Source organism: Acinetobacter sp. C26M, from assembly GCF_023702675.1.
In the GTDB taxonomy this organism is placed as follows: domain Bacteria; phylum Pseudomonadota; class Gammaproteobacteria; order Pseudomonadales; family Moraxellaceae; genus Acinetobacter.
Genome location: NZ_CP098478.1, coordinates 2,766,077 through 2,823,747 on the forward strand (window position 1 = coordinate 2,766,077; position 57,671 = coordinate 2,823,747).

39 protein-coding genes, 1 tRNA gene and 1 other RNA gene (2 of these 41 running past the window's edge) are annotated in these 57,671 nt (G+C 41.3%); 13 read left to right on the forward strand and 28 right to left on the reverse strand.

The window, feature by feature from the left end; all coding sequences use genetic code 11:
• The 4 genes from NDN11_RS12735 to hemE all read right to left on the reverse strand — a co-directional run.
• On the reverse strand, positions 1-506 hold the 5' end (the start) of the coding sequence (locus NDN11_RS12735) for an Lnb N-terminal periplasmic domain-containing protein (RefSeq protein ID WP_251109848.1). It extends 1,375 nt beyond the left edge of the window; 506 of the gene's 1,881 nt are visible here — the first part of the coding sequence; it begins with the start codon at positions 504-506; its stop codon lies beyond the left edge, outside the window.
• Between the two features lie 80 nt (positions 507-586).
• Complete coding sequence (locus NDN11_RS12740; RefSeq protein ID WP_016163047.1) at positions 587-1,057, reverse strand: DUF3015 family protein; 471 nt, start codon at positions 1,055-1,057, stop codon at positions 587-589.
• A 185-nt stretch (positions 1,058-1,242) separates the two neighbouring features.
• The gene (locus tag NDN11_RS12745) at positions 1,243-2,037 is read right to left on the reverse strand and encodes a DUF817 family protein (protein WP_251109849.1); all 795 of its coding nucleotides are present in this window, start codon (positions 2,035-2,037) and stop codon (positions 1,243-1,245) included.
• A gap of 43 nt (positions 2,038-2,080) precedes the next feature.
• The gene (gene hemE / locus NDN11_RS12750; protein ID WP_251109850.1) at positions 2,081-3,154 is read right to left on the reverse strand and encodes a uroporphyrinogen decarboxylase; all 1,074 of its coding nucleotides are present in this window, start codon (positions 3,152-3,154) and stop codon (positions 2,081-2,083) included.
• A 197-nt stretch (positions 3,155-3,351) separates the two neighbouring features.
• On the opposite strand from hemE, the gene NDN11_RS12755 reads away from it, so the two are divergent.
• On the forward strand, positions 3,352-4,557 hold the full coding sequence (locus tag NDN11_RS12755) for a L,D-transpeptidase family protein (RefSeq protein WP_167248929.1): 1,206 nt from the start codon (positions 3,352-3,354) through the stop codon (positions 4,555-4,557).
• 52 nt (positions 4,558-4,609) lie between these two features.
• On the opposite strand, the gene NDN11_RS12760 is transcribed toward NDN11_RS12755, so the two are convergent.
• A complete protein-coding gene (locus NDN11_RS12760) occupies positions 4,610-5,887 on the reverse strand; it encodes a GGDEF domain-containing protein (RefSeq protein WP_251109851.1) in 1,278 nt (425 codons plus the stop codon).
• A gap of 163 nt (positions 5,888-6,050) precedes the next feature.
• Between NDN11_RS12760 and pyrC the strand changes: the two genes are divergently transcribed.
• The 3 genes from pyrC to NDN11_RS12775 all read left to right on the forward strand — a co-directional run bounded on the left by pyrC (position 6,051) and on the right by NDN11_RS12775 (position 7,830).
• Complete coding sequence (gene pyrC / locus NDN11_RS12765; RefSeq protein ID WP_167248925.1) at positions 6,051-7,085, forward strand: dihydroorotase; 1,035 nt, start codon at positions 6,051-6,053, stop codon at positions 7,083-7,085.
• Complete coding sequence (gene rnt, locus NDN11_RS12770; protein ID WP_251109852.1) at positions 7,070-7,735, forward strand: ribonuclease T; 666 nt, start codon at positions 7,070-7,072, stop codon at positions 7,733-7,735. The genes pyrC and rnt overlap by 16 nt, the downstream gene beginning before the upstream one ends.
• 19 nt (positions 7,736-7,754) lie before the next feature.
• Positions 7,755-7,830 (forward strand) — tRNA-Glu (locus tag NDN11_RS12775).
• Positions 7,831-7,917: 87 nt separating this feature from the next.
• Here the strand turns inward: NDN11_RS12775 and NDN11_RS12780 are convergent.
• The 6 genes from NDN11_RS12780 to NDN11_RS12805 form a co-directional block, all read right to left on the reverse strand.
• Positions 7,918-9,162, reverse strand: coding sequence for an NADH:flavin oxidoreductase/NADH oxidase family protein (locus NDN11_RS12780; RefSeq protein WP_241304443.1), 1,245 nt, complete (start codon positions 9,160-9,162; stop codon positions 7,918-7,920).
• 110 nt (positions 9,163-9,272) lie between these two features.
• The gene (locus tag NDN11_RS12785; protein ID WP_251111545.1) at positions 9,273-10,868 is read right to left on the reverse strand and encodes an ABC transporter ATP-binding protein; all 1,596 of its coding nucleotides are present in this window, start codon (positions 10,866-10,868) and stop codon (positions 9,273-9,275) included.
• Positions 10,846-11,856: an ABC transporter permease gene (locus NDN11_RS12790; RefSeq protein WP_251109853.1), complete on the reverse strand. Its 1,011-nt coding sequence runs from the start codon at positions 11,854-11,856 to the stop codon at positions 10,846-10,848. The genes NDN11_RS12785 and NDN11_RS12790 overlap by 23 nt, the downstream gene beginning before the upstream one ends.
• The gene (gene yejB / locus NDN11_RS12795) at positions 11,856-12,926 is read right to left on the reverse strand and encodes a microcin C ABC transporter permease YejB (protein WP_167248919.1); all 1,071 of its coding nucleotides are present in this window, start codon (positions 12,924-12,926) and stop codon (positions 11,856-11,858) included. The genes NDN11_RS12790 and yejB overlap by 1 nt, the downstream gene beginning before the upstream one ends.
• Positions 12,927-13,221: 295 nt before the next feature.
• Complete coding sequence (locus NDN11_RS12800; RefSeq protein ID WP_251109854.1) at positions 13,222-15,063, reverse strand: extracellular solute-binding protein; 1,842 nt, start codon at positions 15,061-15,063, stop codon at positions 13,222-13,224.
• 6 nt (positions 15,064-15,069) lie between these two features.
• Positions 15,070-18,318 carry a LysM peptidoglycan-binding domain-containing protein gene (locus NDN11_RS12805; protein ID WP_251109855.1) on the reverse strand — a complete coding sequence of 1,083 codons (3,249 nt, stop codon included), beginning with the start codon at positions 18,316-18,318 and terminating at the stop codon, positions 15,070-15,072.
• A gap of 507 nt (positions 18,319-18,825) precedes the next feature.
• Between NDN11_RS12805 and dnaQ the strand changes: the two genes are divergently transcribed.
• The 3 genes from dnaQ (at position 18,826) to nudC (ending at position 22,710) form a co-directional block, all read left to right on the forward strand.
• Positions 18,826-20,184 carry a DNA polymerase III subunit epsilon gene (gene dnaQ / locus NDN11_RS12810; protein WP_251109856.1) on the forward strand — a complete coding sequence of 453 codons (1,359 nt, stop codon included), beginning with the start codon at positions 18,826-18,828 and terminating at the stop codon, positions 20,182-20,184.
• A 127-nt stretch (positions 20,185-20,311) separates the two neighbouring features.
• The gene (locus tag NDN11_RS12815) at positions 20,312-21,958 is read left to right on the forward strand and encodes a chemotaxis protein (RefSeq protein ID WP_167248911.1); all 1,647 of its coding nucleotides are present in this window, start codon (positions 20,312-20,314) and stop codon (positions 21,956-21,958) included.
• Complete coding sequence (gene nudC, locus NDN11_RS12820) at positions 21,958-22,710, forward strand: NAD(+) diphosphatase (protein WP_251109857.1); 753 nt, start codon at positions 21,958-21,960, stop codon at positions 22,708-22,710. Before NDN11_RS12815 ends, nudC begins: the two co-directional genes overlap by 1 nt.
• A gap of 34 nt (positions 22,711-22,744) precedes the next feature.
• Here nudC and NDN11_RS12825 read toward each other — a convergent pair whose 3' ends face one another.
• The gene (locus NDN11_RS12825; protein ID WP_251109858.1) at positions 22,745-23,248 is read right to left on the reverse strand and encodes a hypothetical protein; all 504 of its coding nucleotides are present in this window, start codon (positions 23,246-23,248) and stop codon (positions 22,745-22,747) included.
• Between the two features lie 204 nt (positions 23,249-23,452).
• Between NDN11_RS12825 and NDN11_RS12830 the strand changes: the two genes are divergently transcribed.
• Positions 23,453-23,713, forward strand: coding sequence for a helix-turn-helix domain-containing protein (locus NDN11_RS12830; protein ID WP_167248903.1), 261 nt, complete (start codon positions 23,453-23,455; stop codon positions 23,711-23,713).
• A 67-nt stretch (positions 23,714-23,780) separates the two neighbouring features.
• On the opposite strand, the gene NDN11_RS12835 is transcribed toward NDN11_RS12830, so the two are convergent.
• The 4 genes from NDN11_RS12835 to NDN11_RS12850 form a co-directional block, all read right to left on the reverse strand.
• A complete protein-coding gene (locus NDN11_RS12835; protein ID WP_167248901.1) occupies positions 23,781-24,653 on the reverse strand; it encodes an alpha/beta hydrolase in 873 nt (290 codons plus the stop codon).
• Positions 24,654-24,656: 3 nt separating this feature from the next.
• Positions 24,657-25,367 (reverse strand): BON domain-containing protein, encoded by a 711-nt coding sequence (locus NDN11_RS12840; protein WP_167248899.1) that lies wholly within the window; start codon positions 25,365-25,367, stop codon positions 24,657-24,659.
• A 71-nt stretch (positions 25,368-25,438) separates the two neighbouring features.
• Complete coding sequence (locus NDN11_RS12845; protein ID WP_167248897.1) at positions 25,439-25,843, reverse strand: YraN family protein; 405 nt, start codon at positions 25,841-25,843, stop codon at positions 25,439-25,441.
• A gap of 12 nt (positions 25,844-25,855) precedes the next feature.
• Positions 25,856-26,788: a penicillin-binding protein activator gene (locus tag NDN11_RS12850; RefSeq protein WP_251109859.1), complete on the reverse strand. Its 933-nt coding sequence runs from the start codon at positions 26,786-26,788 to the stop codon at positions 25,856-25,858.
• Positions 26,789-26,804: 16 nt separating this feature from the next.
• Between NDN11_RS12850 and rsmI the strand changes: the two genes are divergently transcribed.
• On the forward strand, positions 26,805-27,647 hold the full coding sequence (rsmI, locus tag NDN11_RS12855) for a 16S rRNA (cytidine(1402)-2'-O)-methyltransferase (protein ID WP_167248893.1): 843 nt from the start codon (positions 26,805-26,807) through the stop codon (positions 27,645-27,647).
• A gap of 62 nt (positions 27,648-27,709) precedes the next feature.
• Here rsmI and NDN11_RS12860 read toward each other — a convergent pair whose 3' ends face one another.
• Positions 27,710-28,351, reverse strand: coding sequence for a cation efflux transmembrane domain-containing protein (locus NDN11_RS12860; RefSeq protein WP_251109860.1), 642 nt, complete (start codon positions 28,349-28,351; stop codon positions 27,710-27,712).
• A gap of 61 nt (positions 28,352-28,412) precedes the next feature.
• Here NDN11_RS12860 and NDN11_RS12865 point away from each other — a divergent pair, with 61 nt between their 5' ends.
• On the forward strand, positions 28,413-28,862 hold the full coding sequence (locus NDN11_RS12865) for a MerR family transcriptional regulator (RefSeq protein WP_167248889.1): 450 nt from the start codon (positions 28,413-28,415) through the stop codon (positions 28,860-28,862).
• Positions 28,863-28,883: 21 nt separating this feature from the next.
• Here NDN11_RS12865 and NDN11_RS12870 read toward each other — a convergent pair whose 3' ends face one another.
• The 6 genes from NDN11_RS12870 to NDN11_RS12895 all read right to left on the reverse strand — a co-directional run bounded on the left by NDN11_RS12870 (position 28,884) and on the right by NDN11_RS12895 (position 34,599).
• A complete protein-coding gene (locus NDN11_RS12870) occupies positions 28,884-29,132 on the reverse strand; it encodes a hypothetical protein (protein ID WP_167248887.1) in 249 nt (82 codons plus the stop codon).
• Positions 29,133-29,305: 173 nt separating this feature from the next.
• Positions 29,306-30,538: an FAD-dependent monooxygenase gene (locus NDN11_RS12875; RefSeq protein ID WP_251109861.1), complete on the reverse strand. Its 1,233-nt coding sequence runs from the start codon at positions 30,536-30,538 to the stop codon at positions 29,306-29,308.
• Positions 30,535-31,746 (reverse strand): 2-octaprenyl-6-methoxyphenyl hydroxylase, encoded by a 1,212-nt coding sequence (ubiH, locus tag NDN11_RS12880; protein ID WP_251109862.1) that lies wholly within the window; start codon positions 31,744-31,746, stop codon positions 30,535-30,537. Before ubiH ends, NDN11_RS12875 begins: the two co-directional genes overlap by 4 nt.
• A 200-nt stretch (positions 31,747-31,946) precedes the next feature.
• Positions 31,947-32,501 (reverse strand): hypothetical protein, encoded by a 555-nt coding sequence (locus NDN11_RS12885; RefSeq protein WP_251109863.1) that lies wholly within the window; start codon positions 32,499-32,501, stop codon positions 31,947-31,949.
• A 76-nt stretch (positions 32,502-32,577) separates the two neighbouring features.
• On the reverse strand, positions 32,578-33,897 hold the full coding sequence (gene pepP, locus NDN11_RS12890) for a Xaa-Pro aminopeptidase (RefSeq protein ID WP_251109864.1): 1,320 nt from the start codon (positions 33,895-33,897) through the stop codon (positions 32,578-32,580).
• 69 nt (positions 33,898-33,966) lie between these two features.
• Complete coding sequence (locus NDN11_RS12895) at positions 33,967-34,599, reverse strand: UPF0149 family protein (RefSeq protein WP_251109865.1); 633 nt, start codon at positions 34,597-34,599, stop codon at positions 33,967-33,969.
• A 66-nt stretch (positions 34,600-34,665) separates the two neighbouring features.
• Here NDN11_RS12895 and NDN11_RS12900 point away from each other — a divergent pair, with 66 nt between their 5' ends.
• From NDN11_RS12900 to ssrS, 3 genes are all read left to right on the forward strand, one after another.
• Complete coding sequence (locus NDN11_RS12900) at positions 34,666-35,220, forward strand: hypothetical protein (RefSeq protein WP_004808598.1); 555 nt, start codon at positions 34,666-34,668, stop codon at positions 35,218-35,220.
• Between the two features lie 2 nt (positions 35,221-35,222).
• The gene (locus tag NDN11_RS12905; RefSeq protein WP_167248877.1) at positions 35,223-35,510 is read left to right on the forward strand and encodes a cell division protein ZapA; all 288 of its coding nucleotides are present in this window, start codon (positions 35,223-35,225) and stop codon (positions 35,508-35,510) included.
• A 79-nt stretch (positions 35,511-35,589) separates the two neighbouring features.
• Positions 35,590-35,771, forward strand: a non-coding RNA gene (ssrS, locus tag NDN11_RS12910) — 6S RNA.
• 107 nt (positions 35,772-35,878) lie between these two features.
• On the opposite strand, the gene NDN11_RS12915 is transcribed toward ssrS, so the two are convergent.
• From NDN11_RS12915 to NDN11_RS12935, 5 genes are all read right to left on the reverse strand, one after another.
• Positions 35,879-36,319 (reverse strand): SMI1/KNR4 family protein, encoded by a 441-nt coding sequence (locus NDN11_RS12915; protein ID WP_251109866.1) that lies wholly within the window; start codon positions 36,317-36,319, stop codon positions 35,879-35,881.
• A gap of 80 nt (positions 36,320-36,399) precedes the next feature.
• Complete coding sequence (locus NDN11_RS12920; protein ID WP_167248873.1) at positions 36,400-37,638, reverse strand: putative solute-binding protein; 1,239 nt, start codon at positions 37,636-37,638, stop codon at positions 36,400-36,402.
• A 232-nt stretch (positions 37,639-37,870) separates the two neighbouring features.
• A complete protein-coding gene (locus tag NDN11_RS12925) occupies positions 37,871-38,071 on the reverse strand; it encodes a hypothetical protein (protein ID WP_167248871.1) in 201 nt (66 codons plus the stop codon).
• Positions 38,072-38,517: 446 nt separating this feature from the next.
• The gene (gene tpgA / locus NDN11_RS12930; RefSeq protein WP_251109867.1) at positions 38,518-39,309 is read right to left on the reverse strand and encodes a trimeric autotransporter adhesin/peptidogylcan-associated protein TpgA; all 792 of its coding nucleotides are present in this window, start codon (positions 39,307-39,309) and stop codon (positions 38,518-38,520) included.
• Between the two features lie 65 nt (positions 39,310-39,374).
• A protein-coding gene (locus NDN11_RS12935) for an ESPR-type extended signal peptide-containing protein (RefSeq protein ID WP_251119280.1) crosses the window boundary here: on the reverse strand, positions 39,375-57,671 show its 3' portion. 774 nt of this gene lie beyond the right edge of the window; only the last 18,297 of its 19,071 coding nucleotides appear in the window; the start codon falls outside the window, past its right edge; its stop codon occupies positions 39,375-39,377.

Genomic DNA, 57,671 nt, shown 5'->3' on the forward strand with positions numbered 1-57,671 from the left:
GAAACTAGGTTAAGTTGCTTCTGATCTTTAGGGTCTAGTCGCAATAGCGTATGTCCAAACATCGAACTTGGATTACCCATAAAATCCGTTGCATAAATCAAAGTCGCTTTATACGGCTTGATTTGATTTATCCAATCCTCAAATTCCGTACAATTGACTTTTGGCAGCTGTTGATCACTGAGGTCGAGCTGTTGCATCAACCAGCGGCTACGCGCGGGAAATTTACAACGGATGGGTTGGTTATCTGGAGCTTCTACAAATAAGGCTTTAATATCGGCTTGTAATTCATTATTTAAATTGGTTTTACCATCATTCGCGTAAAAATAACCCACATAAGTGACTTCGCTATTTTGTTTTTGGTCGGCATACATCAAGCGCTGCCATGTGATGTGTTGATCTAATTGTTTTTGTTTGGCAATGTCCAAATAAGTTTGAAAATCGGATTTAACCGTAGCATAAGCAAAGTGGCACATCAAACACGCAAGTATAAAAGTAGCTAATTTCATTCAATCGCAATTTTTTAAGAATAATGATCGTAGGTATAAGAAAACCCTGTCATCAAGACAGGGTTTTAACATGTAGCAAATTAAACGTATGCTTTAAGCACTGCGTCTTTTGCCATTACACTTTGTAAAGCATCTAAAACTTGAAGCGAGTTTGCATTTTTACTTGAATAAATTTCAGCAAAATTTGCTTTAGACACAGCAAAGAAACGTGCTTTGTCATTGGCTTTAATTTGCATTAATTCAGCAAGCACATTTAAGCTTTCGCCTTGGCCAACTGCCATATCACGCGCTAAAGATTCAGCATTTTCATTGGTGAAGGTCACTACTTGAGCTGTTACAGTACCACCTTGACGGCATCCTAAAGTACCAAAAGTAATACCTAATAATTGGTTGGTAAAAATACCATTGGTTGTCGCGGCAAGAATTTTAGGTGCAACACCTTTTTTACCTGCCCAAATTTGTGTACCAGCACCACAACCGACATCATTATCGGCCATTGCAACTGTTGAACCAGCGGCTAATAGAGCAGCTAATGCAATTTTTTTTAACATAGGAACGATCTCCAGTATCAATTATTCTTCAGTATTTGTTATCACTATTGTGTTGTGTAATTCTTCCTACACAAAAGTTAAAATAGCGAGCTTAGCGCGCTTTAGCAAATAAATTTTGAAATATATCTGAAATATTCATAACAAAAAGAAATCAGATAATGCCTGTTAAACGATTTTCGAATCGCCTAATTTAACTGCCAAGTCCCATTTTTATCTCGCGTCCCCAAGATTTTTAATACCAACACTAAGCTCAGCAATAATAATAAATACCATGAACCTAATTTACCCCACCCCACCATATGCCAAGCATCGACTTGGCTTGGGTACAACCAAATTTTATAGAAGGTACTGATGTTCTCTGCAATCCAGATCAAGAAGGCAAGCAACAATAAAATCGGTAGCATAGGCACTTTAAAACGATGTTGCTGCAACTGAAAATAAAGCCGAGTTTTCCAAAAAATTACGATGCTCCAAATAAATAGCGCAAGACGAATATCAGGAATAAAAAACTTGCTCATAAAGTTAAGGTAAGACAACACCGCCAAACACAGCATATTGCCAAAGTTGGGTAAGTTTTCGAATGAAACTTTATAAAGCCTTAAAGATCGAGCAAAAAAACTACCCACTGCTGAATACATAAACCCCGCAAACAATGGCACAGTAAGTAACTTTAATATCGCTGGCTGTGGATACTGCCATGAGGCAATCGCTGGATGGGTCAAAAATATTTCCATTCCCATCGCCATGATATGGAATAAAGCAATTACTTTTGCTTCTGCCCATGACTCGAGCTTTAAATAGATCAGACAAGCTTGAATGATCAAGGCATAAAACAACAAATAGTCATAGCGGAAGAAACCATAATATTCATGACTTCCCATCGGTGCGGTGACTGCAAATGCAATCAAAAGCAACAACCCAAATAAGGCAGCCGAAGCTGCCTTAGAGATAAAGTTGAGCGGTAATACAATCAACTGCACAAAACTGATCCTAGCGTGTTTATTTTGAAAAGCTTAAAAAATATCAACCTAAATATTTAGCACTGTATTCGTGAACAGTATCTACAAAAATCTTAGGTTGTGTTGGATCGACCCATTGAGTAATACCATGACCTAAGTTTGCGATATAGCCTGTTTTTTCACCATTGGCATAAGCATCATCAATCATTGCTTTCACTGACTTTTCAATTGCAGCGGCTGAACCATAAAGCACGGCTGGATCTAAATTACCTTGTAATGCAGCTCGTCCTGCAACCACATCACGTGCAGTATAAAGCGGTGTGGTCCAATCTAGACCAAACGCATCAGCCCCTGTGGTGAGCATCGTTTCCAACCACTGACCACCACCTTTGGTGAATACAATAATCGGAATACGTTGACCATCTTTTTCACGTTGCAGGCCTGCAATAATTTTGGTCATATAGTTCAATGAAAATTCAACGTATTCTCTATGCGCTAGTGCACCACCCCAACTATCAAAAATCTGGATCGCTTGTGCACCTGCATCAATTTGCGCATTGAGATAATCAATCACAGAATCAGCCAAATGATCTAACAACGCATGTAACACTTCTGGCTGCGCGTACATCATATTTTTAATGAAGCGAAACTCTTTACTTGATCCACCTTCAACCATATAAGTAGCTAAAGTCCAAGGACTTCCAGAGAAACCAATCAAAGGAACTTGACCATTTAAAGCAGAACGAATGGTCGAAACTGCATTCATGACATAAGCCAGATCAGACTTGGCATTCAATTTAGGTAAATTTGCCACATCTTGTTCAGTACGTACTGTTTTATGAAACTTAGGTCCTTCACCTGTTTCAAAATACAAACCTAAACCTAAAGCATCAGGAACCGTTAAAATATCTGAAAATAAAATCGCAGCATCAAGCTCATAACGACGTAATGGCTGTAAAGTCACTTCACAGGCAAATTCAGTATTTTTACATAGAGACAAGAAATCCCCTGCTTGTGCGCGGGTTTCACGATATTCTGGTAAATAACGCCCTGCTTGACGCATCATCCATACAGGCGTGGTGTCTACAGGCTCACGTAATAAAGCTCGTAAGAAACGATCATTTTTCAACGTTGTCATTACCAATCTCTAAATTGTTTCATGTAGCGCGCATCATAACAAAGTTAGCTTGGAATTTATAATTTCAATCGTATTCAAATTTGCGGGCTCAAATAAATTTCTCTTTTACACAAAACTGCTACTGCAAGCTGCATTATTTTCTGTAATACTTGCAAGATCTTATATCTCAATATGAATAATTCTTAAGGTTGAATTACATGTTTGTTCGCTCATTACTCGCTATGAGTTTAAGTTGTATTCTTGCTAATGTTGCTTTTGCTGCTCCAACAACTGAGCAACCATTAAATCCAAAAAAAATTGCGGGTTCTGTACAAGATCCGATTGATCCATTAGCAATTGAACGCCCTGCTTCAAGTGTTGCTGTCAATCCAGCTTCAAGTGTTGCTGCACCAGCAGTATCAGAGCCACAAGTCAATACAGGGGCTGCATCAGTTGTATCGCAAAAATTAGAAAATACACCTGATACCACTGCTACAACGACAGCTGCTCCAGTTGCTAAAATTTCATGGACTTTAGATAGCATGAATAATGCTGAATATCCTGAAGCTTTACCAAAAGGACAACTTCCTGCCTACGCACGCGCACATGTGATGTTGAACAATGCACATGCATCACCAGGTGCGATTGACGGCTCAAATGGTAAAAATACTTTAAAAGCAATTGCATCATTCCAGCAAATGAATGGTTTAACACCAACAGGTCAGTTAACTAAAGAAACTTGGGATGCATTGGTCGCTAAGCAGACTAAGCCAGCTTATGTTGAATACACCATTACTGATGCAGACTTAAAAGGCCCATATGCGGATTCAATCCCTTCTGACTATGCTTTACAAGCAAAAATGAAGGGTTTGTATTACACCCGTGTTACTGAAATGTTGGGTGAAAAATTCCATATGGATGAAAATTTCTTAAAGAAACTTAATCCAACTGCAACATTTAAAAAAGCGGGCGAAAAAATTATTGTGGCCAATGTCCGCAATGACTTACCTGAAGATATCCATTTGATTGTTGCACATAAAGGCGCAAGACAATTGTATTTATTCAACAGTCGCAATCAAATGATTGCATCATTTCCTGCAACAATTGGCAGTACTGACACGCCTTCTCCAACAGGTACTTATAAAGTAGTTGGCGTAGCAAAAAATCCTTGGTATAGCTATTCACCATCTAACTTTGTCCAAGGCAAAAACCTTAAACCACTTTCTCTACCACCTGGTCCAAATGCACCAGTCGGTAACATCTGGATTGGTTTAAGCAAAAAATCATTTGGTATTCATGGTACGCCTAACCCATCTTTAATCTCTAAGACTGCATCACACGGCTGTATCCGTTTAACCAACTGGGATGCCAATGACTTAGGTGCTAAAGTTCGTTCAGGTGTTACTGTAAAATTCTTAGAGTAATCTAGGTATTTTCTACAAAAAACCGAATATCAGTGCTTGATATTCGGTTTTTTTATTTCAAACTACTTTCCTCTACATTTGGTAAAGGCTGGTAATAAATTTGATTACGTCCAAGTTGTTTTGCTCGATACAAAGCCTTATCTGCTGTATGAATCAACATCTCTTGGCTAATTTTTGGATTACCATTAAAAACCGTGATCCCCAAACTAATGGTGACATGATTAGACACCAGTGATTTATCATGCGGAATCATTAAGCGTTCAATGGCACGGTAAATATTGGTTGCGACTGCATAAGCACCTTGTGCAGAAGTTTCAGGTAATAACACCACGAACTCCTCCCCACCATATCGAGCAATAAAATCCATATGCCGAATCGAGCTTTTAATGGTTTTAGCAATAGCTGAGATCACCTGATCTCCCATTTGATGCCCATAAAAATCATTGTAATTTTTGAAATAATCGATGTCGATAAACAATACTGACAACGATTTTCGCTCTTTACAAGCTAACTCATAATAATAGGTACACATCTCTTCAAAGGTACGTCGATTGGATACATCTGTCAGTTCGTCATGCTGACTCAGATGTAACAACTCCGAAGCTTGGATACGCAAAATCTGCTCATCAATTTCCGAAATTTTAGACTTTATAAATATTTTTCTTTCTTTTGAAGTCAACATCACACTGATTGAAAAGCCCAACAGCAAACTTCCAATTAGCGTCCGCCCGATCATGAGAAAGTCGCTTGAGTTATCAAACCAATATAAAAGAAACAAGATCGTGATTGCAGCGAGTGAACCAATCCACAACATATGTAATGGTCGAATTCCACTCAGAATAAACCCCAACATATATAGAAATGCAATCAAAACCATGGCCTGATTTTGTAGCACCAGATTAGACACACTCATCATCAACACAGACGTTAATACGATGGTCAAGAAAACAATCGTACAAGCTGCTGGGTAAAATAAAGTATTCAGTTTTTTAAAGCGTGAAAAAGCCCAGAATAAGAACAGTGCAATCCCCACAACAATTAAGCTGAGAATACTGTAGATAAAATCGAGGGCAAAATGCTCACTCGCACGAATCACAACAAAATTAGAGGGCAAAATAAGTAGAACAAAAATAGTATAGGTAATCACACCCTGACCAAAGAACTGAATCGCATTGAGACGTGTTCGGTCTACATTAAACTTCCAGAATTCATTTTCTAATTTTTGCGGTAAGGTTTGGTGAGCACTTTTAGATTTAGAATGTTGGGCAACAAGCTGCTCTAGGTCTTCTTTCGACCTCCGCAATTGATCAAGATCATAGCCGTTGTCCATCCCAGATACTCTTTTTATGCTGCACTATTTTTGTGCCGCATAAAAAATAACATAAATTCTCATTTTGTCATGCGCTTTGCTTAACCACTTATCCGTAATTCTAGTTACCATTTTCACACTTTATGCATTATTATTTGTATTATTTTTAAGTTTGAAGTAGACCTTGAATACTCTTACACTTTTACAACCAGATGATTGGCACGCGCACCTGCGTGATGGTTTAGCTTTAAAACGTACTGTTCCTGATTTAGCCAAACAATTTGCACGCGCAATTTGTATGCCCAATCTTGTTCCACCCGTTAAAACTGTAGAAGAAGCGCTAGCCTATCGTGAGCGTATTTTGACCCATGTTCCAGAAGGGCTTCATTTTGATCCGCGTATGGTACTTTATTTTACTGACCACACTTCTCCAGAAGAAGTACGTAAAATTAAAGAATCTGAATTTGTAAATGCAATCAAACTCTATCCAGCAGGTGCAACTACAAACTCAGATAATGGTGTGAGTGATATTCGCAAGGTATATGCGGTTATCGAGCAACTTGAAGAACATCAAGTGCCACTTTTACTGCATGGGGAAGTCACCCATAATCACGTTGATATTTTTGACCGTGAAAAACGCTTCTTAGATGAAGTACTGTCACCATTACTTAAACAGTTCCCACAGTTAAAAGTCGTGTTAGAACACATTACAACAAGTGATGCGGCTAATTTTGTGCTTGAACAAGATCGTAATGTTGCAGCAACGATCACCCCTCAACATTTATTATTTAACCGTAACGATATGTTGGTTGGCGGTGTCAAACCACATTTCTACTGTCTGCCAATTTTAAAACGTCAAACGCATCAAACCACGTTATTAGAAGTTGCAACCAGTGGTAATCCCAAATTTTTCTTAGGCACAGACAGTGCACCACATTCACAGAATGCCAAAGAGAATGCTTGTGGATGTGCAGGCTGTTACAGTGCACCAAATGCGATTGAGCTTTATGCTCAGGCATTTGATCAAGTGGGTAAGTTAGAGCGCTTAGAAGGTTTTGCAAGTATATTTGGTGCTGACTTCTATGGTCTGCCACACAATACTTCAACCATTACTTTAGTGAAAGAAGACATTACCGTGGCTGAATCTTTAGATTACCTTGAAGATCAGAAAATTATTCCACTTCATGCAGGTAAAACCTTGCATTGGAGAAAAGTGTGACCCAAGAAGAAAACAAAGCCCCTGTAATTGGTCAACGTTTTCGTGGATTTTTACCTGTTGTTGTCGATGTAGAAACAGCAGGTTTCAACTCACAAACCGATGCCCTACTTGAAATTGCGTGTATTCCTATTATCTATGCTGAAGATGGGCAATTTATACCTGGTCCTTCATTCCAGGCGCATATTAACCCTTTTGAAGGCGCGAACCTTGATCGTCGTTCATTAGACTTCATTGGTATTGACCCTTTCAATCCAATGCGCGTTGCGATGGCAGAAGATGAACGTGGTGCTTTACGTCGTATTTTCAAATCATTAAATGAAGTTCGTAAAGCTCAACACTGTACCCATGCTGTCTTAGTGGGTCATAACGCGCACTTTGATTTAGGTTTCCTGCAAGCGGCAATTGCACGTACAGGCACAAAAAATCAAAACCCTTTTCACAGTTTTTCAGTATTTGATACCGTGACACTCAGTGCGGTCATGTTTGGTCAAACCGTGTTAGCACGTGCATGTATTCAGGCTGGGATTGAGTTTGATGGTAAAGAAGCGCACTCTGCGTTGTACGATACCCAAAAGACAGCCGAACTGTTTTGCTATATTTTGAACAAACTGTCTCCTCACCTTCTTGACAGTTTGGTGACAGAACCCTAATATACACCCACCTCAAGAAGTCCCTATCGTCTAGAGGCCTAGGACATCGCCCTTTCACGGCGGTAACCGGGGTTCGAATCCCCGTAGGGACGCCAAATTTGAAAAAGCCACTGCATTTTAAGACAGTGGCTTTTTTATTTGCTTTGAATAATAAAAAGGACTCCGAAGAGCCCTACAATATCTTATGCAGACTTACGTGAATTGACACGACCTTTTACCACCGCTTTGATATTCCCTTTCGCATAGTTCAAGAATACCAACAGTGGTGATAATTTTGGATTCGGCTTTTTACCCTGCCCAATGGCTTTAAACTGTGCTGCATACCAAATAATTTCCATAATTGCCATTTTATCGACAAATGGAATTCCTGTTTTAATTTGATTCACTGCATAACGAACATCATGCCCTGCGATTAAACGATCTGTTAAATCAACTTCAACTGCCAATGGACGTGCAATTCCAATAAAATCACATGCACCACTTTGCAATGCAGCATTCATTCCTTCTACAGTACGGAAACCGCCTGTTACCATCAATTTACAAGCAACATGTTGGCGAATTTTTTCTGCGAATTCCAAGAAGTAAGCTTCACGTGCAATGGTACTGGCTTTACGTGACTCTGCTTTTGCACCAGCCATTGCAGGGGCTTCATAGGTTCCCCCAGAAATTTCGATAATATCGATTCCAGCAGCATCAATCGCTTTGAACACGGTAATGACATCTTCTTCTGTGATCCCGCCACGCTGAAAATCTGCCGAGTTCAGTTTCACCGAAATAATGAAGTTTTCAGAAGTTGCATCGCGTACCGCCTGATAAGCATCGATCAAGAAACGCATACGATTCTCTATCGAACCACCCCATTGATCCGTGCGCTTATTGGTCAATGGCGATAGAAACTGGCTAATCAGATAACCGTGTGCGCCATGCAGTTGTACGCCTTCAAAACCCGCCTTTTCACATACCGCCGCAGCTGTCGCAAAACGCTGGATAATATCTAAAATTTCTTCGTGTTTAAGCTCGCGTGGCGTACCAAACATTGCTGCAAGCATTGGGCTAAAAGGCACGGCTGAAGGTGCAACCGTTTCCTTATTTAGGCCTTTTGGACATTGGCGACCAGGATGTGACAACTGAATCAATTGCACCATGCCATGTTTCTTACCCACAGCAGCCCATTGCTTTAATTTTTCCAGATCACGCTCGGTTTCAATTGCGACCACACCTGGTTCATTTTTAGCGCCTACATTTACCATTACGTTTCCTGTAATGGCACAACCCAGACCACCTTTTGCCCACGCTTCATATAAACCGATCAATAGATCATTGGGTTGTCCTGCATCATTCGCGAGTGCTTCGCTCATTGCCCCTTTGATAATACGGTTTTTAAATGTAGTGTTACGAATCTGGATACTGTCTGCAATCTGACTCATGGTCATCCTCTGCTCAATTAGAGTATTTACTCTAATTTAATCTGATTATTGTTACTGTCAAGCATTCTTCCGATGAACTGACAATAGCATATGTCAATTTAATTACAATGCTAATATTCGCTAGCTGAAATAAGCTGACGAGTATACTCAGTCTGAGGCTGGCTAAATAAAAGTGCTGTGGCTTGATATTCCAAGGCTTTGCCTTGATGCATCACCAAAACTTTTTGGCACAGTGCTTTAATGACTTGTAAGTCATGACTGATAAAGATATAGCTGATGTGTTCTTGCTGCTGCAAACGACGTAACAATTGAATGATAGCCAATTGTGTTGTTCGATCCAAGGCGGAAGTCGGTTCATCCAAGATTAATAGCTTGGGTTTGAGTACCAATGCTCTTGCAAGTGCCACACGTTGCCGTTGCCCACCAGAAAGCTGATGCGGATACTTCTCTTTATCCGCTAAAGATAATTCGACTTTTGCCAAAACTGCGTCAACTTCAGCATCGCACTGCTGCTTTGAAATGGGTTGAAGACAAAGCCCTTCTGCAATGATCTGTTCAACGGACATTCGAGGATTCAGGCTACCAAAAGGATCCTGAAACACAATCTGAAAATCACGTCGAAGTGGTCGAAGCTGTTTTTGAGTCAACAAGTTTAAATCTTGTGCCTGAAAATGAATTTGACCTTCACTGCTGATCAGTCTAGCGATCGCTAAGGCCAACGATGATTTACCTGAACCACTTTCTCCAACGATACCTAAAGCCTCTCCCTGAGACAGGTTAAACTGGATGGATTCTGCTGCAGTCTTATAGCTTTTAATTTGATTGAATAAACCATGCTTAAGCGGATATTTTACGTTGACGTCATTTAATTCAAGCAAGGTTTGCGTCGGCTGTATCGCCAAAGCTTGTCCAAAATCATGATGAAGCAGATTTTTTGTATATGAGGTTTGGGGATGAAAATATATTTCCGCAGTAGCCCCCTGTTCTTCAACACGCCCTTGATTCAGTACCACGACATGATCTGCATAATGCTTGACCAAATTTAGATCGTGACTAATTAAAATAATCGCCATCTTTCGTTGCAGTTGTAACTCTTTTAATAGCGTTAAAATTTGTGCTTGCAACACGACATCTAAAGCTGTGGTTGGTTCATCAGCAATCAAAATTTCTGCTTCTAAAGCCAAAGCCATTGCTAACATGACCCGTTGCCTTTGCCCACCAGACAACTCATGTGGATAGCATTGCAGAATACGAGCTGGATCATCTATGTGAACATCCTGCAATAGCCCCACACACCTTTTTCGAATCTCAGTCTTTGCAATACCAAGTCGTATTAGACTTTCGCTCAACATCTGCTCTACTTTGTGCAAAGGATTTAAAGCCGTCATCGGTTCTTGAAAAATCATGGCTATGCGTTTGCCACGTATCTGCTGTAACTGGATCTGGCTCAAAGCCAGCAAGTTTTCTCCATTTAGTTCCACTTTGCCTTGTACTGTAAAATGTTCAGGCAACACACCCAGTAAAGCCAATGCACTAATAGTTTTACCAGAGCCACTCTCACCAATAATCGCAACTGTCTGCTCTGGATATAAATCAAAGCTTAAACTCTCGACTAAACCATGTCCTGATTCATTGCGAATACTCAGTTGCTGAACCCTTAATAACGGTGATTGATCAAGTTGTTTATCGTCTTGGGTCAAATGCATCACGTGCAGCCTCCCCGATATAAATCAATAAAGAAAGCACAATTGCCAAAGTGAAAAAGCCAGACAGCACTAACCACGGTGCATCTAGGTTATTTTTGCCTTGTAATAATAATTCACCCAATGATGCAGCATCTGGCGGTAAGCCATAACCTAAGAAATCCAGTGCAGTTAAGGCAATAATATTGGCGGTCAACATAAAAGGAATCTGTGACAAACTTGAACTGAGTGCATTCGGTAAAATGTGCTTAAAGATAATTTTATGATCCGTTACTCCCAATGCTTGCGCTGCACAGACATAATCAAAATTACGCGCACGCAAGAACTCTGCACGTACTAGCCCAACTAGCTCAGTCCAACCAAATAGCAACATGATCAAAAATAGCCAATAAATGCTGGGGCTAAACATACTCACCAAGATCATGACAATGAACAACATCGGCAAGCCACCCCAGACCTCAAGAATCCGCTGCCCGATTAAATCAATCCAACCGCCATAATAGCCCTGAATTGCCCCAACCATGATGCCAATGACTGCAGAACATAGAGTTAGGGCAAACCCAAATAAAAGAGAAATACGCAGACCATACAGGATTCGAGCAAACACATCTCGACCTTGATCATCAGTTCCAAGCCAATTTTGCGAACTTGGTGCTGAAGGCACAGGCACTGCCAATGATAGATTTGGCGTCTGGTAAGCAAAAGCGACTGGTGGAGATATCATCCAGCCCTGTTTTTGAATCAGCTGCTTTACCGCAGGATCTTGATAATCGGTTGCTGTCTCAAAGCTACCACCAAAAGTGGTTTCTGGATAATCGTTCAGGATTGGAAAATACAAGGACTGCTGATAACGAACCAACAATGGCTTGTCATTGGCAATCAATTCGGCAAATAACGATAACACCAAAATGATTAAAAATAGAACAAAACAACGAAATCCTAATTTGTTCTGTTTAAAGCGAACAAAACGTGCGCGCATCAAAGGGGACATTATTTTCCACCTCTTGACTCAAAATCAATGCGTGGGTCAATCACTTGATAGAGTACATCGCCGATTAAACGCAATATCATCCCAAATAAGGTAAATAAAAATAAAGTCCCGAAAATCACAGGATAATCACGCTGGGTAATTGCCTCAAAACCCAATAGACCAATCCCATCTAAATTAAAAATGATTTCAATAAATAAATTACCGACAAAGAAAATACCGACCAAAGCTTCAGGTAAAGCGGCCACAACCACTAAAATTGCATTGCGAAAGACGTGCCCATAAAGGATCTGATTGTCATTCAGTCCTTTTGATCTTGCAGTCAGTACATAAGGCTTTTGCAACTCTTCAACAAATGAATACTTCGTTAAATAAGTCAGTGCTGCAAAACTGCCCAATACCATACTGAGGATCGGCAAACACATATGCCATAGATAATCTTGTACTTTTGCCCATAGGCTCAATTGAGCAAAATTCTCAGAAACCAAACCTTGTAAGGGAAACCACTGCAAATAACTACCCCCTGCAAAAAAAACAATCAACACAATGGCAAACACAAAAGATGGAATAGCATAACTCACGGCTAATAGCAGAGAGGTAGATTGATCAAACAGTAAGCCATTATTTTTGGCCTTTTTAATACCCAGCGGGATTGCGATCAGATAGATCAGGAAGGTGCTCCACAGACCCAAAGACAGCGTAACAGGAAGCTTTTCGTATAACAGTTGGGTTACAGGTTTATCTTTAAAAAAACTGCTACCAAAATCCAGATGCATATAACCTTTGAGCATGAGCCAGAAACGTTCAGCGGCAGGACGATCAAAACCATACTGGGCTTTGATTTTTTCAATCATTTCTGGACTTAAGCCACGAGCACCTTCATATTGCGCCAAAGTGGTCAAACCTGAGGGCGCACTGTTGCCTACCCCTAAGCCTTGCGCATTTTGGATTTGCTGAATCGCTTGTTCGACAGGTCCGCCTGGGGCAATTTGCACAATACAAAAATTAATCAATAAAATGAGAAATAATGTCGGGATCATCAATAACATTCTTTTTAGAATATAGTGAACCATTGAAATCGAACCCTTATTAATTTATTTACTAAGTTTTTATGAAATCTAACATGAGATAAAATACGCGGAAACGTCATCCACAACCTGCGTGTTTTAACAAGATAATGTTTTTGCGAAATAATAAAAGAGGTCCAATAAGTAAACAGGTTTTGTGGATGACAATGCCTTGGGTTACTTTGGGCGAAACCAAAGTAACTCCAGCTGAAAGCTTATCCTGAAATTAAGATGAGAACTCGCTAAGACTCCGTTATATTAATCTAACGACTTCATCAAAGGCTAGTCACAACCATTCTAATTAATGCTTTTGTATAGACTGCTCTTGTTTCTTAGCCTTATCTGCATCCACCCACCAATACTCCCATCCTACCGAAAGTTTTGGCTTAACCGAAGGCTGCTGATAAATATCCCAATAGGCAAACCAACGCTCAGGCTTCCCATAAGTCAAAATTTGGTAATATCCTCCACGCAATAAACGATCGAGCACACGCGTGTACAACACCACCTCTTCGCGTGTTTTTGCTGCCACAATTTTCGCGATCATCTGATCAATCGCAGGATTCTTGATCCCTGAATAATTATAATTGCCCGTCTCATCTGCTGCTGCACTTCCCCAGAATTGGGCTTGTTCTTTGCCTGGGGTTAAAGTTTGGGGCAATTTCAACACCATCATATCAAAATCTTGATGACGAATCCGTTCCATATATTGCGGCACATCCACTTGCCGTAACTGAACCTGAATGCCTAAGCGCTTCAGATTCCGCACAAAAGGCATTAACTCACGCTGTGGGTTTTCCTGTTGCATCAATATTTCAATTCGAATGGCTTTACCCGTCCGATCATATAATTGACCATTACGAATTAGATATCCAGCATCTTTTAAAATGTGTTGTGCGGTCAATAAATTCTGCCGATTGAACCCACTGCCATCAGAAACAGGATAGTGCCAATCAGCCAAAATGCCTTGTCGCATCACTGGATTGAATTGGGCCAAATATGGCTTTAATACATTTAATTCAGCAGCACTCGGACGACCAGTTGCAGCCAAATCAGTATTATCAAAGTAACTTTGTAAACGACGATTTTGATTAAAGAACAGTGCCTTATTTTGCCATTCAAAATCATAAGCATAGGTTAATGCCTGACGCAGATAAATATCATTGAGGGGCGCACGGCGGATATTAAACACCAAGCTTTGAATATCTAGAGGAGTACCTAACTGCGCTTTGTACTTTTTGACTAAACCTAATTTAGCTGCTGGAAAATTATAGGCTGTGACCCAATTACGGATATTTTTTTCTTCGTATAAATTGAATTGTCGAGATTTAAATCCTTCAAAACTCACATCTAAATTTCGATAATACACATATTTCAGTCGATCAAAATTATAGCGACCTTTGTTTACTGGCAAATCTTTGCCCCAATAGTTTGGACTGCGCTTATAGCTAATACTACGCCCTGCATCTATACGGTCCACCACATAAGGACCTGAACCGACAATCGGTTGAAGGGTGACACGACCAAAGTCCTTGTTTTTCCAATCCAATTTTGAGTAGATCGGCAGGCTCGCCACAATTAGTGGCATTTCCACATTGTTATTAGACTTAAAAATAAATTTGATTTGGTATTTAGATAACACCTCTGTTTTAGCCAAATCAGATAAATACATTTGAAAGCCTAAATTGGCTTTGGTCTGATAGGTATCGAAGGTAAATTTCACATCTTCGGCAGTTACAGGCTGACCATTATTAAATCGTGCTTGTGGATTCAAGTGGAAGGTAACCGATTGCAAATGATCAGGATCATAACTGACCTTTTCTGCAAGCAGCGGATACATCACACGCGGCTCGTCCAGCGAACGATCCATTAAACTATCAAACAGATAATTCACACCTTCTGTTGAACTACCCTTGCCATTCATGCTGTTTAAATTATCAAATGTCCCCAAACTCGATTGGCTCAGCACACCACCCTTCGGTGCATTCGCATTGGCATAAGGCATCACCTTAAGCTGAGTATATTTAGGTTGCACATGCATCGCCAAATACGGCGTGGTTTGTATTGCTGCAAATGCAACAGGAACAAAAAGGCTTAGTCCCATATAGAGACTAAGCCTTTTTATGAACAACGTTTGAATCATCTGTAATTACAAGTTAGGCACTTTAATCACATCACCAATACGTAACTGGGTACTTGGTGTTAAATCATTCATTTCTGCCAGCGCACCTGTATCTAAACCATAGCGACTAGCCAAACCAATCAACGTATCGCCACGTTTTACTTTGTATTCACTCACTGTTTTAGGAACTGAAATACTTTGACCACGTTGCAGGCTTGCATTGGCTTTCAGATCATTTAACTCAGCCAGTTCACGACCAGACATCCCCAAACGATTAGCAATACTATTCAAAGACTCACCTGCTTTGACACTATATCTTTCAGTATTACGGCTTGGTGCTGATGTTTTTGGTGTTGTTTTGCTGTTGTCTACCTTTGCGGTTTCAGCTTTCGGCAAATCACCTGTCAATTTAAGCTTTTGACCAATACGAACATTACTGCCACGCGTTAAACCATTTAAACCAGCAATATAATCGAGCTGTAAATTATGACGACTCGCAATATTACCTAAAGTATCACCAGATTTAACCGTATAAACATCAGGTGTAGTTTCTTCTCTCGATTTGCTCGTATTGCTTACAGTGGTTTTTGTAGGCACATCACCCGTCAGTTTCAGACGTTGACCAACACGTACACCTGAGGTTCTTTCCAAGCCATTTAGATCAGCAACATAGCTCAGTTGAAGATTGTACTTAGCTGCAATCGCATTCAAGCTATCACCCGACTGCACGACATATTGATCAGGTACAGTTGAACCTGCTGGAATCTTTAAACTTTGGCCTAAACGTACACCACTATTCGCCTTTAAATTGTTCAGCTCAGCCAACTCGCTCAAGCTAATTTTCGACTTGGTCGCAATACTTGATAAGGTATCGCCACGCTGTACAGTATAACTTTCAGTTTTATAGTTGGTCGCTGCACTTACATTTTCGTATTTAACATTGGTCTTCGTTGGCTCAGGTGTTTCTTGAGTCTGAGAAACTTCATGTAATGGCACATTAATTTTCTGTCCAACGAATAAGCTGCTGCTCGCAGTTAAACCAGAGGTCAAATCAGCCAACTCCTGATTAGATAACGCATAGCGATCGGCAATCAGCTTTAAATATTCGCCACGCTTCACCGTATAGGATTTGGTTGCAACTTTTTGAGTCGTTGTAGCCTTACTGTCAGTCGCACGCACTGTCTGCTGAGTTGTACGAGTGTTATTCTTTGGCTCGATCAATGTTAATTTTTGCCCAACAAACAAACCATCTGTCACAGACAAATTATTATAATCAGCTAACTGTTTCAGACTTAAATCAAAGCGTGAAGCCAAATTAGTTAAGCTATCACCCGACTGCACGACATAACTCTCTGGCTTTTCGGCAGCTTTAGGCGCTTCTGGTTTGGCATCATATAAATATAAACTCGCACCCACAAACAATGTACCATTTGGATCAATCTGGTTCCACTTAGCAACATCACGCCAGTTCACGCCATTTTTTTGCGCAATCACAGCTAAGGTATCGCCAGGCTGTACCACATAGGTGCTGCGCTTGCCTTTCGGTGCAACAACGACAACATCCGTATCGGTTTTAATGTATGGCTTGCCTTGGTTGCGTTTAGCATCTTCACTGTTTGCAGTCGCAGTATCTTCAACCAAATTTTTTGGATAAGAGAAACCTCGGCTCACTTCTTGACCTTTTTCATCGGCAACCGATTGACTGGTTTGAATCGCAGTCAATTTAATTTTGCCATCGAATGGATCAACAATTTCTGTGCCTTTTGGTGCAATCGCCTTAATTTCTGCGACAACCTGATCTTTCTCAGCTTGAGTCGCTTGTGGCTCTAGGACTTGTGCAACAGTTTCTTTTTTACCTTCCTCTCTAATTGCAGCGGTAATTTGCTCACGCTCTTTAGATGAGATCGGTGGCTCAATTTTTACTGGTTTAACATTCGCAGCAGGCGTAATTGCAACAGGGATACGTGGTGCACTTGGCACATCAGCTCCTGCAGCAAATGAAGCCAATGCATCTGAACCTCTAGGTGTATTGACTTTACTGGTACTGATTGAAGACGTTGTTGGGCGTGTTGTATTACTTGCCGTTAAGTTGGGTGGCGTCGATGTCGTAATAGTCTGTCCACTAGTAGTCGTTGTACGAATCGTCGTTGAACTATTCAACGGACTATTATTCATCGCAGGTGGGGTTTTATTGCTTGCCCAGAATCCACCAGAGTTGACCTTACCAGAACGTAATTTTGCATCAATCGAAGGACTCAAATCCGCTGGGATTAGAATCCGCATTGGGCTCATTGGATCAACCATTTCACCACGATATGCTGGATTTAAGGCATACAGCTCAGCTCGGCTTAAACCTGTAATCGATGCAATCTGATTGAGTTCCATTGGCGCAGCTAGACTCACTTCTCGGAAGTGAGGACGGTTTGCAATTGGTGGTAGACTCACACCATAAGCACTTGGGTTTTTAATAATTTGTGCAACTGCTAAGAAACGTGGAACATAGTTCATGGTTTCTTGTGGCAGTTTCAATGACCAATAATCTGTTGGTAAACCTGCCGCACGGTTGCGGTTAATCGCCTGTTGAATACGACCCGGTCCCGCATTATATGCTGCTAATGCCAGTTCCCATGAACCAAACTGGTTATATAAGCTACCAAAGAATTCATACGCTGCACGTGTCGATTCGACGACATCACGACGGCCATCATACAGGCTAGTTTGCTGTAAGCCATAAATTCGACCGGTACTTGGAATGAACTGCCACAGACCAGCAGCAGCTGCACTACTTGTTGCTGCTGGGTCATACGAACTTTCGATAATCGGCAGCAACGCTAATTCTGTTGGCATGCCACGACGTTCAGCTTCTTTTACTGTGTGATATAAATAACGGCTGGCACGCGCGCTTAAACGATCTAAATAGGGTTGACGAGAAATAAACCAGCTACGTTGTGCTTCAATTCGAGAATCCCAATGGTTCAAGTCCATCTTGAATCCAACTGTCATTCGTTTCCACACATCACCGTGTTTCAGAACCAATAAACGGTCACCTTCCACAGCACGCATATCTGTTGCAGAAAGTAAGTCTTCAAGCGAATCTAAACTGCTTGCATCCAGATAACCTGAACCTACTTGTTTAGACGATGAGGTTTTACCTGATTGAGGAGTTGAAGAACAACCCGTAGTGATTCCCAACGCAACGAGAGCAGAAGTGAGTACAGTGATTTTGAATAATGATGTTGCAGATGCTTGCGACACCAATGTGCTCGATTTATACATAAAAACTTCCAGTCAACTCACGCTAGTTTATTTCTTAAGTAGGGTCTATTGATGCTTTAACCATGCATTGCGTTATAGACTAAATCAACTCAAACAAGGCATCGGACAAATACCATGGCTATTTTCTTTGTCAAGTTTCACAACGAAGTTTGGAGAAGTTCAAGCTATGACCTGAGCAACAGCAAAGTACTGTTTTAATCACAGCGCAAGGCAAAACCATTCTGTCATCTGTGAAACGTCAACAGACCTAGCCATTGTAGTAAAGCATGTCACTTAGACAAGGCAATAATTTAACGTGATTTGCATGGAAATGTTACAAGAAATTAAAAAAGATGTGTTTTGTAACGTTCGGAATCAGAATTTAGCTTTACAATACAAGATATAGCTCAAAAATGCTAAAATTCTCGATTCTCTTAAGCTCAATCTAGATTGACTTAAAATATTGTGCTTTTCTTGTTGGATTGCACATACTCAAATTTTTATTCTGCTTATTGTTCAGGTTCAGATATGTCACAAACAATCACTCTTTACGTTGATGGCGCATGCAAAGGTAACCCAGGTCTTGGTGGCTGGGGGGCATATGTCATTACCGAACAAGGTGAGCATAAACTGTTTGGTGGTGAACCCGAGACAACCAACAATCGCATGGAGCTTCAAGCCGCAATCGAAGGCGTTTCATTCTGCCCTGTTGATGCAGATTTAATTATCTGGACTGATTCCAATTATGTCAAACAAGGCATCACCGAGTGGATTCATGGCTGGAAAAAGAAAAACTGGAAAGATGTAAAAAACCCAGATTTATGGCAAAAACTCGATGCCGTCTGTGCCAACCGCAACATCGAATGGAACTGGATTAAAGGTCATGCAGGACATGCAGGCAATGAAATGGCAGACCAATTGGCAAATCAGGGTGCAGAACAAATCGCTCAACAACTAAAATCACCAACACAGGCTAACGCTGATACAAAAAAGCCTGAATCCGACTGGCTCTTAAATGATCCTTTCGGACTTGATATTGATGTGGATACGGATGAAATGATCGAAGAATCAGAGCTTGAAGAAATCGAGGATAATATGGCAGAAAATGAAGTCGCTACTGACGTGATTACAGAAGCACCTTCAGCAAATCAACACCCACATATTGTCATCACTGAAGCCAAAGTTCATCTTCAAGGCCCACGTCAACTGATTCTCGATACCGAGACCACAGGTTTCTATTATCAAGATGGTGACCGTATTATTGAAGTAGGTGCGATTGAGATGATCAACCGCAAACTGACTGGTAGTTCAATCCATATCTATATCAATCCAGAAAAACCCGTTGGTGACTCTGAAAATGTGCATGGTATTAGCGATGACTTTTTAAAAGACAAGCCTAAATATGCTGAAATTTCCAATACTCTATTTGCCTTTTTAGAAGGCGCTGAAATTATCGCGCATAACGCAACCTTCGATATGAACTTCCTTGATATGGAGTTCAAGCGGGTTGGTTTACCTTTACTTTCCGAAGTCTGTGAAGTTACAGATACCTTAGCCCTTGCAAAAAGTAAGCACCCTGGGCAAAAGAACTCTTTAGATGCATTAGTGCGTCGCTACGAAATTCCAGCGCGAGACCGTACCTTCCACGGCGCTTTACTGGATGCTGAAATCTTGGCAGATGTCTACCTTGCCATGACAGGCGGACAAGTTTCCTTTGATATCGATGCACTCTCGCAAACTGCACAAAACCAAAATAAAACGAGCCGTCAACGTGTACAAGTCGATTTAGCTGTAATCGAACCTTCAGAACATGAATTAAATGAACATGAGACCTGGGTCAAACAATTCGAGCAAAAACATGGAGAGCCTTGCCTTTTCGCAAAATAAATTTGCTGACCAATGTTATTTTTTGTATTTCAAGCCTCTAAAGTTAAGTTATATTAAGCCTTAAAGATTTAGACCTCCTTAAAAAGGAGGTCCATGGATATAACAACTTAGGAAAGGTGTAGGTCATATGTCTTACCAAACCTCGATTCATTTCGACCCAACGGCATTATTAATAATAAAAAATGAAATCGACAACTCGATTAAATTGGTAGAAACAGCGGTCAATACCCTTGCCGAAGAACAAGCATTACCTTTCGGGATTGATGATGCGCTGAACCAGTTTGAACAATGTACGCAAGTTCTTGCGTTAATTGATATGCCACATTTATCACAAATTACTCAATATTCTGCTGAGTTGATGCGTAAAATCATGGCTCAACCACAACAGATCCAAACCAGTGATGTGGTTGCGCTCAGCGAAGGCACCACCATGCTGAAGCGTTATATTGAATTCATCTGCTTACGTGAAGTCAAAGTTCCGCAGTTTTTACTCGATACACTCAATCGTTTAGAAAAAGCCCTAGGCAAACCACTGACCAAAGAAGGTCAAACTGTACAGCCATTGCTTGAGTTCATTACACCGAGTTTCAATTTGCCTCAAGCCCCAAGCTTAGAGCAATCACAATATATTCATCAGCTTTATAAATTGTGTTTAAACAAACTTATTAAGCAATCAGAAACACCGCTTGATTTACAAGGAATCAAATTGGTGGGTGTTTATCTGGCTGGTTTAGCAACAGGTCAGCCAAGCCAGCAATATTGGCAACTGGTCAACGTGGGTCTAAGCCATATCAATGAGTTGTCAATTACTGAAGCACGTCTACGGACCTTAATTCAGATTGAAACGAATATTGGTAAGTTCTTAGTACAACCATCAAGCTTTAAAAATACCATTGCAGATCTTGCAGATATTCTATGTATCTGTATCAGTCAGGAAGATGATGTTTCACACCACATTCGTGAACAACTAAATATTGGTGATGAGTTACTGAGTGATACACAGTTACAGGTGTTGAGCCGCCATTTATACGGCCCTGACTATGAAACTGTACATACCATTAGCCAGTTAATGACAGATGAGATGGCTCAAATCCGCAATGAGATTGAATACAACCATCAAAATATGTCAGCTGAAAAAACCCAAGAGCTACAACAGAAATTAACTCAGCTATCAAATGTATTCAAAGTGCTGAATTTAAATGAAGCTGCGAGAGAATTAACGCAACAAGCGGAAAAACTAAGCCAGCCAAATACATTAACCGATGCAACTTCGGTACAACAGTTAATGAACAGCATTTTGGCTTCAATGAATTCGATTGGAATTTTGGAACGCAATTACACTTCTAGCCGCTTACAGCTACGTGTAAATAACATGCAGATCTCGCTTGATCGCTTAGATGAAGCACATAAAGCATTACTGACTGAAACCAAAACCCTGATTGATACTTTAACGCAAACCTTGAGCCTCTATGTGCAAGATCCTACAGCACATAACTTAGAAGCATTGCCAGTGTATCTGAAAGAGCTTTCTGGTGCTGCCCTGTTCTTGGGTAGTTCAGCACAACAAACTGCTTTATTAGGTGCAGCGCACTTTGCGGAATCTCGCTTGACACAAAATCAACCTCTCGATGCCGAACAAATTAATTGCATCTTAAATGTTGTTGCAGGTTTGGATTTACTGGTTGAGAACTTGAAGAACAAGCAACCTGTATTGCAATCTATGTTTGATGTGGCATTATCAAACAGTCAGCAATTACAAACTATAGCCGCATAATGACTCAACTATCACTTGCTTATATTTTTCAACACCAAAAACTGTTAGTCGACCAAAACCTTCAACTTCCCCAAGTTGAGAAATTAGCAAGTGACTTACCGCTCCATCATAATGATCACGTCATCGCACGTGATCTGCTTGAGAATGAATCTATTCCTGAAGGCTATCAATTAGTCCCTATTCGGGAATTGATTCAGTCTTGGTCGAGCAGCGACTTCCTACAAGCCAGTCGAGCAGTTCAATTACTAGAATGGCGACGCAACCACAAATTCTGTAGTCATTGTGGGCATGCCACTGAAATTCATCCTAAAGAATATGCCATGGTGTGTCCTGCCTGTGCTTATCATCAATATCCTCGCGTACAGCCTTGTATCATTACCATTATTACCAAAGGTAAAGATGAAGTTCTATTGGCAAAATCTGCACACAATAAAAGCAATATGTACGGGTTAATTGCTGGTTTTGTTGAGGTGGGTGAAACTTTAGAAGAAGCCGTGCAACGCGAGGCATTTGAAGAGGTTGGGCTCAAACTCAAAAATATTCGTTATATGTCGAGTCAGCCATGGCCATTCCCAAGTAATCTTATGATAGCCTTCCATGCTGAATATGATTCAGGTGAAATTCAGCTACAACTCGAAGAGATCAGTGAAGCCCAATTCTTTAAGTTCGATCAACTTCCTGAAATTCCATTCAAAGGTAGTATTGCACATAGCATGATCATGCAAATGATTGAAAGCAATAAAGTGGCTTAAACTAAAAGCTCTTATGTTAAGAGATGGACATTGATCAGTACAGTTCTTGAATATTTTCAATAATCGTTTGTATATGCTGTGAATCAAGTACTAATCCTGTTGATAACTGTTTCAAGGTGCTACGGACTTGTTGATCAGACCATTGTCTGTAAAACATGATCCGTAGCGACTGCTGAATGACCCAAGCTTTCGATTGCTTATCCAGAAGTTCCGAAATACTCAATAGCTGCAATGAAATCGACTCTAGTTCTCTCTTAGACACTGTATTGAGTATATTCTCAACTAACTTCTGCTGCGCTCTAGGATAATGACTAAATAATTGCTGTATAACAGGGTAAAAAGCTATATCACATTGACCATGGTCGTTTCGTATTAAAAAATGAAATAGATTTGCTAATGTTGCAGCGACAACTTCTTGTGGAAATATCTCCGAATCAAGTGGTTGTGCCTGTAATGTTAAAATGGGTTGAGAATTATCATGATTTACCAACGTTTTAGCCCATTTTTTTAGCTGATTATTCCCACTTTTATACCCCATCCTACTGCTCCTAACGGCTGCTGAGAAAGAAATATTTTTTGTAATTACACTTTTTCACACATCTTTTTTTCATATCAAATCCATCTCTAATCATTTGATTCTTTTCATGACTTACAACTCATACTTGGCATTTTTAATGCTTTACGCCACACAACCTTTGTACCTGTTTTGGGTAATCAAGCCAATTTACCATAAATAGGTACAATGACAAGTAGTATCCATACCAATGAAATGAACATTTTGTGCCAATGGCTTAAAAGTCAGCGCAAAATACAGAACTTAACTATGCGTGAATTAGCAATACGCATGGATAAACCGCACTCGTATGTACAAAAAGTAGAGCAAGGCGAACGTCGTTTAGATGTGGTGGAATATATCTGGTATTGCGATGCACTAAGAATCGATCCACAAACAGGTATTCATCTGATCGTTGAAGCGATGCAATTCAATGTGGAAAATAGATAAAATCTTGAAATAAAAAAGGATATCTAAAGTTCTTAGATATCCTTGTTAAATGATTTTTAAATTTATTTTAAGGCTCTAAGGCTTCATCTAAAAAGTGCAGGATCGTCCGCTTAGTTTTGAAATAATGGCTCATTAGACTTGCAAGTGTTGCCACAATGGTAATATGTCCCGTCTTTGGAATCACAGCAATGTGACTGTGATTCCCCTTCTCTCTTAATGCTTTATCCAGATCAAAACTGTTTTCTTTACCGACCACCTGATCTTGCTCAGCCATTAGCAAATAATGCTTAATCTGATTCGGCTCTATAAAATAATAAGGCATCACTTGTTGGTACGATACTTTCTGATCAAAAGCATGCTCTGCCAACGGATCGCCCTTATAATCAAAATGGTAGGGACCAGCCATTCCCACAATTGCCCGAATCTTATCTTTATACTTAAAGTTTTGTGAATAAGCTGAATACACCACAGACATCACATTAAAAGCACCCGCAGAATGCCCCATCAGAATGATATTATCGGTGGAAATATTCAATTTATCTTGATTTTGACTTAAATAATGAATCGCCTGGGCAATATCATCGATAAACGTTGGGAAAATATGTTCCGGTGCAAGATGGTAATTAATGACCGCAACATCATAACCGTCACGTGCAAAGCTCTCACCAACAAATAAATAGTCACGTTTATTACCATGCTGCCAAGAGCCGCCATGCACAAACACAATCAGTGGTCTTTGCTTTTTAGGATTCTTAGTCCGATAGAGATCCAAACGCTGTCTTGCTTTCAATCCATAAGCAAGATGCTCTTCCTTCTCAAAGCTATCTTTAGGCGTCAGGTAATTAATCGAATAACTAGCAAAATCGTAAAGGCGAAACTCTTGATAAAGGGTTTTCGCCTTGATTACATTTTCTTGTACTTGTTGAATAAGTTGCTTCATAAATTAAGGATTAGTTGGAGTAATGGTTGCAGGTTCCGCCTGATCAGGATCAATTGCAACTGGCGTTTCAACTAAAGGCTGTGTAGTCGCAGTACCCACCATTGGTGTTGCTGCCGTCGAACTAGCTACAGTACCTGAAGGTTGATCCGTATTGTCAATGAGCGTGACAATTTTACTCACATTACCAACTTTTTGTAAGACGTCATCTAAATCTCTTGATTCAGCTGTATTTAAACGTCCCATCACATACAACACACCATTTTCAGTATGTACAAGAACTTTACTGTCAGAAACAACAGGTGCTTTCATCAACAGACCACGGGTATTCGCCGTAACTGTTGCATCTTGCATGATGGTGTTATAACCGACCTTATCACCCACCGTAATGTAGTTATGTACGGCTTTAACATCTGACATTGAACGTAAGTTATCTTCAGCCAGTTGTTTTAAATATGGATCAGGGACTTGTCCTGTCAATAACACATTGCTGTGAAAACTTTCAATGTTGATACGTGACTGTTTAAAGCGGTGATCTAATTTATACAAATTAATATTTGCAGTACGCTTGATCGAAGAATCAATAAAAATCTGCCCAAGACTACGTTCACCACTGTTCGTGCCAACGGGTGAACTTCCTGTGCCACCAGAAATAAAACTAGCACATCCCGATAAACTTGCAGCGCAAAGCAACGTAATCGATAAACGTTTTAACACTTGGCAAGACTCCCTATCTACAAACAAATTTGTTCAATTTTCAATATTTAGCTTTAGATGAGACGTATAGATCAATCTAAAGTAAATGCGTGTTCAATCCATTGCTGATCATACTGCAATTTTGAAAAATCTGGTTGTACTGTTTTTGCAATTTTCTGTGGAAAATCAAAACAAATCACATCAAAACGACAATCAAAGTCATCATAATGTGGAGATTTCTGTAAAAATAATTGTGCAGTCTTAATGATTTTACCTTGCTGAGCAAGTGAAATCACTTCACAGGCTTCCGCATAACTTCCTTTCGATCTGGCTTTGACTTCGACAAAAACCAGCTCTCTATCTCGCTCAACGATTAAGTCAATTTCCCCATAACGTGAATGATAATTCCGCGCTACACATCGATATTGTTGCGACTGTAAAAGTGCAAGCGCAGTCTGTTCAGCCCATTGCCCTAAATCATGTATTTGCTGTGACATACCTGTCCAATTTTATTTCAATGCTTGAATGCCCTTTTTCTGCTGTTGATAGCAATAAGGTTGGCGATAGACTTTCCCGTCTTTCACATTAATTGCCCCTGTTCGACCCTCAAACGAAAAATGACGATCTGGGCTATTTAAAAATTGCTGACTAATACTCCATGCATCACCACCAAAGGCTAATAAACGCTGGAACGCCATATTTTCTGGTTGTTCTTTATATGCAGCAACGAGGTCTGCCCATTGTCCGTTATATAAAGCTGGTGTATCACAAAAACTGAGTCCCATCGGAATAGTCTTATCTTGTTCAATACTCAGTGCAGTAGCATAAATATTTTTTTCAGGTAATGGTCCAAGTTGCTCTAACCACGGCTGATCGCCCAGCAATAATAATCCTTGTTTACGAGCAAGTTTTTTTGGCAGCTCATTAACTACATGAATATCTGAGCCAAACTCAGACATCAGTGCCATCATAAATAGTTCCGTTGCTGCTTCAGTTCCAGCTTGGCGCAACACCAATAGGTTCTTAATTTTATCTTTCTTCAAGAGTTGAGTTAATGCAGCAGCATCATGTTGTTTTGCCAAACTAAATTGCCATACATTGGTGGCCTGACTATTCACATCGTTCAGTGCAAGTACAGGTATTGCTGGATTTTGTTGCATTACACTTTCAATTTCAGGTCTGGCCAGCGGTCCAACAATCAGTCGAGTTTTGTTATTCACTCTTTTCTTGAAAATGGTATCGATGTTGTTTTTAGCTGAATCTACAAAAATGATTTTTTCTTTACTACCAGATGCTGTATAAGCACTCAAGAAACCACGTTTGATGCTCTGACCAGCTCGCGCCATCGTACCAGATTCGGGTAGAATCACCAGTACGTCCGCATAAACTGGACTTACACATGCTGCCAAACACAATAGCAGCCAATATTTTTTGTAATACATTAGGGAGTTACCTTTTATGAGTGCTCAATTATTTGTTGTAGCAACCCCGATTGGGCACTTAGATGATATGACCTTTCGCGCAATTGATATTTTAAAATCCGTATCGGTGGTTGCCGCAGAAGACACTCGTCAATCTGCTCAATTATTCAAGCACTATAATATCGCAACTCCACTCACAGCGTGTCATGATCACAACGAAAGTAACAAAATTGATCAACTTCTCCAAAAAATGCTAAAGGGTGAGAGTGTTGCCTTAATCAGTGATGCGGGTACTCCCCTGATTAGTGACCCAGGTTTTAAACTGGTTCGTGCCGCTCAAGAACATGGTATCCGTGTGATTCCAGTGCCTGGTGCTTGTGCAGCAATTGCGGCATTGAGTGCCGTTGGCCTGCCAAGTGATCGTTTTAGTTTTGAGGGATTTTTACCTTCAAAATCATCGCAACGAATTAGCCAGCTTGAAAAATTGAAAGATGAAACACAAACACTTATTTTCTATGAAGCACCACATCGTATTCTAGCGAGCATCCAAGATATGGCTCAGGTTTTTGGTGAAGACCGACCTGTTGGCTTCGCCCGTGAAATTACCAAGACCTTTGAGACCATTAAGAAGATGACCTTAAAGGAATTAGTTACTTTTATAGAAAATGATCACAATCAAGAAAAGGGTGAAATTGTGGTCGTGGTTGGTGGCGCATCTGCGGAAAAAGATATGGAACAGGATAAATTGGATGAGTTGTTAAAACGCTTATTACAGGATTTATCGGTAAAAGCAGCATCACAACTGGCTGCTGATTTGACTGGTATTAAAAAGAAAGTAGCGTACCAACGTGCTTTGGAACTCACCCAACAAGATCAATAAAGTATAAAGGGAGATCAAAAATCTCCCTTTATCATCTGAATCTTCAATAACAAGAATGTGCCTTAGGCCTTGGTCATGATATTCGCTTGATCTACTTTTCTTTCCATTCTCGCCTGCTTAATCACAGCCCAACCAGAAGAAACACCGAGATACGCAATAATAAAAGCCACGAATAAATCAGGGAACATGGTTCCAGTGCCTAACACACCAACAGCAGCAATGATGATCGCAATATTGGCAATCGCATCGTTGCGACTGCATAACCAGACCGAACGCATATTGGCGTCGCCATCACGAAATGCATAGAGCATCAGTGCAGAGATAACATTAACAGCCAATGCCAGTACACCAATCGCCCCCATGAGCATGGGTTCAGGTGTTAGCCCTAACCACCACGACCAGAATACTTTAACAATCACAAAAATACCAAATGCAGCCATGGTCATCCCTTTCAGTAAAGCTGCTGTCGCACGCCAATATAACGTCATGGATAACACAGCTAAAGAAATTGCATAGTTCGCCGCATCACCAGCAAAATCCAATGCATCTGCCCACAATGACACAGATCTTGCTTGTGATCCCCCTATAATTTCGACAAAAAACATCAATGCATTTAGAACCAGTGCGATCCACAGTGCTTTTCTAAATTTTGGACTAATTTGTTTTGCTGGGGCACATGCCGTATTGCATCCACATCCTGCCATGACTTTTCTCACATAATCTTTTATAGTGATTTAAAACCCTAGAGTAACTCCAGAGTCAAGCATGATCAGTTTTAGCATTGGACAGTTGGCAAAAAAATCAGGTGTATCTGTGGATACGATTCGGTATTACGAAAAAATTGGGCTGCTAGAAAAAGCCCAACGAACAGCAGGAAATTACCGTCATTATTCGGAACAGATGCTTTCAGAATTGTTATTTTTAAAGCATTGTCGAGAACTCGGTATCACCATACAAGATATCCAAAAGCTTAAGGGTTTAGCAGAAGATCCAAATCAAACTTGTATGCAAGTCGATCACCTGATTGATCAATATCTTGCTGAGGTTTCTCAGAAGATTAAAAATCTAGAACATCTGAAACAGGATTTAATCCATTTAAAACAGCAATGCTCTCAACACCGTACCATAGAGCAATGTGGCATTTTAAAAGAGCTACACCAGCCACTCGAATGTGAGCATGAATCACATCACCATAAAAAAGCACCACAATCGTGATGCTTTTATGCCCTTTCAGACTTAATCTTGATGCTCGTCTGGCGGAACTTCAGTAATACGTCCACCACGCGCTAGAAACGCAGCAACTTCATCTTCTAAAGCTTGGCGTTGTTTCTGCTTGGCGGTTACCGTTAATGTTTCCGCTTCAGCAAGATCAGCATCATTAGCAGCCGATTCTTCACTATCCGCACCACTTTCTGCTGCTTTCGCCTCTTCGTCGTCTACAGCAGAGTCTTCTGTATTTTCGTCGTAATCATTCATTTCTGTCATCTTCATCTCCCCACAATGACTAAACTCTCATCATCGCTATTTGGCCATCAGAACTAGGTGGAATTTAGCAAGCTCTTCACATTTAGCAAAGCACAATATTGATTAAAACGTACTTTTTATGACCAAATTCACTCTGATTTATAAATGATTGTTTAAAAAATATCTACTATTTTTTAGCAAACATAGCGTGTCTGTTTTAAAGCACTCAGACCATTGGCCTGTTGCATAAAGCGATCTTTAAACCAGTCGAACTGTTCAACCTGTTTTAGACCAAAATTTCGCGCCCAAACAAAAGGAAATAGCTCTGAACTTTCTAACCATCCAATTGCAGACATACTATGCATCATGGCATCGTTCTGCCCCTTACGTTGATGTTCATAACGCAATAAGGTTTGATCGTTCGCCCACGCACCACGGTTTAAATCATGCAGTAATACATCACACAATACAGCTGCATCAAGGCAACCAATATTCACACCTTGCCCAGCCAAAGGATGAATCACATGTGCAGCATCACCGATCAATGCTAAGCCTGATTTGATATAGCGTTGCGCTGCACGTGCTTTTAATGGGAATTGTGCTCTGGAACGGACCTCTACTACTTCACCCAACATATGTAGGCTTTCTTGCGTCAAGAGTTGCATAAATGCTTGATCACTGAGTGCCGAATATTCATCTGCATAATCATCAGGTAAGGTCCAAACAATCGATTGCCAATAACCGTTTTCTTGTGGATCAAGACTCGCCATCGGCAAATAAGCTAATGGTCCTGTTGGCAAGAAAATCTGTCGCGCCACATATTGATTTGGTTGCGTAGTTTTAATCGCACAGCTGATCGCGGCCTGCTTATAGTCTAGTACATCTAAATCGATGTAAGCCTGCTCACGCACAAAAGAATTCGCGCCATCCGCACCAATCAGCAACTTGGTTTTTAATGTTGTACCATCCGCCAATTGAATTGACCAACCTTGTGGAATTTGTTCGATCCGAATGACTTTGACTTGGGTGCGATAGTCTTTAAGTTGTTGCAGCATTTTTTGTTGAATCGCAACATTCAAAACACTTGGCTCGACCATTGAACCTAAAGCCTGATCTGATTGAGGTTGCTGTTCAGATGCATGGCCAAAATTAATTTCACCATAGCCATTTTTATTCCAGACTTGCATGCCTGAATATGGCATCTGGCGTGCTAAATCATCCCAGACATCTACTGTTTTGAGTAAATGAATAGTCGCTTGACTGAGTGCCAATACACGTGGATTCATCACAGCCAAAGTTTTGTCCTGATCAAGTACAGGTGCAGCATCTAGTACTGTCGCCTGCACCCCACCTTGCGCGAGTAACAAAGCCGTTAAACCGCCAACTAGACCACCACCAACAATGACGACATCTAAGATTTCACTCATGCTTTTAGCCCCATTGCATAATTGGCAACCAAAGGCTTAACACCCGGAATCACATCAAAAGCAATCAGCCCCGTATTGCGCAATAATTTGAGGATTGGATTTTGATTACTAAAACCACGTACCACCGAATCACAGAACTTAATTACACGCTGCTGATCTTTTAAACGGGATTGCTCATAGGCCAGTAAATTTTCAGGTGCGCCAATATCATCTGACTTAGCCAGTTGCTCCATCAGAAAACGAACCAACACATCTGCATCACGCAAACACAGGTTAAAACCTTGTCCTGCCACAGGATGAATGGTATGTGCCGCATTGCCCATCAGTACTACACGCCCAACGGCTTGCTTATCGGCCAAGACTTGTGACAATGGATAGCTAAAACGCTTGCCCGTTTTTTCAAATTTCCCTGCTCGATCACCATAAGTTTCCTGTAAGGCATCAAGGAAATGTTGATCATTTTCTTCACCTAACCATTCTGCTTCAGTACCCTTTTTTACAGGCCAAACCACTGAGCGACGGTATTCACCCGGTAAAGGCAATAGAGCTAATGGTCCCAACGCACTAAAACGCTCAAAACCAACATGCTGGTGCGGTTTAGACGTCTGTACGGTCGTAACGATCGCCACTTGGTCATAATCATGTTCATCCACACCTACCCCAATCGCTTGGCGGCAGAATGAATCACGACCATCAGCTGCAATCACTAACTTAGACTTTAAGGAATGGATATATTCACCATTACGCATCGCTTCAATTTGTACCTGATCTGCATCTTGCGTCAATGAAGTTACTTGCACACCATCAATCAATTCAATCAATGGCTGTTGACGAACTTGAGTCAATAATACGCGGCCAAGCCAAGCATTCTCAATGACCTGTCCAAAGCTTTCTACTTTTTCTTGCTCTGCAACTAAGCGAGCCTTACCAAAACTTCCCTGCTCAGTAATATGTACTTGCAGAATTGGGGTAGCATGTTGCTGTAAAGCTTCCCATAAGTCTAATTTTTGGTAAATCTGTACGCTACGACGAGACAATGCGGTATTACGCGCATCAAAACTCGAATGATAAGGTGCAACATTTTCATCATCAAAATTCGGATATTTCACAGCTTCTAATAACTTTACTGCGATATTAGATTTTGCCAACATTAAAGCAAGGCTGAGTCCAACCATACCTCCACCGACAATGATGACTTGTTGCTGCATAATATTATTCCTTATCAATTTTTCATGACTTGATGTTTCGGGACTATCTTACTCTAACTTAAATCAGGAAGGGAATTTGTACTTTGTTTGGTCTATGTTTTTATATCAATAAGATGCATTAAAAGTGGTTATTGTTAGAGCCATTAATAATTAAAAAAACACCCCATCAAAAGACGTTCTTTTGATCATACTTAGCAATTTTATTCAGACAATCCATTGATAATAGATTCTCTATAAGACTGATCTTTTTCATTCCAATATACAAAGCCATGTTTTAGATCAAGATTGAAAAAGGATTCATGATAATCTTTATCTAAATCATATTGTTCTTCATCATCTCGACCGAAAATTTTTATTCCTATTTGTTCTTCTCGCATGTTCAAGCGACCTTGATGAAGAGCAATAGCTGTGAATGACTCTACTTCACGCATCTTGTATTGTTTAGTGAACGGCAACTGGTAAAGGTGACTTAAGCTATTTAATAAATTATCACTCTCTCTACCCGACCGAGATAAAATGACTCCTCGATGATAAACATGTTCTTTAATAATATGCATTTCATGATCAATACCGCCTTCCATGCTTTTAACTACTTCAGCATTTAGCCCTAGGTACTCCCCATTCAATGAGCTGAGCATATGAAATTGATAACTTGATTCAGTTTCAATCAAATTATCTATCCGAAAGACACAATCAATAAACCCATCCTCACTAAACTGAGTCAGATAGGGTCTTCCTTCTAAATCCATCTTCATATTTTTTACCTTGTCTCACCATGCGTTATACAGGTGAGACATAAAAAATAAACAAGCTAATAAAATGAGGAATTAATTAATGACTTGCCATCAAGCTTTCAATATCTTCAACGGTTTTCACCACATTCTTGGTTAGAACTAATGGTCCATTTTCCGTCACAACAATATCATCTTCGATACGAATACCAATGCCACGCCATTTTGCATCGACAGTTTCGTCATCAGGTGCAACATATAAACCAGGTTCAACAGTGACCACCATGCCTGCTTCATAAGCACGCCAGTCTTCGCCAGTCTTGTACGCACCAACATCATGTACATCCATACCGAGCCAATGACCTGTACCATGCATAAAGAATTGACGGAAGGCTTCACTTTCAACCAACTCATCAACATCGCCACTAATCAAACCAAGATCAACTAAACCTTGGGTTAAGATTTTCACTGCAACTTGATGTGGGTATTTATAGTGATTGCCAATACGTGTCGCATCAATTGCAGCAAGCTGCGCATCTAACACAATATTATATAAAGCCTTCTGTTCAGGACTAAACTTACCATTGACAGGGAATGTACGCGTAATATCAGACGCATAGAATTCATATTCACACGCTGCATCAATCAGCACTAAATCACCATCTTTGAGTGGTTTGTTATTTTCAACATAATGCAAAATACAGGCATTTTCACCGCCACCGACAATACTGTTATACGACGGTACACAGCCGTTTTTCCCAAAGATATAATTAAGTTCTGCTTCCAGTGTATACTCCATCATATTCGGTTTAACGGTTTGCATGGCACGGGTATGTGCTTCGGCACTGATATTCGAGGCGATCTGCATCAACTCAATTTCTTGTGCCGATTTTTTCAGGCGCATTTCATCAACAATACGATCAAGCTGAATCAACTCAGCAGGTGCCGCACTACCACGACGTTGTTCTGCATCCGCCTTTTGAATCCACTGACTAACACGTGCATCAAACTCTGCTTGTTGTCCAATACGATAATAAAGACGTTGTTTATTTAATAATTTTTCGATGATTTCTTCATCTAACAAGTCAATCGCATAAGCTTCATCTGCATCATAAATTTCAATCGCGCCATCAATACCTGCACGATAGCCATGCCAAATTTCCATTTCACGATCACGTTCGCGGCAGAACAAACTGTAGCTATACTCCTCACCTTCTTCAAAGGTTTCGATAACAGCAACTGCTTCTGGCTCTGCAAATCCAGTGAGATAATAAAAACTGCTGTCGGCACGATATTTATAATCAGCATCGCGATTACGATACATTTCTGCTCGTGTCGCAATAATTGCAATGCTATTGCTACCTATTTTTTTAGCGAGAAGATCACGACGTTGTTTAAAATCGGCTTGACTTAATTTCATATTGTCCTTCTGATGAAGATGAATGATTGTAAGTATCTTTATTTATAAGGGATTAAGGCACCGCCCGAGTTAACTCGGACGATGTGGGGTAAACATTTCTACCACTGTTTGTGGATCAGCTGGGTTGTCTTGATTTCTGCTTTTCGCATGAAAGTTTTGTAATAAAGAACTTTCGGCTACAGGAATCTTGGTACGACCAATCGATAAGCTGACAGGAATTAAGCGTACAAACTCATAGAGTTCCTGATAGCTTTCTTCACCTTCTTCATCATTATCCGAGTCTTCAAACTCAACAGCTGCAACATCTTGTAAGTGTTCAATCAGCTCTTGTTCCTCAGCTCGGATATGACCAGAAGCCAAACCAAAACCTAGCACCACACCTGCACACCAGTCCGCCAAGGCCTGAACACGATCTGCCAGTAAATGATTGTCATCTGGGAGCATCGGTAAATAATCTAATTCATCATCAGATAAAGCATGTGCAACATCTTCTGCTTCATCCGTTAAACTTTGCAGTGCTTCTGGCTGTAAAGCAGGCACATTCAGGGTGTTTAAGATTTGTGACCATTCATCTGCGCTTGGTGCTTGTGTCACACAAACTATACCTGTTAGCAAACCGTGTAACTCACTTGGGCTTGAAATTTCTTCAATCCCATCAAAATGAGCATTCCATTCTGTCCAACCTGAAATATCGTCTTGCATTCGTTTATCCAACCTCTATACTGCTGTATATATTACCTTTGATTGCAACTCTGTGCGACCTTCGTTATGTTAGAACAATTACAGCGTCTACAAGCGCATATTGGTGTTTTAAAAACACGCCTACATCACTTAGAGCGAGAAAATACTTCGCTCACCGAAGCTAAGCAATTAGCTGAAACTGACCAACATGCACAAATTGTGCAGAAAAATAGCATCATCACGCAAAAGCAGGAAGAAGTTGATAACTTAACTGAACAACTGACTCAGTTACAAGATCAATTTAAACAACTGAATCAAGATGCAACAACTTTAGCGGAACGTTATAGCCGCTTAGAGAAAAGCACCACTGATTTAAAAAATCGCTTCCAAGAAATCTTGGCTGAGCGTAATGACTTACGTGTGAATAAAGAGAAATTACAAGCACAGCAACGTCATAGTCAGCAAGAGATTCAAGATTTACAACAAGACCGTGATCGCTTATTACAAAAAAATGAGCTGGCGAAATCCAAAGTTGAGGCCATTATTCAGCGCCTTTCAATTTTAGGCACAGCACAGGATCAGCACGCACAAGAAATTCAACAGCTTGCACACCCAAATGCTGAAACCCAAGAGGAGATCTAAGCATGAGTGAACCAATCGTTGTCGAACTTCGCTTAATTGAACAGACTTTCCGTCTTAATACGACAGAAGAAAAACGTGAAGAATTAGAGCGTGCCGCAGAATTACTCAATCAAAAATTCCATGACATGCGACGTAGTGCCCCACGGGTTGAACATAATAAGCTTGTGATTATGGTTGCGTTACAGATGGCACAAGAAGTCTTTAGTTTAAACAAGTCTTTACAGGAATATGCGCATTGCGAACATCTTCTACAAACGATTTTGGAAGATGTCGAACAAACTGTTGAGTAAAATTGCACAAAGCCCCATCAATTAGTAAGTATCTTTACATGCAGTGATTGCCATCATGTAAAGATCGGGTATACTAAAGCTATCTCTAGGGTGTTCGCCAGTACGTCTATTCCCCTGCCGATACTTAAATTTATGGATGTGTTCTGTGTATTTTGAGTGTATGCCTGCCTCGAGTAGGAAACCCATTAAGTATGCGTCACCTCCACCTTGAACTCATCGGGTTCAGGGTAACGACCATGCAGCGGCACCTCTGGAGTATCTTTTTCAAAGATAATTAAAAAATAATAATTCAACGTCTAATTCTATTTATAATAATTTATTTGTCTCGAATTAACCTTATGATTTTTAATAGTCCCCATTAAATATTTTTATAATAATTCATCGCTATCGATTAAATATTGATTTAAAAATGCTGTGAAAGAATCTGCAATTTTTGTTTTTTCTGCCCCTCCCACTTGATATACGACACTATCCAAACCAAGCTGATCGAGTTGTACCACATACCCCCAACACCAGACTAAATAGTCCGAAAATACAAAACAGTTCGGATATAAATACTTATCTTTATCATAATCGCTTGCAATACTTTCAAAAGATTGAAAGTCAGTTAGCGACAAAAAAGTAAAATATTTATCATCCATGTCTCGATCAGCGATACCATTAAACTCTAAGAAGTAAGTTCTTAAAATTGGCGATAATTTGACTTGATACTTATATTCAAAAGCCAAAATGTCCTGCCATGTTGCTGGTGTATTCAAGCGTACATTTTGTTTTTGTAATTTACTTTTAATCTTATTAATCACATTCATGATGTAGTCTGATAGATATCAATCTAATTAAAGTAAATCATTTTTACCGATCAAATAATCAATTCTTTGGATATGGCTTATTACTCATCTTTCAAAGCACATTCATAATTGCTTGGGTCTTGTGAACAACGAACCTGTTTCAACAACTTCATCATATCTTTGTCATAGAACCCTTCTTTAGTCATCTGAATACGCGCTTCACGCATTAAACGGACATAACCAGGTTTGTCGCTTTCATTTAATTTCAACCAAAACTTCTCAGGAATTTTTGCTTCAATCTTGTCGACAAATTCAAATGCAGGATTTAACTGTTTTGAAATCACTTCTCGTGCAATTGAGCCCATCCCTGCTGGAAACTTATTACGATGCATAATCAAAGTACCAGTTACCTGAATCACAGGAAATTTAATAATTCCACCGACTGCCTTACCTGATTTATCAGTCATGCCTTTTTGCAATTCTAGCGGTTCAAATAAAATGGCTGGTCCCGCCATGATATCCACTTCTTTATTATTAAATTTACCGCCCACAGTCACTAAATCAACTGACACAGGTTGTGCCCCCACATTCTGTACCAATTTCTTTTGAGTTTCATCAAATTGGAACACGGCAACTTTCTTGCCAGCGGCTTTAGCCAAAGTATTAATATTACGATCAGTCACCATGATATAGGCTGCACCTAGCGGTACAATCCCCACTACTTCATAATCATTATTTATCATCTTTTCATCAAATTTTGGATTAGCCAAAACCTGAATCACTGAACTGAGTTGCTTATAGGTTTGTAATGCACCAATCGCATCGACACTCCCTACAAATTTATTAAACTGTTTTGCACGTAAGTTACTGATCCCTGCCCCATCACAGCGTTTACTTCTAAAGTCTTCTGTTAAGACTGCTTCATTGGTGTAGACCTTGAGATTAACTATTGTCGATGCCTGTTTTTTCAGTTTCGGATAATCGAAATCTAATTTGAATTGTAAGTGTGAAGGACGTGTCACATTCATATTGACACCAAACTGCTTGGCCACACGGACGATACTTGGAATTTCTGAGATATAACTGGTTGCTTGTTCAAATGCTTCGCTATGCTCACCATTCGGAGAAAACACACATAAAGTCACTTGCTTTGGAATCTGTTGCCAAGTTTTTGGATCATTCAATAATTGCTTCACTTTGTTTTGTGAATGAGGCGAAAGGCTTAAATCTAACTTAGCTTCTGGTGCAGCATAAACTGTATTGATCACAGCCCATAAAGATGCAAACACGCATGACAGAACGAAGGGCTTTAAAAATCTTGTGAATTTATTATTTTGCATTGTCTGATCCATCCTTAGCTATTTCCCAATAGTTTTATTCAAGTTAAGGATAAAGCATGAAAATAGAATTGACTGCTTTTATTTCGATAGCGTCAATTCGGTCAAAATAACATCACCCATATAGGATCAGAATAAAGATGATAATCAAAAAGGATGTTAGAAAGCATCAAGCTTTTGAGTAATCGTTATGTATAACAAGCATTTTCAATTTAAATGCTTGTTATATCCCGACTTAAATAAATGACCAAATGACATTTTCATCTTGTCGCTTTAATAGGAAACTCATTTGATGATCATCTTCAACCACAATATGCTGATTCGAAATCATCTTAACTTTAAGTAAGGTATCATTTTGATAAACTAAATCATTCATACCTTCTTTGGTTAAGATCAGCATCTGATCCAACACAATTAACTTCTTTGATTCCAACATCGTATTCCCTCTCAAACTGTTCACAAGTGTTGAGTATTTATGAGATCGATAAGTTTATATCATCTCGAATAGGCCCTTTATTCATGCCATTCGTACTCAAAAATACTCATTTTAATTATTTGAATACATGAAACTGACATCTGATGATGTTAGCTCATGCTGCGCATTTTAGATTATTTTTTAAACAACTATATATATTTTGTCAGACAGTTCACATAAATTAGATTTTATGTAAGCGATATTTCAAAAATAAAAATCATAAGAAAAAATCAATTTTATTAAATATTTAGCTATGTTTTTAGTACTTACTATTCATTTCTAATAGATTATCAAAATTGACCAATTGTAAAAATAAATCGTATTTATTTGAAAAATAATAAATTTTACCAAATATCTGCTTATAAAAAATGGCTACTATAAAGTAGCCATTTTTTATTGAATATTTCTTACCAACTCACGTTAACACGTCGATTTGGAGCCAAACATCCGACAAGTTGACTATTTGCCTTGTGTCCAGCACATTGCTGGTATAAGTCAGTTTGGCTATTGGCTTGAATTTGAATACGATTTGCATCGATACCCTCATTAACCAATAATTTTGCAACAGTATTAGCACGTTGTGCGGATAACTGATGATTATAAGCAAATTTACCCAAAGGATCGGCAAAGCCAGCAACAATGATAGGACTATTCGCTGGTGCTTGTTTGATTCGCTGTGCAATTGCTGCCACTGAGCTAGAACCCTGTTCAATTGCATTGGCATTTGAGCGATCAAACGCAAAAAATACACTTGATGAACGTAAACTATTTAAATTGGTATCAGCGGGAACCTGGTTATTAGCCCCCCAAGCCATTAAACCTTCACACGCCTCGCCTTTCCACGACAAGCGTTCTGATAACGCTTGCTTATCAAAGTCTACACGCAACTGACAACGTAAATAATCCTGGCTATTCGGCTGACGGACATCTAGTACATAGTTCCAAGTTTTGACAAAGAACAGACCTTCACTAAATTGAGGATTTCCCAATACATGTCTGATTTGATCTTTGCTTAAGCCTGTTCCTAAACGAGCAACATTATCATATTCATAACGTTTTACTTGCTTAAGATAACTCTTTTCAACTGCTGGAAATTTGATTTCCTCTTGTTGAACAACAACTTCATCATCTGCTGCAAATGTCATCATTGCAAAAGAAGATGCTATCCCGATAACCAGTGCTTTTATCATGTTTTTCATATTTTAACTCTCTTTATCTATTGGAGATGAGGAGAGCCTAAAGGCCCTCCGACATAACGGGTCCCTTAGTCAATTACGCCACTGATACCAATACGTACACTTGGATCACCTTGTGATGCAGCAGCTACACCACCCGTGATAGACCAACGACCATTATCCGCAGTCTTACGCAAAGTTACGCCGACTGCATTTTCACCACCATGATAAGAAGCACCTGCTGCATAGGTATATTTACCGGCTACATATGGCGCTGCCTCCAATGCCATTGCCGCTGCAATACCTGCATTGGCTTTTTTCTCTACATCATCAATACGCTGATTTGTTGAATAGAATACTTGCTCAAGTTTGTTATCAATATTATCAATACGATTACTTAACGCTTGATCCGCTTTATTCAATGCATCTATCGCACCACCAACATTGTTATGTTTGGTATCACCAACTGTATAAGTAGGAGCTGTATAAGTATTATTTTCATACTTGGCACCGCCACCTAAATACTCAGCAAACTTTTGATTAGTCGTATTAAGTTGTGAGCCATTTACAGCATCTTTAGACGTTGCATTGACTGCACCATCTTTCACACCTGTTACAACACGATTACCATCAGTACCAGCGACATTTACACTCGTACCACCAGTGTCTTTAGCTACGGTAACCTCAGCACTACTATTCGCCTGTTTAACCAGACCAACAGTACCATTATTAATATCATTTTTAATGTTATTAATAGCGTTGGTGTTGTTGGTAATCTGCCCCTGCAAATTATCTTTAACTTGCGCAAGCTGACCACCATTCACTGCATCTTTAGAGCCTTGCTCAACCTTACCATCTTTTACATTGGTAATCGTGGTTCCATCGGCTCCGCCAAGTGTGATCTTGTCTTTTTTGGCATCGTCATATTTCACTGCATTGTTGGCAAGCTCATTCACATTGTTATTCACATTGCTGATTGCGCTATCCAATTGACCTTTGTTCACGGCATCTGTTGCATTCGTACCAGCCGCAACATTAGTCACCTGTTTATTGCCGGCATTGATACCCTGAGTTGTTACACTTGGACCACCCGCAATCGTTAATCCAGTGTTGTTTAACACAACCGCATTATTACCAATGGTGATTCCAGTATTGTTCAAAACAGTGTTACCTGCTTTCACAGAATCAACCGTCAAGTCTTTTGCAGTTTCAACTTCATAGTTATCTGAACCATCAGCATTTTTGGTCTTTTTCACAACAATATTTTGACCATTCGTCACAGTCGTTTTCGATGTTGTTCCTACCGAGCCAATCGCTTTGTCAAGTGCTGTTAATGCATCACCAACATTGGTCTGATTACCTTGTGCCACATTATAAGTCGGTCCTGTAATCGTACCATCATTATTAACTTTAGCACCGCCACCCAAACTATCTACAAGTGCAGTTTGAGTCGTCACAACTTGATTACCCACAGCTTTCAACTGAGCAACGTTCACTGCATCCGCATCAGCACGACCAGCTGCAACACCCGTAATTTGACGGTAGATACCACCCGCCTCATCACCTACGGCAACTGCACCTGTAGTTGAAGTTGTCTTAGTGATTGCTGCTTTATCCGCACCCGTTGCCGCTGATAATGCATAACCTGCAACGCCAGCACCTGTTGTCGCTGCTGAGCCATTGCCCAACACAACTGATCCAGCCACTGTTTTCGTCACATTGTTACCAAGGACAAAAGTATCATCTGTAAGCACTTGGTTATTGTTACCCACAGAATAACTGTTCGCACCATCAACAATTGTTGGATCACCAATCGCACCAGAGTGATCACCTTTCACTTTGTTACCCGTACCAATACTGATTGATTGTAAACCTGTTGCCTCAGCACCTTGACCAATTGCAATTGACTCTTTTCCGCCAGCTTTACTGTTATGGCCTAAAGCAACTGCACTGTCTGCACCAGTTGAAACAATTGCATTTACACCAATCGCTGTAGAATTTTTACCACCCGCACTTGAATCATTGGTTGTACCCAAATCACCTTTAGATGTATCCGCATTGGTATGGAAGAATTTGATACCATCGGTATTCATCTTCTGAACCGTTTGACCAATCGTCAGACGATCTGTCGTTTCTTGACCTTGCTTATCATAGGTTAAGAACAATGAGTCTTGGTTCTTGTTATCAGGATTTTTATTTACAACCTGATCAATTATGTTCACCTTATTGCCATTACCATCAACAACTTCTGTAATGTTATTGCTGATCGCAACTTTCAATTGCTCTTCAGTTGCAGCTCTACCTTTAGTTGCAAAATCAGCTGCTTTAATGTCTTTATTACTCAAGCCTTCAATGGTATTGCTTGCCTTATCAATAACGACACTTCCTACAGTCACCTTGTCGAAGTTCACATCTTTCGCTGTCGATACTTGATAGTTGCTTGAACCATCTGCATTCGTCGTTGGGGTCACAACAACGTTATCTCCTGCTGTAACCGTCGTTTTCGCTTTAGTGGCCGCATCTTTAACGCTTGTGATCGCTCCATCAATTGTGTTCGAACCTGTACCACCAATGTTATTGGTCGTGATGGCACCAGTTGTTGCATCAATCGTTGTATTGCCACCAATTGCATTCTTCACATCATTCGCTGTGTTGAATAATTGACTACCATTTACCGCATCAGTTGAGCTTGAATTTACCGCACCCGCTTTTACGTTAGTAATCGTGGTACCACCAGCTCCTACAAGCGTGATCTTGTCTTTAGTCGTTGCATTGTCGTATTTAACTGCTGCATCGTCTAACGTACCCAACTTGCTATCAACTGCTGCCAATTGATCTTCTGTTGCTGCTTGACCTGATACTGCTGTGCCGTTCCAGGTCTTATTGCTTAAACCACCAATCGTACCTGCTGTACCATCAATAGTGACTGGATTCGCTGTACCAACTTTAATGGTATTACCTAAGCCTAGCTGTACACCATCTGCTGTCGTGGTACTGGTGATGCTGCCATCTGTTGAACCTTTAACATTCAGCGTATCGCCTAAAGCAAATTGGTTACTGCTTGTACCATTTCCAAACTTAATGCCTTTGTCCGCTGTCGCTTGTGCTGCATCTGCCGCATTTTGAGCAGTCGTCACATTTTGATTGGTCGTAAATAATTGTCCACCATTCACCGCATCTGTCGATGCCGCTGAACTGATATCTCCAACAGTCACATTGGTGATCTTTTTATTACCTGCATTGATACCTGTCGTTTTATCTACAACAACTGTACCTACAGTTACCTTGTCGAAGTTTACATCTTTCGCTGTCGATACTTGATAGTTGCTTGAACCATCTGCATTCGTTGTTGGGGTCACAACAACGTTATCTCCAGCTGTAACCGTCGTTTTCGCTTTGGTAGCTGCATCTTTAACGCTTGTGATCGCTCCATCAATCGTGTTCGAACCTGTGCCACCAATGTTATTGGTCGTGATCGCACCAGTTGTTGCATCAATCGTTGTATTGCCACCAATTGCATTCTTCACATCATTCGCTGTGTTGAATAATTGACTACCATTTACCGCATCAGTTGAGCTTGAATTTACCGCACCCGCTTTTACGTTAGTAATCGTGGTACCACCAGCTCCTACAAGCGTGATCTTGTCTTTAGTCGTTGCATTGTCGTATTTAACTGCTGCATCGTCTAACGTACCCAACTTGCTATCAACTGCTGCCAATTGATCTTCTGTTGCTGCTTGACCTGATACTGCTGTGCCGTTCCAGGTCTTATTGCTTAAACCACCAATCGTACCTGCTGTACCATCAATAGTGACTGGATTCGCTGTACCAACTTTAATGGTATTGCCTAAGCCTAGCTGTACACCATCTGCTGTCGTGGTACTGGTGATGCTGCCATCTGTTGAACCTTTAACATTCAGCGTATCGCCTAAAGCAAATTGGTTACTGCTTGTACCATTTCCAAACTTAATGCCTTTGTCCGCTGTCGCTTGTGCTGCATCTGCCGCATTTTGAGCAGTCGTCACATTTTGGTTGGTCGTAAATAATTGTCCACCATTCACCGCATCTGTCGATGCCGCTGAACTGATATCTCCAGCTTTCACGTTAGTGATAGTCGTGCCTGCTGCACCACCGCCTAAAGTCACTTTGTCTTTAGTCGTTGCATTGTCGTATTTAACTGCTGCATCGTCTAACGTACCCAACTTGCTATCAACTGCTGCCAATTGATCTTCTGTTGCTGCTTGACCTGATACTGCTGTGCCGTTCCAGGTCTTATTGCTTAAACCACCAATCGTACCTGCTGTACCATCAATAGTGACTGGATTCGCTGTACCAACTTTAATGGTATTGCCTAAGCCTAGCTGTACACCATCTGCTGTCGTGGTACTGGTAATGCTGCCATCTGTTGAACCTTTAACATTCAGCGTATCACCTAAAGCAAATTGGTTACTGCTTGTACCATTTCCAAACTTAATGCCTTTGTCCGCTGTCGCTTGTGCTGCATCTGCCGCATTTTGAGCAGTCGTCACATTTTGGTTGGTCGTAAATAATTGTCCACCATTCACTGCATCTGTCGATGCTGCTGAACTGATATCTCCAGCAGTCACATTGGTGATCTTTTTATTACCTGCATTGATACCTGTCGTTTTATCTACAACAACTGTACCTACAGTCACCTTGTCGAAGTTCACATCTTTCGCTGTCGATACTTGATAGTTGCTTGAACCATCTGCATTCGTTGTTGGGGTCACAACAACGTTATCTCCAGCTGTAACCGTCGTTTTCGCTTTGGTAGCTGCATCTTTAACGCTTGTGATCGCTCCATCAATCGTGTTCGAACCTGTGCCACCAATGTTATTGGTCGTGATCGCACCAGTTGTTGCATCAATCGTTGTATTGCCACCAATTGCATTCTTCACATCATTCGCTGTGTTGAATAATTGACTACCATTTACCGCATCAGTTGAGCTTGAATTTACCGCACCCGCTTTTACGTTAGTAATCGTGGTACCACCAGCTCCTACAAGCGTGATCTTGTCTTTAGTCGTTGCATTGTCGTATTTAACTGCTGCATCGTCTAACGTACCCAACTTGCTATCAACTGCTGCCAATTGATCTTCTGTTGCTGCTTGACCTGATACTGCTGTGCCGTTCCAGGTCTTATTGCTTAAACCACCAATCGTACCTGCTGTACCATCAATAGTGACTGGATTCGCTGTACCAACTTTAATGGTATTGCCTAAGCCTAGCTGTACACCATCTGCTGTCGTGGTACTGGTAATGCTGCCATCTGTTGAACCTTTAACATTCAGCGTATCACCTAAAGCAAATTGGTTACTGCTTGTACCATTTCCAAACTTAATGCCTTTGTCCGCTGTCGCTTGTGCTGCATCTGCCGCATTTTGAGCAGTCGTTACATTTTGGTTGGTCGTAAATAATTGTCCACCATTCACCGCATCTGTCGATGCTGCTGAACTGATATCTCCAGCAGTCACATTGGTGATCTTTTTATTACCTGCATTGATACCTGTCGTTTTATCTACAACAACTGTACCTACAGTCACCTTGTCGAAGTTCACATCTTTCGCTGTCGATACTTGATAGTTGCTTGAACCATCTGCATTCGTTGTTGGGGTCACAACAACGTTATCTCCAGCTGTAACCGTCGTTTTCGCTTTGGTAGCTGCATCTTTAACGCTTGTGATCGCTCCATCAATCGTGTTCGAACCTGTGCCACCAATGTTATTGGTCGTGATCGCACCAGTTGTTGCATCAATCGTTGTATTGCCGCCAATTGCATTTTTCACATCATTCGCTGTGTTGAATAATTGGCTACCATTCACTGCATCTTTTGATGCCGCTGTCACTGCACCCGCTTTCACATTAGTGATAGTCGTGCCTGCTGCACCACCGCCTAAAGTCACTTTGTCTTTAGTCGTTGCGTTGTCGTATTTAACTGCTGCATCGTCTAACGTACCCAACTTGCTATCAACTGCTGCCAATTGATCTTCTGTTGCTGCTTGACCTGATACTGCTGTGCCGTTCCAGGTCTTATTGCTTAAACCACCAATCGTACCTGCTGTACCATCAATAGTGACTGGATTCGCTGTACCAACTTTAATGGTATTGCCTAAGCCTAGCTGTACACCATCTGCTGTCGTGGTACTGGTGATGCTGCCATCTGTTGAACCTTTAACATTCAGCGTATCGCCTAAAGCAAATTGGTTACTGCTTGTACCATTTCCAAACTTAATGCCTTTGTCCGCTGTCGCTTGTGCTGCATCTGCCGCATTTTGAGCAGTCGTCACATTTTGGTTAGTCGTAAATAATTGTCCACCATTCACTGCATCTGTCGATGCCGCTGAGCTGATATCTCCAGCAGTCACATTGGTGATCTTTTTATTACCTGCATTGATACCTGTCGTTTTATCTACAACAACTGTACCTACAGTTACCTTGTCGAAGTTCACATCTTTCGCTGTCGATACTTGATAGTTGCTTGAACCATCTGCATTCGTTGTTGGGGTCACAACAACGTTATCTCCAGCTGTAACCGTTGTTTTCGCTTTGGTGGCTGCATCTTTAACACTTGTGATCGCTCCATCAATTGTGTTCGAACCTGTACCACCAATGTTATTGGTCGTGATTGCACCAGTTGTCGCATCAATCGTTGTATTGCCACCAATTGCATTCTTCACATCATTTGCTGTGTTGAATAATTGACTACCATTTACCGCATCAGTTGAGCTTGAATTCACCGCACCTGCTTTAACGTTAGTAATGGTTGTACCACCAGTACCTGCAAGCGTGATCTTGTCTTTAGTCGTTGCATTGTCATATTTAACTGCTGCATCGTCTAACGTACCCAACTTGCTATCAACTGCTGCCAATTGATCTTCTGTCGCCGCTTGACCTGATACCGCTGTGCCGTTCCATGTCTTGTTGCTCAGACCTTTGATCGTGTTCGTTGTTTTATCAACAACTACACTTCCTACAGTTACCTTGTCGAAGTTCACATCTTTCGCTGTCGATACTTGATAGTTGCTTGAACCATCTGCATTCGTCGTTGGAGTGACAACAACGTTATCTCCAGCTGTAACCGTCGTTTTCGCTTTGGTAGCTGCATCTTTAACACTTGTGATCGCACCATCAATCGTGTTCGATCCTGTGCCACCAATGTTATTGGTCGTGATTGCACCAGTTGTTGCATCAATTGTGGTTGAACCACCAATTGCATTCTTCACATCATTTGCTGTGTTGAATAATTGGCTACCATTCACCGCATCTTTTGATGCCGCTGTCACTGCACCAGCTTTCACATTAGTGATGGTCGTGCCTGCAGCACCACCGCCTAAAGTCACTTTGTCTTTAGTCGTTGCATTGTCATATTTGACTGCTGCATCGTCTAACGTACCCAACTTGCTATCAACTGCTGCCAATTGATCTTCTGTTGCTGCCTGACCTGATACCGCTGTGCCGTTCCATGTCTTATTGCTTAAACCACCAATCGTACCTGCTGTACCATCAATAGTGACTGGATTCGCTGTACCAACTTTAATGGTATTGCCTAAGCCTAGCTGTACACCATCTGCTGTCGTGGTACTGGTAATGCTGCCATCTGTTGAACCTTTAACATTCAGCGTATCACCTAAAGCAAATTGGTTACTGCTTGTACCATTTCCAAACTTAATGCCTTTGTCCGCTGTCGCTTGTGCTGCATCTGCCGCATTTTGAGCAGTCGTCACATTTTGGTTGGTCGTAAATAATTGTCCACCATTCACTGCATCTGTCGATGCCGCTGAGCTGATATCTCCAGCAGTCACATTGGTGATCTTTTTATTACCTGCATTGATACCTGTCGTTTTATCTACAACAACTGTACCTACAGTCACCTTGTCGAAGTTCACATCTTTCGCTGTCGATACTTGATAGTTGCTTGAACCATCTGCATTCGTTGTTGGGGTCACAACAACGTTATCTCCAGCTGTAACCGTTGTTTTCGCTTTGGTGGCTGCATCTTTAACACTTGTGATCGCTCCATCAATTGTGTTCGAACCTGTACCACCAATGTTATTGGTCGTGATTGCACCAGTTGTCGCATCAATCGTTGTATTGCCACCAATTGCATTCTTCACATCATTTGCTGTGTTGAATAATTGACTACCATTCACTGCATCTTTTGATGCCGCTGTCACTGCACCAGCTTTCACATTAGTGATGGTCGTGCCTGTTGCACCACCGCCTAAAGTCACTTTGTCTTTAGTCGTTGCATTGTCGTATTTAACTGCTGCATCGTCTAACGTACCCAACTTGCTATCAACTGCTGCCAATTGATCTTCTGTTGCTGCCTGACCTGAGACTGCTGTGCCGTTCCAGGTCTTGTTCGTTAAACCACCGATCGTACCTGCTGTACCATCAATAGTGACTGGATTCGCTGTACCAACTTTAATGGTATTGCCTAAGCCTAGCTGTACACCATCTGCTGTCGTGGTACTGGTAATGCTGCCATCTGTTGAACCTTTAACATTCAGCGTATCGCCTAAAGCAAATTGGTTACTGCTTGTACCATTTCCAAACTTAATGCCTTTGTCCGCTGTCGCTTGTGCTGCATCTGCCGCATTTTGAGCAGTCGTCACATTTTGGTTAGTCGTAAATAATTGTCCACCATTCACTGCATCTGTCGATGCCGCTGAGCTGATATCTCCAGCAGTCACATTGGTGATCTTTTTATTACCTGCATTGATACCTGTCGTTTTATCTACAACAACTGTACCTACAGTTACCTTGTCGAAGTTCACATCTTTCGCTGTCGATACTTGATAGTTGCTTGAACCATCTGCATTCGTTGTTGGGGTCACAACAACGTTATCTCCTGCTGTAACCGTCGTTTTCGCTTTGGTGGCTGCATCTTTAACGCTTGTGATCGCACCATCAATCGTGTTCGAACCTGTACCACCAATGTTATTGGTCGTGATTGCACCAGTTGTTGCATCAATTGTGGTTGAACCACCAATTGCATTCTTCACATCATTTGCTGTGTTGAATAATTGGCTACCATTCACTGCATCAGTTGAGCTTGAATTCACCGCACCTGCTTTTACGTTAGTAATCGTGGTACCACCAGTACCTGCAAGCGTGATCTTGTCTTTAGTCGTTGCATTGTCGTATTTAACTGCTGCATCGTCTAACGTACCCAACTTGCTATCAACTGCTGCCAATTGATCTTCTGTTGCTGCCTGACCTGATACTGCTGTGCCGTTCCATGTCTTGTTCGTTAAACCACCAATCGTACCTGCTGTACCATCAATAGTGACTGGATTCGCTGTACCAACTTTAATGGTATTGCCTAAGCCTAGCTGTACACCATCTGCTGTCGTGGTACTGGTGATGCTGCCATCTGTTGAACCTTTAACATTCAGCGTATCGCCTAAAGCAAATTGGTTACTGCTTGTACCATTTCCAAACTTAATGCCTTTGTCCGCTGTCGCTTGTGCTGCATCTGCCGCATTTTGAGCAGTCGTCACATTTTGATTGGTCGTAAATAATTGCCCACCATTCACCGCATCTGTCGATGCTGCTGAGCTGATATCTCCAGCTTTCACGTTAGTAATGGTTGTACCACCAGTACCTGCAAGCGTGATCTTGTCTTTAGTCGTTGCATTGTCATATTTAACTGCTGCATCGTCTAACGTACCCAACTTGCTATCAACTGCTGCCAATTGATCTTCTGTCGCCGCTTGACCTGATACCGCTGTGCCGTTCCATGTCTTGTTGCTCAGACCTTTGATCGTGTTCGTTGTTTTATCAACAACTACACTTCCTACAGTTACCTTGTCGAAGTTCACATCTTTCGCTGTCGATACTTGATAGTTGCTTGAACCATCTGCATTCGTTGTTGGGGTCACAACAACGTTATCTCCAGCTGTAACCGTCGTTTTCGCTTTGGTAGCTGCATCTTTAACACTTGTGATCGCACCATCAATCGTGTTCGATCCTGTGCCACCAATGTTATTGGTCGTGATTGCACCAGTTGTTGCATCAATTGTGGTTGAACCACCAATTGCATTCTTCACATCATTTGCTGTGTTGAATAATTGGCTACCATTCACCGCATCTTTTGATGCCGCTGTCACTGCACCAGCTTTCACATTAGTGATGGTCGTGCCTGCAGCACCACCGCCTAAAGTCACTTTGTCTTTAGTCGTTGCATTGTCATATTTGACTGCTGCATCGTCTAACGTACCCAACTTGCTATCAACTGCTGCCAATTGATCTTCTGTTGCTGCCTGACCTGATACCGCTGTGCCGTTCCATGTCTTATTGCTTAAACCACCAATCGTACCTGCTGTACCATCAATAGTGACTGGATTCGCTGTACCAACTTTAATGGTATTGCCTAAGCCTAGCTGTACACCATCTGCTGTCGTGGTACTGGTAATGCTGCCATCTGTTGAACCTTTAACATTCAGCGTATCACCTAAAGCAAATTGGTTACTGCTTGTACCATTTCCAAACTTAATGCCTTTGTCCGCTGTCGCTTGTGCTGCATCTGCCGCATTTTGAGCAGTCGTCACATTTTGGTTGGTCGTAAATAATTGTCCACCATTCACTGCATCTGTCGATGCCGCTGAGCTGATATCTCCAGCAGTCACATTGGTGATCTTTTTATTACCTGCATTGATACCTGTCGTTTTATCTACAACAACTGTACCTACAGTCACCTTGTCGAAGTTCACATCTTTCGCTGTCGATACTTGATAGTTGCTTGAACCATCTGCATTCGTTGTTGGGGTCACAACAACGTTATCTCCAGCTGTAACCGTTGTTTTCGCTTTGGTGGCTGCATCTTTAACACTTGTGATCGCTCCATCAATTGTGTTCGAACCTGTACCACCAATGTTATTGGTCGTGATTGCACCAGTTGTCGCATCAATCGTTGTATTGCCACCAATTGCATTCTTCACATCATTTGCTGTGTTGAATAATTGACTACCATTCACTGCATCTTTTGATGCCGCTGTCACTGCACCAGCTTTCACATTAGTGATGGTCGTGCCTGTTGCACCACCGCCTAAAGTCACTTTGTCTTTAGTCGTTGCATTGTCGTATTTAACTGCTGCATCGTCTAACGTACCCAACTTGCTATCAACTGCTGCCAATTGATCTTCTGTTGCTGCCTGACCTGAGACTGCTGTGCCGTTCCAGGTCTTGTTCGTTAAACCACCGATCGTACCTGCTGTACCATCAATAGTGACTGGATTCGCTGTACCAACTTTAATGGTATTGCCTAAGCCTAGCTGTACACCATCTGCTGTCGTGGTACTGGTAATGCTGCCATCTGTTGAACCTTTAACATTCAGCGTATCGCCTAAAGCAAATTGGTTACTGCTTGTACCATTTCCAAACTTAATGCCTTTGTCCGCTGTCGCTTGTGCTGCATCTGCCGCATTTTGAGCAGTCGTCACATTTTGGTTAGTCGTAAATAATTGTCCACCATTCACTGCATCTGTCGATGCCGCTGAGCTGATATCTCCAGCAGTCACATTGGTGATCTTTTTATTACCTGCATTGATACCTGTCGTTTTATCTACAACAACTGTACCTACAGTTACCTTGTCGAAGTTCACATCTTTCGCTGTCGATACTTGATAGTTGCTTGAACCATCTGCATTCGTTGTTGGGGTCACAACAACGTTATCTCCAGCTGTAACCGTTGTTTTCGCTTTGGTGGCTGCATCTTTAACACTTGTGATCGCTCCATCAATTGTGTTCGAACCTGTACCACCAATGTTATTGGTCGTGATTGCACCAGTTGTCGCATCAATCGTTGTATTGCCACCAATTGCATTCTTCACATCATTTGCTGTGTTGAATAATTGACTACCATTTACCGCATCAGTTGAGCTTGAATTCACCGCACCTGCTTTAACGTTAGTAATGGTTGTACCACCAGTACCTGCAAGCGTGATCTTGTCTTTAGTCGTTGCATTGTCATATTTAACTGCTGCATCGTCTAACGTACCCAACTTGCTATCAACTGCTGCCAATTGATCTTCTGTCGCCGCTTGACCTGATACCGCTGTGCCGTTCCATGTCTTGTTGCTCAGACCTTTGATCGTGTTCGTTGTTTTATCAACAACTACACTTCCTACAGTTACCTTGTCGAAGTTCACATCTTTCGCTGTCGATACTTGATAGTTGCTTGAACCATCTGCATTCGTCGTTGGAGTGACAACAACGTTATCTCCAGCTGTAACCGTCGTTTTCGCTTTGGTAGCTGCATCTTTAACACTTGTGATCGCACCATCAATCGTGTTCGATCCTGTGCCACCAATGTTATTGGTCGTGATTGCACCAGTTGTTGCATCAATTGTGGTTGAACCACCAATTGCATTCTTCACATCATTTGCTGTGTTGAATAATTGGCTACCATTCACCGCATCTTTTGATGCCGCTGTCACTGCACCAGCTTTCACATTAGTGATGGTCGTGCCTGCAGCACCACCGCCTAAAGTCACTTTGTCTTTAGTCGTTGCATTGTCATATTTGACTGCTGCATCGTCTAACGTACCCAACTTGCTATCAACTGCTGCCAATTGATCTTCTGTTGCTGCCTGACCTGATACCGCTGTGCCGTTCCATGTCTTATTGCTTAAACCACCAATCGTACCTGCTGTACCATCAATAGTGACTGGATTCGCTGTACCAACTTTAATGGTATTGCCTAAGCCTAGCTGTACACCATCTGCTGTCGTGGTACTGGTAATGCTGCCATCTGTTGAACCTTTAACATTCAGCGTATCACCTAAAGCAAATTGGTTACTGCTTGTACCATTTCCAAACTTAATGCCTTTGTCCGCTGTCGCTTGTGCTGCATCTGCCGCATTTTGAGCAGTCGTCACATTTTGGTTGGTCGTAAATAATTGTCCACCATTCACTGCATCTGTCGATGCTGCTGAACTGATATCTCCAGCAGTCACATTGGTGATCTTTTTATTACCTGCATTGATACCTGTCGTTTTATCTACAACAACTGTACCTACAGTCACCTTGTCGAAGTTCACATCTTTCGCTGTCGATACTTGATAGTTGCTTGAACCATCTGCATTCGTTGTTGGGGTCACAACAACGTTATCTCCAGCTGTAACCGTCGTTTTCGCTTTGGTAGCTGCATCTTTAACGCTTGTGATCGCTCCATCAATCGTGTTCGAACCTGTGCCACCAATGTTATTGGTCGTGATCGCACCAGTTGTTGCATCAATCGTTGTATTGCCGCCAATTGCATTTTTCACATCATTCGCTGTGTTGAATAATTGGCTACCATTCACTGCATCTTTTGATGCCGCTGTCACTGCACCCGCTTTCACATTAGTGATAGTCGTGCCTGCTGCACCACCGCCTAAAGTCACTTTGTCTTTAGTCGTTGCGTTGTCGTATTTAACTGCTGCATCGTCTAACGTACCCAACTTGCTATCAACTGCTGCCAATTGATCTTCTGTTGCTGCTTGACCTGATACTGCTGTGCCATTCCAGGTCTTGTTCGTTAAACCACCGATCGTACCTGCTGTACCATCAATAGTGACTGGATTCGCTGTACCAACTTTAATGGTATTGCCTAAGCCTAGCTGTACACCATCTGCTGTCGTGGTACTGGTAATGCTGCCATCTGTTGAACCTTTAACATTCAGCGTATCACCTAAAGCAAATTGGTTACTGCTTGTACCATTTCCAAACTTAATGCCTTTGTCCGCTGTCGCTTGTGCTGCATCTGCCGCATTTTGAGCAGTCGTTACATTTTGGTTGGTCGTAAATAATTGTCCACCATTCACTGCATCTGTCGATGCCGCTGAACTGATATCTCCAGCAGTCACATTGGTGATCTTTTTATTACCTGCATTGATACCTGTCGTTTTATCTACAACAACTGTACCTACAGTCACCTTGTCGAAGTTCACATCTTTCGCTGTCGATACTTGATAGTTGCTTGAACCATCTGCATTCGTTGTTGGGGTCACAACAACGTTATCTCCAGCTGTAACCGTCGTTTTCGCTTTGGTAGCTGCATCTTTAACGCTTGTGATCGCTCCATCAATCGTGTTCGAACCTGTGCCACCAATGTTATTGGTCGTGATCGCACCAGTTGTTGCATCAATCGTTGTATTGCCGCCAATTGCATTTTTCACATCATTCGCTGTGTTGAATAATTGGCTACCATTCACTGCATCTTTTGATGCCGCTGTCACTGCACCCGCTTTCACATTAGTGATAGTCGTGCCTGCTGCACCACCGCCTAAAGTCACTTTGTCTTTAGTCGTTGCATTGTCGTATTTAACTGCTGCATCGTCTAACGTACCCAACTTGCTATCAACTGCTGCCAATTGATCTTCTGTTGCTGCTTGACCTGATACTGCTGTGCCGTTCCAGGTCTTATTCGTTAAACCACCAATCGTACCTGCTGTACCATCAATAGTGACTGGATTCGCTGTACCAACTTTAATGGTATTACCTAAGCCTAGCTGTACACCATCTGCTGTCGTGGTACTGGTGATGCTGCCATCTGTTGAACCTTTAACATTCAGCGTATCGCCTAAAGCAAATTGGTTACTGCTTGTACCATTTCCAAACTTAATGCCTTTGTCCGCTGTCGCTTGTGCTGCATCTGCCGCATTTTGAGCAGTCGTTACATTTTGGTTGGTCGTAAATAATTGTCCACCATTCACTGCATCTGTCGATGCCGCTGAACTGATATCTCCAGCAGTCACATTGGTGATCTTTTTATTACCTGCATTGATACCTGTCGTTTTATCTACAACAACTGTACCTACAGTCACCTTGTCGAAGTTCACATCTTTCGCTGTCGATACTTGATAGTTGCTTGAACCATCTGCATTCGTTGTTGGAGTCACAACAACGTTATCTCCAGCTGTAACCGTCGTTTTCGCTTTGGTAGCTGCATCTTTAACGCTTGTGATCGCTCCATCAATCGTGTTCGAACCTGTGCCACCAATGTTATTGGTCGTGATGGCACCAGTTGTTGCATCAATCGTTGTATTGCCACCAATTGCATTCTTCACATCATTCGCTGTGTTGAATAATTGACTACCATTTACCGCATCAGTTGAGCTTGAATTTACCGCACCCGCTTTTACGTTAGTAATCGTGGTACCACCAGCTCCTACAAGCGTGATCTTGTCTTTAGTCGTTGCATTGTCGTATTTAACTGCTGCATCGTCTAACGTACCCAACTTGCTATCAACTGCTGCCAATTGATCTTCTGTTGCTGCTTGACCTGATACTGCTGTGCCGTTCCAGGTCTTATTCGTTAAACCACCAATCGTACCTGCTGTACCATCAATAGTGACTGGATTCGCTGTACCAACTTTAATGGTATTACCTAAGCCTAGCTGTACACCATCTGCTGTCGTGGTACTGGTGATGCTGCCATCTGTTGAACCTTTAACATTCAGCGTATCGCCTAAAGCAAATTGGTTACTGCTTGTACCATTTCCAAACTTAATGCCTTTGTCCGCTGTCGCTTGTGCTGCATCTGCCGCATTTTGAGCAGTCGTTACATTTTGGTTGGTCGTAAATAATTGTCCACCATTCACTGCATCTGTCGATGCCGCTGAACTGATATCTCCAGCAGTCACATTGGTGATCTTTTTATTACCTGCATTGATACCTGTCGTTTTATCTACAACAACTGTACCTACAGTCACCTTGTCGAAGTTCACATCTTTCGCTGTCGATACTTGATAGTTGCTTGAACCATCTGCATTCGTTGTTGGAGTCACAACAACGTTATCTCCAGCTGTAACCGTCGTTTTCGCTTTGGTAGCTGCATCTTTAACGCTTGTGATCGCTCCATCAATCGTGTTCGAACCTGTGCCACCAATGTTATTGGTCGTGATGGCACCAGTTGTTGCATCAATCGTTGTATTGCCACCAATTGCATTCTTCACATCATTCGCTGTGTTGAATAATTGACTACCATTTACCGCATCAGTTGAGCTTGAATTTACCGCACCCGCTTTTACGTTAGTAATCGTGGTACCACCAGCTCCTACAAGCGTGATCTTGTCTTTAGTCGTTGCATTGTCGTATTTAACTGCTGCATCGTCTAACGTACCCAACTTGCTATCAACTGCTGCCAATTGATCTTCTGTTGCTGCTTGACCTGATACTGCTGTGCCGTTCCAGGTCTTATTCGTTAAACCACCAATCGTACCTGCTGTACCATCAATAGTGACTGGATTCGCTGTACCAACTTTAATGGTATTACCTAAGCCTAGCTGTACACCATCTGCTGTCGTGGTACTGGTGATGCTGCCATCTGTTGAACCTTTAACATTCAGCGTATCGCCTAAAGCAAATTGGTTACTGCTTGTACCATTTCCAAACTTAATGCCTTTGTCCGCTGTCGCTTGTGCTGCATCTGCCGCATTTTGAGCAGTCGTCACATTTTGGTTGGTCGTAAATAATTGTCCACCATTCACCGCATCTGTCGATGCCGCTGAACTGATATCTCCAGCAGTCACATTGGTGATCTTTTTATTACCTGCATTGATACCTGTCGTTTTATCTACAACAACTGTACCTACAGTCACCTTGTCGAAGTTCACATCTTTCGCTGTCGATACTTGATAGTTGCTTGAACCATCTGCATTCGTTGTTGGGGTCACAACAACGTTATCTCCAGCTGTAACCGTTGTTTTCGCTTTGGTGGCTGCATCTTTAACGCTTGTGATTGCTCCATCAATTGTGTTCGAGCCTGTGCCACCAATGTTATTGGTCGTGATTGCACCAGTTGTCGCATCAATTGTGGTTGAACCACCAATTGCGGTCTTAACGCTGTCTGCGACACCTTGTAACTGACCACCGTTCACTGCATCTTTAGAACCAGATGTTACCGCTCCATTCGCAACATTGGTGATCTTGTTGTTACCTGCATTGATGCCTGTCTTATTAAGACTTGGTGTGTTTGTTGTTTGTGTTACACCATCAGCATCAACAAACTTAACACCATCTTTACTTACATTAAGACCACCAGTTGCATCTTTAATAACTAAACCACTGTTATCTAATTTACTATTCCCCGCTGTAACAGAAGTAAAGTCAGGGTTATCGCTGGTTGCAACGGTAATATCCTTACCACTTTGTGTAATTGCTACATTCTTACCTGCAATAAACTTCACTTCCTGGTCTGGCGAAACCTGCGTTGAGGCGTTACCTGATACTGTTCCACCTGTCGTAGCACCAGTATTGATTTTCCAGCCTTTATTCGCATTGTTCGCAACATCGCTTACCGTTTTTAATTGATCCTCTGTTGCTGCTTGACCTGATGTAGCTGTACCGCTCCACGTCTTATTCGTTAAGCCGCTAACTCTACCTGTTGTACCGTTAATCGTCACAGGGTTCGTTCCAGCACCACTACCAACGGTAATATTGTTCGCTAGGCCAAGTTGAACGCCACCTGCGACCGTTGTACTGGTGATGTTACTGTCACCTTTTACATTGATATCACTACCCAAGGCATAGTTGTTCTTGCCTGTCGTACCACCAAAGTTGATGCCTTTGTCTGCTGTCGTTTTAGCTGCGTCTGCTGTGCTTTTTACACTCGTGATCGCGCCATCAATCGTGTTCGATCCCGTGCCACCTATGTTACTTGTGCTGATTGCACCCGTCGTTGCATCAATGGTCGTGTTGCCGCCAATTGCGGTCTTAACGCTGTCTGCGACACCTTGTAACTGACCACCGTTCACTGCATCTTTAGAACCAGATGTCACCGCTCCGTTCGCAACATTTGTTAGCTTGATAGATGAGGTCGTAGAACCATTCGCATCTTGAAGTCGAGTAGAGACATTGGTTGCTAATACTTCCGTTGGTGAACCTACTTTATTACCACCAGCATCTACTGAAGAGGATGGATACCACTTACCGTCATTTGCTTTAGTTACTTTATTACCAGAACCGTCTGTATATACAATTGGTGATGTCGACTTAGCTGATTGAATCTGATTAGTTAAGGTATTTGCAACAGCATAAATTTGGCTACCGTTGATAGCATCTGTAGATGTCGCAGAAAGTTCACCTGGTGCTACATTCTTTATTTGGCGTTCGTTGCCAATATTACCAACTGATACTTGGCGACCAGCATCTGCTGCAGTACCAGCAAAACTACTCGCACCAGTAAAACCAGTAAAACTTACGCCATTAACAGTCGCTTGAGTAACCTTTGATGCAGTTCCATCAGTTTTACTACCAGCGCCTAAAGCAACACTACCATCTTTAGTAGAAGCAGAGCCAACACCTAATGCAACAGATGTTACGCCAGTCGCTTGTGCGCGCGTACCGAAAGATGTTGCTAAATCTCCTGACTTAGACTG

Bases quoted from the DNA above. Each gene is read 5' to 3' on its own strand.
- NDN11_RS12885 (WP_251109863.1), bottom strand. From the start codon at position 32,501: ATGAAGATGGATTTAGAAGGAAGACCCTATCTGACTCAGTTTAGTGAG.
- NDN11_RS12780 (WP_241304443.1), bottom strand. From the start codon at position 9,162: ATGAGTCAGATTGCAGACAGTATCCAGATTCGTAACACTACATTTAAA.
- NDN11_RS12925 (WP_167248871.1), bottom strand. From the start codon at position 38,071: ATGTTGGAATCAAAGAAGTTAATTGTGTTGGATCAGATGCTGATCTTA.
- NDN11_RS12805 (WP_251109855.1), bottom strand. From the start codon at position 18,318: ATGTATAAATCGAGCACATTGGTGTCGCAAGCATCTGCAACATCATTA.
- NDN11_RS12785 (WP_251111545.1), bottom strand. From the start codon at position 10,868: ATGCATTTGACCCAAGACGATAAACAACTTGATCAATCACCGTTATTA.
- NDN11_RS12895 (WP_251109865.1), bottom strand. From the start codon at position 34,599: ATGCAAGACGATATTTCAGGTTGGACAGAATGGAATGCTCATTTTGAT.
- NDN11_RS12800 (WP_251109854.1), bottom strand. From the start codon at position 15,063: ATGATTCAAACGTTGTTCATAAAAAGGCTTAGTCTCTATATGGGACTA.
- yejB (WP_167248919.1), bottom strand. From the start codon at position 12,926: ATGGTTCACTATATTCTAAAAAGAATGTTATTGATGATCCCGACATTA.
- ubiH (WP_251109862.1), bottom strand. From the start codon at position 31,746: ATGCAGCAACAAGTCATCATTGTCGGTGGAGGTATGGTTGGACTCAGC.
- NDN11_RS12875 (WP_251109861.1), bottom strand. From the start codon at position 30,538: ATGAGTGAAATCTTAGATGTCGTCATTGTTGGTGGTGGTCTAGTTGGC.
- NDN11_RS12825 (WP_251109858.1), bottom strand. From the start codon at position 23,248: ATGGGGTATAAAAGTGGGAATAATCAGCTAAAAAAATGGGCTAAAACG.
- NDN11_RS12830 (WP_167248903.1), top strand. From the start codon at position 23,453: ATGACAAGTAGTATCCATACCAATGAAATGAACATTTTGTGCCAATGG.
- NDN11_RS12790 (WP_251109853.1), bottom strand. From the start codon at position 11,856: ATGTCCCCTTTGATGCGCGCACGTTTTGTTCGCTTTAAACAGAACAAA.
- NDN11_RS12815 (WP_167248911.1), top strand. From the start codon at position 20,312: ATGTCTTACCAAACCTCGATTCATTTCGACCCAACGGCATTATTAATA.
- rsmI (WP_167248893.1), top strand. From the start codon at position 26,805: ATGAGTGCTCAATTATTTGTTGTAGCAACCCCGATTGGGCACTTAGAT.
- NDN11_RS12740 (WP_016163047.1), bottom strand. From the start codon at position 1,057: ATGTTAAAAAAAATTGCATTAGCTGCTCTATTAGCCGCTGGTTCAACA.
- NDN11_RS12915 (WP_251109866.1), bottom strand. From the start codon at position 36,319: ATGAATGTGATTAATAAGATTAAAAGTAAATTACAAAAACAAAATGTA.
- tpgA (WP_251109867.1), bottom strand. From the start codon at position 39,309: ATGAAAAACATGATAAAAGCACTGGTTATCGGGATAGCATCTTCTTTT.
- NDN11_RS12905 (WP_167248877.1), top strand. From the start codon at position 35,223: ATGAGTGAACCAATCGTTGTCGAACTTCGCTTAATTGAACAGACTTTC.
- NDN11_RS12920 (WP_167248873.1), bottom strand. From the start codon at position 37,638: ATGCAAAATAATAAATTCACAAGATTTTTAAAGCCCTTCGTTCTGTCA.
- NDN11_RS12850 (WP_251109859.1), bottom strand. From the start codon at position 26,788: ATGTATTACAAAAAATATTGGCTGCTATTGTGTTTGGCAGCATGTGTA.
- NDN11_RS12900 (WP_004808598.1), top strand. From the start codon at position 34,666: ATGTTAGAACAATTACAGCGTCTACAAGCGCATATTGGTGTTTTAAAA.
- NDN11_RS12760 (WP_251109851.1), bottom strand. From the start codon at position 5,887: ATGGACAACGGCTATGATCTTGATCAATTGCGGAGGTCGAAAGAAGAC.
- dnaQ (WP_251109856.1), top strand. From the start codon at position 18,826: ATGTCACAAACAATCACTCTTTACGTTGATGGCGCATGCAAAGGTAAC.
- NDN11_RS12870 (WP_167248887.1), bottom strand. From the start codon at position 29,132: ATGACAGAAATGAATGATTACGACGAAAATACAGAAGACTCTGCTGTA.
- NDN11_RS12860 (WP_251109860.1), bottom strand. From the start codon at position 28,351: ATGGCAGGATGTGGATGCAATACGGCATGTGCCCCAGCAAAACAAATT.
- NDN11_RS12835 (WP_167248901.1), bottom strand. From the start codon at position 24,653: ATGAAGCAACTTATTCAACAAGTACAAGAAAATGTAATCAAGGCGAAA.
- hemE (WP_251109850.1), bottom strand. From the start codon at position 3,154: ATGACAACGTTGAAAAATGATCGTTTCTTACGAGCTTTATTACGTGAG.
- pepP (WP_251109864.1), bottom strand. From the start codon at position 33,897: ATGAAATTAAGTCAAGCCGATTTTAAACAACGTCGTGATCTTCTCGCT.
- nudC (WP_251109857.1), top strand. From the start codon at position 21,958: ATGACTCAACTATCACTTGCTTATATTTTTCAACACCAAAAACTGTTA.
- NDN11_RS12845 (WP_167248897.1), bottom strand. From the start codon at position 25,843: ATGTCACAGCAAATACATGATTTAGGGCAATGGGCTGAACAGACTGCG.
- NDN11_RS12865 (WP_167248889.1), top strand. From the start codon at position 28,413: ATGATCAGTTTTAGCATTGGACAGTTGGCAAAAAAATCAGGTGTATCT.
- NDN11_RS12755 (WP_167248929.1), top strand. From the start codon at position 3,352: ATGTTTGTTCGCTCATTACTCGCTATGAGTTTAAGTTGTATTCTTGCT.